55 protein-coding genes (1 of these 55 cut by a window edge) are annotated in these 55,561 nt (G+C 64.9%); 31 read left to right on the top strand and 24 right to left on the bottom strand.

Annotated features, from left to right (window positions below):
- The 8 genes from ligD to NCR35_RS09005 all read left to right on the top strand — a co-directional run.
- On the top strand, window positions 1-1,265 hold the end of the coding sequence (gene ligD / locus NCR35_RS09040) for a DNA ligase D (RefSeq protein ID WP_250534116.1). It extends 1,510 nt beyond the left edge of the window; only the last 1,265 of its 2,775 coding nucleotides appear in the window; its start codon lies beyond the left edge, outside the window; the stop codon is at window positions 1,263-1,265.
- A gap of 43 nt (window positions 1,266-1,308) precedes the next feature.
- Window positions 1,309-1,545 carry a hypothetical protein gene (locus NCR35_RS09035; protein WP_250534216.1) on the top strand — a complete coding sequence of 79 codons (237 nt, stop codon included), beginning with the start codon at window positions 1,309-1,311 and terminating at the stop codon, window positions 1,543-1,545.
- A 208-nt stretch (window positions 1,546-1,753) separates the two neighbouring features.
- A complete protein-coding gene (locus NCR35_RS09030; RefSeq protein WP_250534115.1) occupies window positions 1,754-2,371 on the top strand; it encodes a biliverdin-producing heme oxygenase in 618 nt (205 codons plus the stop codon).
- Entirely contained in the window at window positions 2,368-4,749 is a 2,382-nt protein-coding gene (locus NCR35_RS09025) for an ATP-binding protein (RefSeq protein WP_250534114.1), read from the top strand. Before NCR35_RS09030 ends, NCR35_RS09025 begins: the two co-directional genes overlap by 4 nt.
- Window positions 4,742-5,206, top strand: a complete 465-nt coding sequence (locus tag NCR35_RS09020; protein WP_175940403.1) for a response regulator — start codon at window positions 4,742-4,744, stop codon at window positions 5,204-5,206. The genes NCR35_RS09025 and NCR35_RS09020 overlap by 8 nt, the downstream gene beginning before the upstream one ends.
- A 74-nt stretch (window positions 5,207-5,280) precedes the next feature.
- Window positions 5,281-7,218, top strand: coding sequence for a hybrid sensor histidine kinase/response regulator (locus NCR35_RS09015; protein WP_250534113.1), 1,938 nt, complete (start codon window positions 5,281-5,283; stop codon window positions 7,216-7,218).
- A gap of 147 nt (window positions 7,219-7,365) precedes the next feature.
- Window positions 7,366-7,833 carry a VOC family protein gene (locus tag NCR35_RS09010; RefSeq protein ID WP_250534112.1) on the top strand — a complete coding sequence of 156 codons (468 nt, stop codon included), beginning with the start codon at window positions 7,366-7,368 and terminating at the stop codon, window positions 7,831-7,833.
- A 35-nt stretch (window positions 7,834-7,868) separates the two neighbouring features.
- Window positions 7,869-8,345 carry a VOC family protein gene (locus NCR35_RS09005; protein ID WP_250534111.1) on the top strand — a complete coding sequence of 159 codons (477 nt, stop codon included), beginning with the start codon at window positions 7,869-7,871 and terminating at the stop codon, window positions 8,343-8,345.
- Here the strand turns inward: NCR35_RS09005 and NCR35_RS09000 are convergent, their stop codons facing one another.
- Both NCR35_RS09000 and NCR35_RS08995 read right to left on the bottom strand, forming a co-directional pair.
- Window positions 8,346-9,161, bottom strand: coding sequence for an ABC transporter permease (locus NCR35_RS09000; RefSeq protein WP_250534110.1), 816 nt, complete (start codon window positions 9,159-9,161; stop codon window positions 8,346-8,348).
- Complete coding sequence (locus NCR35_RS08995; protein ID WP_250534109.1) at window positions 9,158-9,865, bottom strand: ABC transporter ATP-binding protein; 708 nt, start codon at window positions 9,863-9,865, stop codon at window positions 9,158-9,160. Before NCR35_RS08995 ends, NCR35_RS09000 begins: the two co-directional genes overlap by 4 nt.
- Before the next feature lie 114 nt (window positions 9,866-9,979).
- Here NCR35_RS08995 and NCR35_RS08990 point away from each other — a divergent pair, with 114 nt between their 5' ends.
- The gene (locus NCR35_RS08990; RefSeq protein ID WP_250534108.1) at window positions 9,980-12,358 is read left to right on the top strand and encodes an AsmA family protein; all 2,379 of its coding nucleotides are present in this window, start codon (window positions 9,980-9,982) and stop codon (window positions 12,356-12,358) included.
- 289 nt (window positions 12,359-12,647) lie between these two features.
- On the opposite strand, the gene NCR35_RS08985 is transcribed toward NCR35_RS08990, so the two are convergent.
- The 5 genes from NCR35_RS08985 to NCR35_RS08965 all read right to left on the bottom strand — a co-directional run bounded on the left by NCR35_RS08985 (window position 12,648) and on the right by NCR35_RS08965 (window position 16,891).
- On the bottom strand, window positions 12,648-12,893 hold the full coding sequence (locus tag NCR35_RS08985; protein ID WP_250534107.1) for a DUF2795 domain-containing protein: 246 nt from the start codon (window positions 12,891-12,893) through the stop codon (window positions 12,648-12,650).
- Window positions 12,894-12,926: 33 nt separating this feature from the next.
- Window positions 12,927-13,187 carry a hypothetical protein gene (locus NCR35_RS08980; protein ID WP_244846399.1) on the bottom strand — a complete coding sequence of 87 codons (261 nt, stop codon included), beginning with the start codon at window positions 13,185-13,187 and terminating at the stop codon, window positions 12,927-12,929.
- Between the two features lie 237 nt (window positions 13,188-13,424).
- A complete protein-coding gene (locus tag NCR35_RS08975; RefSeq protein WP_250534106.1) occupies window positions 13,425-15,161 on the bottom strand; it encodes a ClcB-like voltage-gated chloride channel protein in 1,737 nt (578 codons plus the stop codon).
- A 148-nt stretch (window positions 15,162-15,309) separates the two neighbouring features.
- Window positions 15,310-16,113, bottom strand: a complete 804-nt coding sequence (locus NCR35_RS08970; RefSeq protein ID WP_250534105.1) for an aldo/keto reductase — start codon at window positions 16,111-16,113, stop codon at window positions 15,310-15,312.
- Window positions 16,114-16,153: 40 nt separating this feature from the next.
- Window positions 16,154-16,891 (bottom strand): glutathione S-transferase, encoded by a 738-nt coding sequence (locus NCR35_RS08965; protein ID WP_250534104.1) that lies wholly within the window; start codon window positions 16,889-16,891, stop codon window positions 16,154-16,156.
- Between the two features lie 218 nt (window positions 16,892-17,109).
- Between NCR35_RS08965 and NCR35_RS08960 the strand changes: the two genes are divergently transcribed.
- Window positions 17,110-18,348 (top strand): cystathionine gamma-synthase family protein, encoded by a 1,239-nt coding sequence (locus NCR35_RS08960; protein ID WP_250534103.1) that lies wholly within the window; start codon window positions 17,110-17,112, stop codon window positions 18,346-18,348.
- 164 nt (window positions 18,349-18,512) lie between these two features.
- Here the strand turns inward: NCR35_RS08960 and NCR35_RS08955 are convergent, their stop codons facing one another.
- Both NCR35_RS08955 and NCR35_RS08950 read right to left on the bottom strand, forming a co-directional pair.
- Window positions 18,513-18,767, bottom strand: coding sequence for a hypothetical protein (locus NCR35_RS08955; RefSeq protein ID WP_250534102.1), 255 nt, complete (start codon window positions 18,765-18,767; stop codon window positions 18,513-18,515).
- 302 nt (window positions 18,768-19,069) lie between these two features.
- Complete coding sequence (locus tag NCR35_RS08950) at window positions 19,070-20,134, bottom strand: YeiH family protein (RefSeq protein WP_250534101.1); 1,065 nt, start codon at window positions 20,132-20,134, stop codon at window positions 19,070-19,072.
- Window positions 20,135-20,249: 115 nt separating this feature from the next.
- Here NCR35_RS08950 and NCR35_RS08945 point away from each other — a divergent pair, with 115 nt between their 5' ends.
- The 8 genes from NCR35_RS08945 to NCR35_RS08910 all read left to right on the top strand — a co-directional run bounded on the left by NCR35_RS08945 (window position 20,250) and on the right by NCR35_RS08910 (window position 27,973).
- Window positions 20,250-21,140, top strand: coding sequence for a LysR family transcriptional regulator (locus NCR35_RS08945; RefSeq protein WP_250534100.1), 891 nt, complete (start codon window positions 20,250-20,252; stop codon window positions 21,138-21,140).
- 99 nt (window positions 21,141-21,239) lie between these two features.
- Entirely contained in the window at window positions 21,240-22,016 is a 777-nt protein-coding gene (locus NCR35_RS08940) for a sugar phosphate isomerase/epimerase family protein (RefSeq protein ID WP_250534099.1), read from the top strand.
- A 34-nt stretch (window positions 22,017-22,050) separates the two neighbouring features.
- Window positions 22,051-23,076, top strand: coding sequence for a sugar kinase (locus tag NCR35_RS08935; RefSeq protein ID WP_250534098.1), 1,026 nt, complete (start codon window positions 22,051-22,053; stop codon window positions 23,074-23,076).
- Window positions 23,077-23,152: 76 nt separating this feature from the next.
- Complete coding sequence (locus NCR35_RS08930) at window positions 23,153-24,436, top strand: MFS transporter (protein WP_250534097.1); 1,284 nt, start codon at window positions 23,153-23,155, stop codon at window positions 24,434-24,436.
- Between the two features lie 136 nt (window positions 24,437-24,572).
- The gene (locus tag NCR35_RS08925; RefSeq protein WP_250534096.1) at window positions 24,573-25,544 is read left to right on the top strand and encodes a 2-hydroxyacid dehydrogenase; all 972 of its coding nucleotides are present in this window, start codon (window positions 24,573-24,575) and stop codon (window positions 25,542-25,544) included.
- Between the two features lie 125 nt (window positions 25,545-25,669).
- Complete coding sequence (locus tag NCR35_RS08920; protein ID WP_250534095.1) at window positions 25,670-26,764, top strand: LacI family DNA-binding transcriptional regulator; 1,095 nt, start codon at window positions 25,670-25,672, stop codon at window positions 26,762-26,764.
- A 10-nt stretch (window positions 26,765-26,774) separates the two neighbouring features.
- Window positions 26,775-27,593 carry a YhfC family intramembrane metalloprotease gene (locus NCR35_RS08915; protein ID WP_250534094.1) on the top strand — a complete coding sequence of 273 codons (819 nt, stop codon included), beginning with the start codon at window positions 26,775-26,777 and terminating at the stop codon, window positions 27,591-27,593.
- Between the two features lie 14 nt (window positions 27,594-27,607).
- Window positions 27,608-27,973, top strand: coding sequence for a DUF3022 domain-containing protein (locus NCR35_RS08910; protein WP_250534093.1), 366 nt, complete (start codon window positions 27,608-27,610; stop codon window positions 27,971-27,973).
- Window positions 27,974-28,173: 200 nt separating this feature from the next.
- On the opposite strand, the gene NCR35_RS08905 is transcribed toward NCR35_RS08910, so the two are convergent.
- Window positions 28,174-28,602, bottom strand: coding sequence for a PGDYG domain-containing protein (locus tag NCR35_RS08905; protein ID WP_250534092.1), 429 nt, complete (start codon window positions 28,600-28,602; stop codon window positions 28,174-28,176).
- A gap of 168 nt (window positions 28,603-28,770) precedes the next feature.
- Window positions 28,771-29,304: a Spy/CpxP family protein refolding chaperone gene (locus tag NCR35_RS08900; RefSeq protein WP_250534091.1), complete on the bottom strand. Its 534-nt coding sequence runs from the start codon at window positions 29,302-29,304 to the stop codon at window positions 28,771-28,773.
- Window positions 29,305-29,535: 231 nt separating this feature from the next.
- On the opposite strand from NCR35_RS08900, the gene NCR35_RS08895 reads away from it, so the two are divergent.
- Together NCR35_RS08895 and NCR35_RS08890 are read left to right on the top strand one after the other, a co-directional pair.
- Window positions 29,536-29,991 carry an Lrp/AsnC family transcriptional regulator gene (locus tag NCR35_RS08895; protein ID WP_248319895.1) on the top strand — a complete coding sequence of 152 codons (456 nt, stop codon included), beginning with the start codon at window positions 29,536-29,538 and terminating at the stop codon, window positions 29,989-29,991.
- 136 nt (window positions 29,992-30,127) lie between these two features.
- Complete coding sequence (locus NCR35_RS08890) at window positions 30,128-31,246, top strand: saccharopine dehydrogenase family protein (RefSeq protein WP_250534090.1); 1,119 nt, start codon at window positions 30,128-30,130, stop codon at window positions 31,244-31,246.
- Window positions 31,247-31,265: 19 nt separating this feature from the next.
- On the opposite strand, the gene NCR35_RS08885 is transcribed toward NCR35_RS08890, so the two are convergent.
- Together NCR35_RS08885 and NCR35_RS08880 are read right to left on the bottom strand one after the other, a co-directional pair.
- Window positions 31,266-31,850, bottom strand: a complete 585-nt coding sequence (locus NCR35_RS08885; protein ID WP_250534089.1) for a P-loop nucleotide/nucleoside kinase family protein — start codon at window positions 31,848-31,850, stop codon at window positions 31,266-31,268.
- Window positions 31,851-31,867: 17 nt separating this feature from the next.
- A complete protein-coding gene (locus tag NCR35_RS08880) occupies window positions 31,868-33,181 on the bottom strand; it encodes a cation:proton antiporter (protein ID WP_250534088.1) in 1,314 nt (437 codons plus the stop codon).
- 187 nt (window positions 33,182-33,368) lie between these two features.
- Between NCR35_RS08880 and NCR35_RS08875 the strand changes: the two genes are divergently transcribed.
- Entirely contained in the window at window positions 33,369-34,751 is a 1,383-nt protein-coding gene (locus NCR35_RS08875; RefSeq protein ID WP_250534087.1) for an FAD-containing oxidoreductase, read from the top strand.
- Between the two features lie 797 nt (window positions 34,752-35,548).
- Here the strand turns inward: NCR35_RS08875 and NCR35_RS08870 are convergent.
- From NCR35_RS08870 to NCR35_RS08860, 3 genes are all read right to left on the bottom strand, one after another.
- Window positions 35,549-36,787 carry an MFS transporter gene (locus NCR35_RS08870; protein WP_250534086.1) on the bottom strand — a complete coding sequence of 413 codons (1,239 nt, stop codon included), beginning with the start codon at window positions 36,785-36,787 and terminating at the stop codon, window positions 35,549-35,551.
- 31 nt (window positions 36,788-36,818) lie between these two features.
- Window positions 36,819-37,988, bottom strand: coding sequence for a hypothetical protein (locus tag NCR35_RS08865; RefSeq protein WP_250534085.1), 1,170 nt, complete (start codon window positions 37,986-37,988; stop codon window positions 36,819-36,821).
- 91 nt (window positions 37,989-38,079) lie between these two features.
- Window positions 38,080-38,640, bottom strand: coding sequence for an ankyrin repeat domain-containing protein (locus NCR35_RS08860; protein WP_250534084.1), 561 nt, complete (start codon window positions 38,638-38,640; stop codon window positions 38,080-38,082).
- A gap of 298 nt (window positions 38,641-38,938) precedes the next feature.
- Here NCR35_RS08860 and NCR35_RS08855 point away from each other — a divergent pair, with 298 nt between their 5' ends.
- From NCR35_RS08855 to NCR35_RS08840, 4 genes are all read left to right on the top strand, one after another.
- Complete coding sequence (locus NCR35_RS08855; protein WP_250534083.1) at window positions 38,939-39,568, top strand: DUF938 domain-containing protein; 630 nt, start codon at window positions 38,939-38,941, stop codon at window positions 39,566-39,568.
- Between the two features lie 134 nt (window positions 39,569-39,702).
- On the top strand, window positions 39,703-40,860 hold the full coding sequence (locus NCR35_RS08850; protein ID WP_250534082.1) for a Rieske 2Fe-2S domain-containing protein: 1,158 nt from the start codon (window positions 39,703-39,705) through the stop codon (window positions 40,858-40,860).
- 101 nt (window positions 40,861-40,961) lie between these two features.
- Window positions 40,962-41,234 carry a hypothetical protein gene (locus NCR35_RS08845; RefSeq protein ID WP_250534081.1) on the top strand — a complete coding sequence of 91 codons (273 nt, stop codon included), beginning with the start codon at window positions 40,962-40,964 and terminating at the stop codon, window positions 41,232-41,234.
- A gap of 369 nt (window positions 41,235-41,603) precedes the next feature.
- Window positions 41,604-42,839: a porin gene (locus tag NCR35_RS08840; RefSeq protein ID WP_250534080.1), complete on the top strand. Its 1,236-nt coding sequence runs from the start codon at window positions 41,604-41,606 to the stop codon at window positions 42,837-42,839.
- Between the two features lie 77 nt (window positions 42,840-42,916).
- On the opposite strand, the gene NCR35_RS08835 is transcribed toward NCR35_RS08840, so the two are convergent.
- Entirely contained in the window at window positions 42,917-43,675 is a 759-nt protein-coding gene (locus NCR35_RS08835; RefSeq protein ID WP_250534079.1) for an SDR family NAD(P)-dependent oxidoreductase, read from the bottom strand.
- A 205-nt stretch (window positions 43,676-43,880) separates the two neighbouring features.
- Between NCR35_RS08835 and NCR35_RS08830 the strand changes: the two genes are divergently transcribed.
- Window positions 43,881-44,291, top strand: coding sequence for a hypothetical protein (locus NCR35_RS08830; RefSeq protein ID WP_250534078.1), 411 nt, complete (start codon window positions 43,881-43,883; stop codon window positions 44,289-44,291).
- A 178-nt stretch (window positions 44,292-44,469) separates the two neighbouring features.
- Here the strand turns inward: NCR35_RS08830 and NCR35_RS08825 are convergent, their stop codons facing one another.
- On the bottom strand, window positions 44,470-45,513 hold the full coding sequence (locus NCR35_RS08825; RefSeq protein ID WP_250534077.1) for a T6SS phospholipase effector Tle1-like catalytic domain-containing protein: 1,044 nt from the start codon (window positions 45,511-45,513) through the stop codon (window positions 44,470-44,472).
- Window positions 45,514-45,689: 176 nt separating this feature from the next.
- Here NCR35_RS08825 and NCR35_RS08820 point away from each other — a divergent pair, with 176 nt between their 5' ends.
- Both NCR35_RS08820 and NCR35_RS08815 read left to right on the top strand, forming a co-directional pair.
- Window positions 45,690-45,905 carry a hypothetical protein gene (locus NCR35_RS08820; protein ID WP_250534076.1) on the top strand — a complete coding sequence of 72 codons (216 nt, stop codon included), beginning with the start codon at window positions 45,690-45,692 and terminating at the stop codon, window positions 45,903-45,905.
- A gap of 165 nt (window positions 45,906-46,070) precedes the next feature.
- A complete protein-coding gene (locus tag NCR35_RS08815) occupies window positions 46,071-47,162 on the top strand; it encodes a hypothetical protein (protein ID WP_250534075.1) in 1,092 nt (363 codons plus the stop codon).
- A gap of 837 nt (window positions 47,163-47,999) precedes the next feature.
- On the opposite strand, the gene NCR35_RS08810 is transcribed toward NCR35_RS08815, so the two are convergent.
- From NCR35_RS08810 to NCR35_RS08800, 3 genes are all read right to left on the bottom strand, one after another.
- Window positions 48,000-48,689 (bottom strand): class I SAM-dependent methyltransferase, encoded by a 690-nt coding sequence (locus NCR35_RS08810; protein ID WP_250534074.1) that lies wholly within the window; start codon window positions 48,687-48,689, stop codon window positions 48,000-48,002.
- Window positions 48,690-48,882: 193 nt separating this feature from the next.
- On the bottom strand, window positions 48,883-49,530 hold the full coding sequence (locus tag NCR35_RS08805; protein WP_250534073.1) for a hypothetical protein: 648 nt from the start codon (window positions 49,528-49,530) through the stop codon (window positions 48,883-48,885).
- A gap of 33 nt (window positions 49,531-49,563) precedes the next feature.
- Window positions 49,564-50,958, bottom strand: coding sequence for a selenium-binding family protein (locus tag NCR35_RS08800; RefSeq protein ID WP_250534072.1), 1,395 nt, complete (start codon window positions 50,956-50,958; stop codon window positions 49,564-49,566).
- 152 nt (window positions 50,959-51,110) lie between these two features.
- Between NCR35_RS08800 and NCR35_RS08795 the strand changes: the two genes are divergently transcribed.
- Window positions 51,111-51,938: an EamA family transporter gene (locus NCR35_RS08795; RefSeq protein ID WP_250534071.1), complete on the top strand. Its 828-nt coding sequence runs from the start codon at window positions 51,111-51,113 to the stop codon at window positions 51,936-51,938.
- A 72-nt stretch (window positions 51,939-52,010) separates the two neighbouring features.
- Window positions 52,011-52,169 carry a hypothetical protein gene (locus NCR35_RS08790; RefSeq protein ID WP_250534070.1) on the top strand — a complete coding sequence of 53 codons (159 nt, stop codon included), beginning with the start codon at window positions 52,011-52,013 and terminating at the stop codon, window positions 52,167-52,169.
- 50 nt (window positions 52,170-52,219) lie between these two features.
- Here NCR35_RS08790 and NCR35_RS08785 read toward each other — a convergent pair whose 3' ends face one another.
- Window positions 52,220-52,537 (bottom strand): hypothetical protein, encoded by a 318-nt coding sequence (locus NCR35_RS08785; protein WP_250534069.1) that lies wholly within the window; start codon window positions 52,535-52,537, stop codon window positions 52,220-52,222.
- Window positions 52,538-52,703: 166 nt separating this feature from the next.
- Between NCR35_RS08785 and NCR35_RS08780 the strand changes: the two genes are divergently transcribed.
- Window positions 52,704-53,615, top strand: coding sequence for a recombination-associated protein RdgC (locus NCR35_RS08780; protein ID WP_250534068.1), 912 nt, complete (start codon window positions 52,704-52,706; stop codon window positions 53,613-53,615).
- 25 nt (window positions 53,616-53,640) lie between these two features.
- Here the strand turns inward: NCR35_RS08780 and NCR35_RS08775 are convergent, their stop codons facing one another.
- Window positions 53,641-54,699, bottom strand: coding sequence for a diguanylate cyclase domain-containing protein (locus NCR35_RS08775; protein ID WP_502801666.1), 1,059 nt, complete (start codon window positions 54,697-54,699; stop codon window positions 53,641-53,643).
- Between the two features lie 73 nt (window positions 54,700-54,772).
- A complete protein-coding gene (locus tag NCR35_RS08770) occupies window positions 54,773-55,351 on the bottom strand; it encodes a hypothetical protein (RefSeq protein ID WP_250534067.1) in 579 nt (192 codons plus the stop codon).
- Window positions 55,352-55,561 lie beyond the last annotated feature (210 nt).

Here is a 55,561-nt window from a genome sequence, read left to right as displayed (position 1 = left end):
ACGCGATGCTCGTTGCGGTCAAGAAGGAACTCGACAAGCGCGCGACCGATCGCATGCCGTTCGAGAAGGAGCCGCAGGAACGCAGCCGCACGCCGGTGCATTGGGTGAAGCCCGAACTCGTGGCCGAGTGCAATTTCGCGGAATGGACCAAGGAGCGCATCGTGCGACAAGCATCGTTCGTCAGTCTGCGCGACGATAAACCGGCGCGGCAGATCGTGAAGGAAGAGCCGGCATCGGCCGAAAAGGTCGATGCCGAGGAAGAGAAGACAGTGACGCCCAAAGCGCGAAAGACGGCGGCGAAGACCGCGAAAAAGACAGCGGCCAAAACAGCGGCCACAACGGCCTCGAAGTCCCGCGCGAACGCGACCGAAATCGAAGGCGTGAAGATCAGCCATCCGGACCGCGTGATCGACAAGTCGACAGGCCTGAGAAAGATCGATGTCGTCGAATACTACGCGTCGATTGCCGAATGGATGCTGCCGCACTTGCAGGACCGGCCGGTGTCGCTCGTGCGCGCGCCCGACGATATCGGCGGCGAACTGTTCTTTCAGAAGCACAGCGCGCGGCTCGCGATTCCGCACATCACGCAGCATCCGGACGTCGATCCCGGGCATCCGCCGCTTCTGACAGTCGAATCGGCGCAGGCGCTCGTCGGCACCGCGCAGATGGGCACCATCGAACTGCATACGTGGAACTCGGTGGCGTCGAATATCGAAAAGCCGGATCGCATGGTGTTCGATCTCGATCCTGGCGAGGGCGTCGGCTGGGATCGCATGGTGGAAGCGGCGAAGCTGACCCGCAGCCTGCTGGAAGAACTCGGGCTCACGTCGTTCTGCAAGACGAGCGGCGGCAAGGGGCTGCATGTGGTCGTGCCGCTCGCCAAGCAGGCAGGATGGGACGAGATGAAGGGCTTCTCGCAGGCCGTCGCGCAGTTCATGGCCAAGACGCTGCCGAAATTCTTCTCCGCGAAAATGGGCATGCAGAATCGGCAGGATAAGATCTTCGTCGATTACCTGCGCAACAATCGCGGCTCGAGCACGGTCTGCGCGTTCTCGCTGCGGGCGCGGCCGGGCATGGGCGCGTCGATGCCGATCAGTTGGGACGAGCTCGACGACACCACGCGCGGCGACCAGTGGAACATCGGCAATGCGCGCGAGCGGATGGACGCGCTCACGGCCGATCCCTGGGAAGGCTATGCCAAGGCGCGCCAGCGGCTCACGGCGCAGATGAAAAAGCGCCTGGGTATCGACGGGTCGCGCGGGTGATTCACGAAACCGGAGCGCCAACGGAGCGCAAGCGGAGCGCATCATGAAGCAGGCGAAGGACAAACCCGAAAAGGACGACCCCAGAAGCACGCCCGAAGCGCCTCGGGACGACGAGGCCAACGCAACCAGCGACGACCGCGCGAAGCCCCCGCTGCCTCACGAGTCGGATCAGAGCGTGCAGTCGCAAGACGAGGAAACGCCGCGCGATGTCGGCAAGCAGGCGCATGAGGACATCGAACGCGGTCTCGTCGATACGGACCGCAGAAGCAGCGAACCGTGACGCGCAGAACGGGCCGATGTGTCGCCCAAGCGCCGATGTCCATGACATAGAAGGAGCGCCTGCGTAGAATGATCGTCTGTCTCGAAAAAAACGGGTAACACAGCCTGTTTTTACCGGACGCCACGCGCAACGCTCCTCCGGCCGGTAAGACCTTCCAGCCAGCTTGCCTTTTGCCGCATATCCGGCGCAACAAGCCTTACAACCGAACATGCGACACGACCTTCTGTCCCGCCTGAAGCAAGAAACCGCTGCGTGTCATTCCCGTCTGGAGCATGCGCTCGATCTCATGCGGGACGGCTTGCAGCGCGACGATTACATCGCGCTGCTCGAACGTCTATACGGCTACGTGGCGCCGTGGGAAGACGCGGTCGGCGCATGCCTGCCTGCGTCGCTGCACCCGTTCTTCGATGAACGCCGCAAGACGTCGCTGCTCGCCGCCGATCTCGTCGCGCTCAGTGGCGATGTCGCAGTGGCCGACTCCATCGTGACCGCGAACGCGCGCAGCTTGCCGCCGATCGCCGATCTCGGCAGCGTATTCGGCTCGCTCTACGTGATGGAAGGCTCGACGCTCGGCGGGCGCTTTATCGCGCCGCACGTGGCCGAGCAACTGGGCCTCGCGCCGGGCGTCGGCAACGCATACTTCGACGGCTACGGCGCGCGCACGGGCAGCATGTGGAACGCGTTCCGCGAAACCGCCGTCTCGGTCGTGCCGGAGACGGGATACGACGCTGCGGTGAGCGCCGCCATCGACACCTTCGAGACTCTGCAGGCGTGGCTATGCGTCGAATCGTCCGACGCGCGAGCGATTTCGGGAGCCGCCGCATGAGCAACAGTCCAGCGAATCATTCGGGCGCAAGCCACGTTGCCGGTCCACCGGACGCGGAAGCGCGCCGCCTCACGCTCGATTCGGGCGTGGCGAGCAAGGACTGCGACGCCGAGCCGATTCACATTCCCGGCGGCATCCAGCCCCACGGTTATCTCGTGGTGCTGGCCGAAGGCGCCGGCGATCAAACCGGCCCGCGGATCACGCAGGCAAGCGAGAACCTCGCGGCGCTGACGGGCGAAAGCGTCGAGGCGCTGCTCGGCAAGCCGCTCGATGCGCTCGTCGGCGAGGACGCCGCGCGGCGCGTTTTGCGCGCCGCATCGACGATGCAGCTGGAGGACTCGCCGCTCTACGTCGGCGCCACCGACAAGCCCGCGCGGCTCGATGTCACGGTTCACCGGCACGACGGCGTGCTGATCGTCGAAATGGAAGCGACCGCCGAGCCGGGCGAAGCGGCGTTCTCGTCGATGTATCCGCTCGTGCGCACGTTCGCCCGCGACCTGCAGGATGCGACCACGGTCGATGAGCTCGCCGAGCTGGCCGTGCGCGAAGTCCGCGCGATCTGCGGTTTCGGCCGCGTGATGCTCTACAGCTTCGACGCGGAAGGCCGCAGCCACGTGCTCGCCGAAGACCGCGACCCGCGCTATGCGTCTTTCCTGCATCAGTTCTTTCCGGCATCGGACATTCCGACTCAGGCGCGCGCCCTGTACCTGCGCAACCGTATCCGCCTCGTGTCGGACGTGAACTACGTGCCCGCGCGCCTCGTCCCGGCCGTCAACCCGGTCACCGGCCGCCCGACCGATCTCAGTTTCGCGGCGCTGCGCAGCTTCTCGCCGGTGCATCTGGAGTACATGCGCAACATGGGCACGCATGCGTCGATGTCGGTGTCGATCGTCGTGCGCGGGCAGTTGTGGGGGCTTATCTCCTGTCACGATCACGACGCGCGCCGCGTGCCGTTCAGCACGCGCGTGGCGGTCGAGCATCTCGGGCACATGCTGTCGCTGCAAATCGAGGCGAAGGAGGAGCGCGAACAGGGCGCATACCTCGCCGAATTGCGCCGCACGATGGCTCGCCTCATCGCCGCGATGAGCGAGCACGAGAGCTTCGTCGCCGGGCTGCAAGACGTGCCGCGCGATCTGCTCGGCTTTACGCGCTCCGAAGGCGCGGCCATCGTGATGAACGACCAGATCACGCTGATGGGCAAAACGCCCGACGAAGAGACGGTGCGCGCGCTCACGCTCTGGCTCGCGGAGAACACGTCCGGCGTCTGGTCGACGGATTCGCTCGCGCGCCAGTGGCCGCCGGGGCAGGCGCATCAGGAAACCGCGTGCGGCGTGCTCGCCGTGCCCGTGTCGCAGATTTTCCGGAACTATCTGCTGTGGTTCCGGCCCGAGGTCATGCAGACCATCAAATGGGCCGGCGAGCCCGTGAAGATTCGCGGCGAGGACGGCGCGAGCGCGCCGCGCACGAGCTTCAGCCCGTGGCTCGAAACGGTGCGCGGACATTCGGTGTCGTGGCGCCAGGCCGAACTCGAAGTCGCGAGCGAATTGCGCGGCGCGCTGCTCAATATCGTGCTGCGCCGTGCGGAAGAGCGCGCTGAAATGGCGACGGAACTCGCCCGCGCCAATAAGGAACTCGAAGCCTTCTCCTATTCGGTGTCGCACGACCTGCGTGCGCCGCTGCGCCATATCGCCGGTTACGGAGACCTGCTGCGCGAGCTGGAAGCCGAGCGCATGTCCGACAAGAGCCGCCGCTTTCTCAACAACATGCTGGAATCGGCACGCTTCGCGGGCACGCTCGTCGACGATCTTCTGACGTTCTCGCAGATGGGCCGCGCCGCGCTGCGCCCCGCGCCGGTCGACCTCGGGCAACTGGTGCGACTGGTCGTGCGCGAGTTCGACTCGGAAACCGTCGGACGGCACATCGAATGGGTGATCGGCGAGCTGCCGCGCGTCACCGGCGACGCCGCTTTCCTGCAACTCGCCGTGCGCAATCTGATCTCGAACGCGGTGAAATATACGCGGACGCGGGAATCGGCGAAAATCGAGATATTCGCGACTCGCAGCGGCGACGAGCACATCATCGGTGTGCGTGACAACGGCGTCGGGTTCGACATGAAGTACGAAGGCAAGCTCTTCGGCGTGTTCCAGCGGCTACATCGCGCCGAGGAGTTCGAAGGCACGGGAATCGGCCTCGCGAACGTGCGGCGTATCGTCGAGCGGCATGAAGGGCGCACGTGGGCCGAAGGGCGGCTGGGCGAGGGCGCGGTATTCTATTTCTCTCTGCCGGTCGAGTTCCACAGCGTGACGGGCCGCGAGGCCGGCAAGCCGAAAGCCGCATCTGCAACGTCAGTGACAAAATCAAGACCAGACCATGCTTAAACCGATACTGCTCGTCGAAGACAATCCGAACGACCTCGAGCTTACCCTCGTCGCGCTGGACAAAAGCCAGCTCGCCAACGAAGTGATCGTTGCGCGCGACGGTCAGGAAGCCATCGACTATCTCACGTGCGAGGGCCAGTGGAAGGAACGCGCGCCGGGCAATCCTGCCGTCATTCTGCTCGATCTGAAGCTGCCGAAAATCGACGGCCTCGAGGTGCTCGACATGGTGCGGTCGAATGCGGGGCTCAAGAGCATTCCGGTCGTCATGCTGACGTCTTCGCGCGAGGAGCAGGATCTCGTTCGCAGCTACGAGCTCGGCGTGAACGCGTATGTGGTGAAGCCGGTGGAATTCGCGGAATTCGTCGAGGCCATCAGCGATCTCGGCGTTTTCTGGGCCGTGCTGAACGAGCCGCCGCCAGGCTCCACGCGGTTTCGTCGTCCGTCGGCGGGGCAGTGACGGTTGTGCCCATGTTCGCCGTCGTGACTTTCTCAGCGCCCGCGCGCCCGCTTTCGAGCGAGGCCGCCTAGACCATGCAGCCCCTGCATCTGCTTCTCGTCGAAGACAACGCACTCGATGCGGAACTGACGATCGCCCAGCTCGAACGCGCCGACTACATCGTGGACGCGACCATCGTCTACGACTCCGCGAGCTTCATCGCCGCGCTCGACAGCCAGCGCTTCGACGTGATTCTCGCCGACTTCGTGATGCCGACGTTCTCCGGCATCGAGGCGCTGTCCATTGCGAGCGAGCGCACGCCGGACACGCCGTTCATCTTCGTGTCGGGTCTGCTCGGCGAAGAACACGCCGTCGATATGCTCAAGCGCGGCGCGACCGATTACGTGCTCAAACAGCGTCTGCAACGCCTGCCTGCGGTGGTGCGCCGCGCGATGCGCGAAAGCGCGGAACGCGAGCAACGCATCGCCGTGGAGCGGGCGCTGCGCGAGACCGAAACGCATTTTCGCCTGCTGATCGACGCGCTGAAGGATTACGCGGTCATCACGCTCGATCCCGAAGGCCGCATCCGCACGTGGAACGCGGCGTCCGAGCGCATTCTCGGCTTTCCGGCGCAGGACGTGCTCGGGCAGAGCGCGAGCATCTTCTATAGCCAGGAAGACCGCGAAGCCGGCGTGTACGACAACGAGCTGGACACGGCGCGGCGCGAAGGCAGCGCGAGCGACGATCGCTGGCTGTGGCGCAAGGACGGGCACTCGTTCTTCGCATCCGGCGTGACGACCGCGATCCGCACCGAGCATGACGAGCTGATCGGTTTCTCGAAGATCGTGCGCGACGCGACCGACGCCCACATGGCCGCCGACGCGCTGCGGCTCGCGAAGGATCAGGCGGAATCCGCGAACCGCGCGAAGGACCATTTTCTGGCGGTGCTCTCGCATGAACTGCGCACGCCGCTCACGCCGATTCTCGCGGCCGTGCGGCTGCTCGAAATCAAGCATCCGCTGCCGCCCGACGCGCACCCGACGCTCGATCTCATCCGCCGCAACGTGGAACTGGAAGCGCGGCTGATCGACGATCTGCTGGATCTCACGAGCATCGCGCGCGGCAAGCTGAGTCTGAACTTCGCGAACGTCGCGCTCGATACGCTGCTCACGAGCGCGGTCGACATGTCGGAGGCCGATCTGCGCGCGAAGCAGCTCACGCTCGAAACGCGGTTCGAGGCGGAACGTTTCGTCGTGCTCGGCGATGCCGCGCGGCTTCAGCAGATCATCTGGAACCTGATGAAGAACGCGGTCAAGTTCACGCCGGCAGGCGGGCGTATCGAAGTGCGCACGTGGAACCCCGACGACCGGACCATTGCGGTGTCGGTGACGGACAGCGGCATCGGCATCAGCGCGGAGGCGTTGCCGCGCATCTTCTCGGCGTTCGAACAGGCCGACGATTCCATCACGCGCTCTTTCGGCGGATTGGGCCTGGGTCTTGCCATCGCGAGCACGCTCGCGCAGAAGCACGGCGGCACGCTCTCGGCGCATAGCGACGGCCGCGACATGGGCGCGCGTTTCACGCTGACGCTGCCGCTCGCGCGCGTGCAGCCCACGCACGAAGCCGCGCCGCTGCCGGAAGCCGCGCGCCACGAGAACGGCCGCGCGTTGCGCGTGCTGCTCGTGGAAGACAACGAGCAGACGTCGTCGGCCATGGCGGAAGTGCTGGAGATGCTCGGCCACGATGTCGCGGTCGCCACGACCGTCGCGGCGGCGCTCGAACGCGCAAAGGGCGCGCCGTTCGACTTGCTGGTGAGCGATATCGGCTTGCCGGACGGCAGCGGACTCGATATCGCGCGCGCATGGCGCGAACTCCAGCCGGACAAGCCTTCGGTCGCCATCACGGGATACGGCATGGACGAGGACATCCGCCGCTGCCGCGAGGCAGGCTTTCGCGATCATCTGACGAAGCCCGTCAACTTTTCACGGCTCGAAGCGCTGATTCGCTCGCTCGCGGAACAGCTTTCGCAGTAGCTTCCGAAGCAGCGCCTTCGGTGCGCGCGGGTCTGCAAAAATTTGCGCCGGCTGCGCGGAACGATGTCGATTGACGGCATGCTTGCACGTCGTAGGACAGAGAGCGGGTGCGCCCGCTCGTCCACCACGTTCAATCACGGAGCCACCATGTCGCACAGTCCCGTCAAAGCCATTCCCGAAGGCATGCACTCGCTCACGCCGCACCTCGTCTGTGCGGGCGCAGCCGAGGCCATCGAGTTCTACAAGCGCGCGTTCGGCGCCGTCGAGATCGCACGCCTTCCCGGCGACGACGGCAAGCTCATGCACGCGATGGTCAAGATCGGCGATTCCATGCTCATGCTCGTCGACGAGCACCCGGACTTCGGCATGCTCGGCGCGAAGTCGCTGAAGGGCTCGCCCGTCACCATCCATCTGTACGTGGAAGATGTCGACGCCACGGTGAAGCAGGCCGAAGCCGCTGGCGCGCGCGTCACGATGCCCGTCGCCGACATGTTCTGGGGCGACCGCTACGGGCGTCTGGAAGACCCGTTCGGGCATCAGTGGTCGGTCGCCACGCACAAGCGCGATGTGAGTCGCGCCGAGATGCAGCAGGGCAAGTGCGCGCCCCGCGAATGACGTTAGGCGCTATCCGAATCCCAAGGAGAAAGCTCATGCAGAAGATCTCGCCCTGTCTGTGGTTCGAGGCCGACAATGCGCAGGAGGCCGTCGACTTCTACCTCACCGTGTTCAACAACGCGCGCATCGTCGAAACCATGCGCCATACCGAAGTCAGCCCCGGCCCCGCGGGCAGCGTCCTTGCCGTGCTGTTCGAACTCGACGGCGAAGAGTTCATGGCGATCAATGGCGGCTCGCAGTTCAAGTTCACGCCCGCCATTTCGCTGTTCGTGAACTGCGAGAGCCAGGAGGAGATCGACCGGTACTGGGACAAGCTGCTCGACGGCGGGCAGGCGCTCGCTTGCGGCTGGGTGACGGACCGCTTCGGCGTGACGTGGCAGATTGCGCCGTCGCGCCTGCGCTCGATGCTTCAGGACCCCGACCCCGCCAAAGCCAACCGCACCATGCAGGCGATGATGAACATGATCAAGCTGGACATCGCGGCGCTGGAGCGCGCTTACCGGGGCAAGTAATCAGGCGCGGCGCTTCTTCGCCTTGCGCTCGACGAGCTTCGACGCATTGAAGCGGTGGTCGCGCGAGAAGAGCCGCCGGTACGTCAGCACGACCGCGCCGACGACGCCCAGCCCCGACGCCGCCGCGATCAGGAACATGATGACGATCTGATAGCGCACCGCCTGCAACGGCGACTGGCCCGCCAGCACCTGCCCGGTCATCATGCCGGGCAGGCTCACGAGACCGACCACGGCCATCTGGTTGAGCGTCGGAATCATGCCCGCGCGCACTGCCTGGCGCGCGGGCCCTTTGGCCGCTTCCCAGCGCGTCGCGCCGAGCGCGAGCGACATCTCGACCGCGCCACGTCCGGCGGTCAGCTCTTCCGTCATGCGTTCGATGCCGAGCGACACGCCCGTCAGCGTATTGCCGAGCACCATGCCGAGAATCGGAATCGTGTATTGCGGCTCGTACCACGGATGAATGCGGATCACCACGAAAAGCCCGAACGCGCCGATGAGCCACGAACTGCCCCAGATCGACACGATGCTGTCCGCGCGCTGACCGGCATACGTGCGCCGCCCCCGACCGGACGCCGCGAGCCCGGCGATCACCGTCATCAGGACCATGAGCGGCAGCACGACATACCAGCGGCTGAATGCGAACACCCAGCCCAGCACGTAGCCGATGAACAGCAGTTGCACGACGGTGCGCACCGCCGCGATCAAAAGCCGCCGCTCCAGCCCGAGATCGAGCGCGACAGAAAGCGCCCCGTTCACGACGATGAGCGCCGCCGCGAGCCCGATGTCGACCAGGCTCAGATCTTGGAAACCGTTCACGCGGCCTCCGCGTTTTCGGTAAGCGTGCCCGCCGACATCGCGAGATGGCGCGTGGCGACGCGGCGGGCCTGCTCCGGATCATGCGAAACCCAGATGCATGCGCGCGCTTGCTCGCCGTGTGAACCGTCGCTCCCGTCGAACCATGCGCCGACGAGCGCTTCGATCGCGCGCACGGAAGCGGGATCGAGCGAGGCGGTCGGCTCGTCGAGCAGGAGCACGTCGGGGGCGAGTTGCAGCACCCGCACGAACGCCGCGATCTGCGCTTCGCCGCCCGACAGCTCGCTTGCGAGCTTGTCGAGGAAATCCGCGCTGCGTCCGGCTGCGTGCGCGAGGCGCGCGGCGGCGTCGCGATCGAAGCGCGCATCGCGATAGGTCTTCAGCGTGTACGGATAGCGCAGGTTGTCCTCGACCGTGCCGTCGAGCATGGCGGGCCGCTGCGCGATATAGGCCACGCGCCGCCGATACGACGGAATGCCCGCGCGTTCGATGCGCTCGCCGCGCCACGTGACGACGCCCGCATCGCACGGATCGAGCAGCGCGAGCGTGCGCAAGAACACGCTCTTTCCGGACCCCGAGGGCCCGGTGATGGCGACGCGTTCCTCCGCGCGCAGCGTGAAGTCGGTGGGATGCAGCAGTACCGTGCCGCGCAGCGCATCGCGGCGCGCGACGCCCTTGGCCGCCACGAGCGGTCTGTCGTTAGCCATCTGCGGAAATCGTGGGGAGTTCTTGTGGCCGTCATCTTACGCGGGCTCGCGGACATGAGCCGGGCACACGCCATGCTGGCGCGAAGTGAATCAGAAAAAACGGATGGAGAGGTCATGGCGCAAGCCCGAACCGCCGGAAAAATCGGAAAGATCGCAGCATGGTTCTTCGCCATTCTCGCGGTCCTGATCGCCGTGCTGGTGATCGTGTTCCTGACCTTCGACTGGAACCGGCTGCGGCCCTGGATCGACGACAAGGTCTCGCAGGCGATCGGCCGTCAGTTTCAGATCACGGGCGACCTCAAGGTGGGCTGGCGCCGTCCGCCGCACGAAACGGGCTGGAAGCGGTGGGTTCCGTGGCCGCGCTTTTCCGCCGAGAAAATCACCATCGCGAACCCGGACTGGGCGCGCCAGCAGCACTTCGCGACGCTCGATGAAATCGACTTCCAGGTCGCCGTGCTGCCGCTTCTTGCGCATGACATCGTGATTCCGAACATCAACCTCGTGAATCCGTCCATCGACATCGAACGGCTGAAGGACAATCGCAACAACTGGACGTTCAAGTTCAAGCAGTCGAGCGAGCCTTCGACATGGAATCTGAAGCTCGGCGACATTTCGCTCGCCAAAGGCACGATCGGCGTCCATGACGAAGTGACCAAGACGCAGATGGACATCGTCGTCGATACGCTCGGCCAGGCCGTGCCCATCGGCGAAGTGATGAAGCAGCAGGAAGCGGCATCGACGAAATCGTCGGCGGAGATGGTCGGCAAGGGCGGGGCGGCGAAGCTCAGCAAGCAGGCGGATGCGGCGGCGGCATCGGAAGCGTCGGCTGCATCGGCGGCGTCGGCGGCGGCAGCGGCGCATGCTTCGGCGCCGAATCCGGCGAGCACATCCGCGAACAAGAGCATCACGACCAAGGACGCGCCGAAGCCGCCGATTCCGCCGTATGCGTTCGGGTGGACCGCGAAGGGCACGTACAACAACGGCAAGGTCTCGGGCGAAGGCAAGCTCGGCGGCGTCCTCGCGGTGCAGGACGCGCAGCGCCCGTTCCCCGTTCAGGCCGATGTGCGGCTCGGCGATACGCATATTGCATTCGTCGGCACCGTGACCGATCCCGCGCATCTCGCGGCGGTCGATCTGCGGCTCTGGGTGCAGGCGGTCAGCATGGCGCATTTGTATACCTTCACCGGCGTCACGCTGCCGGAGACGCCGCCTTTCGCGACGGAAGGACGCCTGACCGGCCAGTTCAGGGAAGAAGGCAACGTCTTCCACTACGAGAACTTCACCGGGCGCGTGGGCGGCAGCGATATTAACGGTTCGCTGGTCTATGCCGCCAGGAAGCCCCGGCCGCTGTTGCAGGGCGAACTGGTATCGCACCTGCTGCAGTTTTCCGATCTCGCGCCGATCATCGGCGCCGACTCAAATGCAAGCAAGGAGAAGCGCGGGGACGCGAAGAAGCAGCCGTCGGCCAAGGCGCTGCCGACCGAGGAATTCAAAACGGACCGCTGGAAGGCCATCGATGCCGACGTCAAGTTCACCGGCCAGCGCATCATCAAGGACCCGAAGCTGCCGATCACCGATCTCTACACGCATGTCGTGATGAAGGACGGCGTGCTCTCGCTCGAGCCGCTCAAGTTCGGCGTCGCAGGCGGCACGTTTGCATCCAATATTCATCTCGATGGCAGCGACGCGCCGCTGAAGGGCAAGGTGTCGGCGGAGGCGCGGCATCTGAAACTGAAGCAGCTGTTCCCGACCAACAAGACGATGCAATCCGCGCTCGGCGAAGTGAACGGCGATGCCGCGCTGTCCGCGACCGGCAATTCGCCTGCGGCGCTCGCCGCGAGTTCCAACGGCGAAGTGAAGGCGTTGATCACCGAGGGCACGGTGAGCCGGCTCTACATGGAGGCGGCCGGCCTGAACGTGGCGAACGTGGTCTATGAGAAGCTCTTCGGCAACCGGGACGTGAACATCAATTGCGCGGCCGCGGACTTCGTGGTGACGAACGGCGTGCTGGATTCGCGCGTCTTCGCGCTCGATACGGACGATGCGGTGATCAACGTTGACGGCACCATCAACCTGAAGACCGAGGACATGGATCTGGGCATCCATCCGCACACGAAGGGATTCCGCGTTTTCTCGCTGCGCTCGCCGTTGTACGTGAAGGGCACGTTCAAGGAGCCGAAGGTCGGCGTGAATGTGGGCGCGCTCGCGGTGCGCGGAGGCGCGGCGGTCGGGCTCGGACTGATCAATCCGTTCGCGGCGCTGATTCCGCTCATCGCGCCGAGCAACAACAAGCCGCTGCCGTGCGGGCAGATGCTCGCCGACATCCAGAAGCCGCCAACCGCGCCGCCGGCGGGGCAGAAACAGAAGGCGAAGGCTGCGCCGGCGTATATGTCGTCGGGCGCGGCGGGCGCGGGCGCGGGTGCCGCCGACAAGGCGCCGAAAAAGCCGGCGGTGCCGGGGGCGGCGAGTTCGGGGCAGTATCGGGGGAGTTGATTGCTTCGAGGGGGCAGTGGCGCGCGTCTTTTGCGCGCCACCTTCGATGCGCATGCGGGGATGGATCAAATCGAATGTGCGTGCAAGCGTGACGCATTCCGCCGCGCGCGTTGGTTTCGCTTCGGCGTCAACGACTTAATGCAGTTCTCGGCAGGTTATCAACAGGGTGATGCACGGTTTATGTGGATAGCGTTGCGCGCCCGCGCGTGAAAGCAGACGCGTGGCGCGTCGATCTGAAAGGTCGCAAGCGGACCGATGCTTCGTTGATTGGCCTACGGGACGACGCCCCTCACCCCGCGATCCCCGGCCCGCCATTACTCCCCAGCAACTGCTCGACCGAATCCGCATCCGCGTAATCCTGCTCCGGCAGGCCATCGAACACGTTGATCGCATCGTTGCTCGCGCCCGCCTGCCGGGCCGCTTCGACTAACGCGTCCTTGTTCGCGGGAAACTGCACCATGCGCAGCGTCTGCGCGATGTCGTCGTCGATCGGCTCGTCGTTCAGAAAGTGATTTTCTGCGGGCTTGTCGGTCATCGTCGAATCCGTTGTTATGAAATTGATGAGCGTTCAGGTCAGCACCTGAATCGGCTGACTCGCCATGCCGCGGCTGGGCGTGCGCGACTTCGGCAGCGGCACGTGACGCCAGCGGGCGTGGTCGAGATTCTGCGCGCTGATATCCGGCGCAGGCGGCGACACCGGCCCGGCATTCACGCGCAGCGCGGCACGCGTCGCCGACGCGACCGTCGAATCCGTCGAACTCGTATGCAGCGGCGCGGCGTAGCACGACACCGAAACCAGTGCCATCGACAACAACGTTGAGGTCTTCATCGGGCAACCCCTCCTCACGTAAGCAGCCAAAAGCTTCAAGCAGCATCAAGCAAAGCCTATGCCGATGGTTCTTCGGCCTGGCTTTCGGGCATCTGAAGCGTCGCGCCGGATCGCGAACGGGCGCGACGAACGGGCGTCGCGCGACCGAACTTCGAGTGATGCGTGAACTCGCCATTCGCGCCTCGCACGCGCATTCTCCCGAAGCTGCGAGCCACGAAATTGCATCGCCGCGCAGTTTCAGCGCGTGGTCGGGTTCAGACGGAAGTATGCGTCCAGAAGCGAGGTCTTGTACACGACGCCGAGCAGGAGCGGCGCGGATTTGCGCTCGATCACCGGCAGCCGTTCGCCCTGGAACGCGAGAAAGTGCTGTAGCGCCTCGCCGAGCGACATGTCGGGCGTGAGCACGTCGAATTGCGGCTGAAGATAGTCGGCGGCGGTCTTCGTCGCCGTGTCGCGGGCGTCGAGCAGATCGGACGTAATGTCCTTCAGCGCGACGACGCCGCGAAAGCGCCCGGCTTCATCGATCACGTAGAGGTACTTGACCGGATACTCGAGGAACACGCGCGTCATGTCCTTCACGTTCGCCGTCAGCGGCACGACCGTATCGGCGGGCTTGACGAGCTCGCGCATCTGCGTCGCGGCGAGGCGCAGCCGCTCCTTTTCCTCGCGCGTGCGGCGCAGCGTGACTTCGTACATGGAGGTCTGCTCGGACGTGCGCGCGATGAAATAAGCGACGACGCACGAGAGCATCAGCGGCAGCACGACCTGATACGAGAGCGTCATTTCGAAGATCATCAGGATCGCCATCAGCGGCGCGTGCGTGGCGGCGGCGAGAAAGGCGCCCATGCCGACCATCGCGTAGGCGAACGGCGCGGACGTCGAATGCGGCCAGATGCCGTGCACGCCCATCCCGAAGAGACAGCCGAGCACCGCGCCCACGAAGAGCGTCGGCGTGAAGATACCGCCGACCGCGCCGGAACCCGCGGTCGCCGCCGTCGCGATGGTCTTGAAGACGAGCACCGTGAGCAGCGCCGTCCAGGTCCACGGTTGATGCAGCAGCGAGTTCACGACTTCATAGCCGTTGCCCCAGACTTCCGGCCACCATACGGAGATGACGCCGACGATCAGTCCACCGAGCGCGAGCCGCACCGGCAAGGGCAGCGGCAGCAGTGCGAAGCGCCGTTTCGACGCCGCGAGCAGCCGCAGAAAATGCGGCGCCAGCGCGCCGCACAGCAGGCCGAGCACCACGAAAAGCAGCACTTCGACGCCCGCGATGGTCGGAAACACCGGCATCTCGTAAGGCGGCCGGTAGCCCGCGAACTCGCGCATCGTGATATTGGCGACGACCGACGACACGACGATCGGCCCGAAGCTCTCCATCGCCATCGAGCCGAGCACGATCTCCGTGACGAAGAACGCGCCGGCGATGGGCGCGTTATACGCCGACGTGATGCCCGCCGCCGCCCCGCACGCGACGAGCAGTCGCAGGCGCGGCGGATCGAAGTGAACCCATCGGCCGATGAGCGACGAGACGAGCGCGGCAAGCTGCACCATCGACCCTTCACGGCCGATCGAGCCGCCGCTCGTGATGGTGAAGAGCGACGACAGGCTTCGCCAGACCGTTTGCGAGACCGGTACCGCGCCGTCGCCGATGGTGACGGCTTCCATGTAATCGGCGTTCGCGTGCCTCTTCTCATGCCGCCGCGCCGCGATCAGGCAGAAGCCCGCGACAAGCCCGCCGGCGGCCGGCAGTGCGATGCGCGCGGGCCAAGGCAGCAGGGTCGCCAGCGCGACGAGTCCCTCGGAGTGATTGCCCAGCAGCCGCTGCGAGAGCGCGATGCCTTCGCGAAAGACGGTCGTCGCAAACGCGCCCGCCACGCCGACGACCACCGCCCAGATGAGCATCGTGTGCGAGTCGGACAGCCGAAAGAGTCGTTGCGCGTGCGTGCGCAGCTTGAGCAGGAACGAGAGCACGGGTCGATTAGCTGTAAGCGTGGATAGCTTAGAAGCAAAAGGAATAAAGCGCCGCAAGGATAGCATTGCGCGCGGGCCCCGCAGCGCGCGCGCCCGCAAAAAAGCCCGGCGCGCGATTGCGGGCCGGGCTAGATCGTGCGCGGGCTGGCTACCACTTCGGCGCGAACGACGGATTCGCGTTGCGCTTGCCTTCGTCGAGCTTGTCGATTTTGGCGATGTCGTCAGCATCGAGCTTGAGCTTTTGCGCGTCCCAGTTGGCTTGCTGGTGCTCCGCATTGGTCGATGCCGAGAGCACCACGATGTCGCGCGACAGCAGCCACGCGAACGTCACTTGCGCGGGCGTCGCGTCCTGCTTCGCGGCGATCGCCTTGATGGTCGTGTCGTTGTGCGCGCGGCCTTCGCCGAGCGGCATGTAGGCAGTGACTTTCACGCCGAGCCGCTGCGTCGCTTCGACGAGCGGGCGGTTGGCGAGGAACGGGCTGACCTCGATCTGGTTCGTGACGATCTCGCGCCCGCCCGGCGCATTCAACGCTTCTTCGAGCAGCGGCGCGGTGAAGTTCGACACGCCGTAGTGACGGATCAGGCCGAGCTGCTGCGCTTCCTGCATCGCGGCGAGCGTTTCGGCGATGGGCACCGCGCCGTCGGGCGACGGCCAGTGGACGAGCGCCAGGTCGATGGTGCCGATATCGAGCTTCGCGTGACTGTCCTTCAGGCTCGCGATCAGCTTGTCGTGCGCGAGGCGATCCCACCAGACTTTCGTCGTCACCCAGACGTCGTCGCGCGCGATGCCCGATTCGCGCACGCCCCGGCCGACAGCTGCTTCGTTGTTATAGAACTGCGCCGTGTCGATATGGCGATAGCCGATCTGCAGCGCGCTCTTGACGGCTTGCGTGGTTTTGTCGGCATCGACGCGAAACGTGCCGAGACCGAAGGAAGGAATCGTTTCGACCATGCTGGCTCCTTTGTTGAAGTAGGTTAGGCCAGGACGCGCTTCACTGCGGGTCCTGATCGAGTTCGGGGTAGTGCCGGAAAATGCCCGATTCATTGAACGGAATGCGCCGCTCCGAATCGACGTACGCCGCGATGTTCGGCCGTTCGAGCACGGTGTCATGCAGCGCCGACACGCGCGGATAGTGCTTGGCGAATGTCTTCATCGCGCGAGGGAATGCATAATGCAATCCCTCGACGATCTGGAACATCGAGAGATCGACATAGGTGATGGTGTCGCCGACCATCTGCGTGTCGCCGTGCGAGTTCTGCTTCAGCACGCGCTCGAAGTAGCCGATGAACTTCGGCACGCGTTTCTCGATGAAATTCTTCGTGCGAATCTTCGCGGCGTCTTTCTGGTCTTCGTAATACAGATCGGTGGCGAGCGGATGATGCGTATCGTGTACCTCGGCCACGAGATCCGCGATGGTCAGCTGCAATCCATGCGCGACGTAGCGCAAGGCTTCGTCTTTCGGCGCAAGGTTCAGCTTCGGACCCAGATAGAGCAGGATGTTCGCCACCTGCGGCACGATGAGTTCGCCGTCTTTCAGGAACGGCGGCGCAAACGGAATATGCGGCTCTGTCTTGCTGTTGAGCAGCTTCATCATGGCGTCCATGCCATAACCGCTCTTCTTCGATGCGCGGGCTACATCGATGTACTCCGCACCCGCGTCTTCCAGCGCGAGCCGCACGAATTCGCCGCGGCCCTGCAAGCCGTCCCAGTAATACAGTTCGTAAGCCATGCGTGAACTCCTCGTCGATCGGCCGCACGCGGCAGAGGCATCGTTGCTGCTATTGAAGCACGATGCGCGCGGCGTGAAGCGTGATGGAAGCAACGCCTATACCCGCGCGGAGCGGCGATTGTGTGAAAACCTGCGGTGTAGAATGGCCTTTTGCATGCGGTCTACATAACGCCGCATGCAGCATGCAAGCGATACATCGACAAGCAAGCGGAGAAGGGATGGACAAGCAAGGCTTCACCACGAGCATCGTTCACGGCGACCGCAACGCGGGCGTCGAACATGGCGGCCTGCGCCAGCCGATCCATACATCGGTGCAGTACGGGTTCGAGCGCGTCGAAGACCTGATCGGTGTGTTCCAGGGCACGAAGAAGGGCGGCTATAACTACGCGCGCCAGGGCACGCCGACAACCGCCGCGCTCGAACGCAAGCTCACGATGCTGGAAGAAGGCGTCGGTTCGATCTGCTTCAGCACCGGCATGGCCGCGATCACGGCGGTCTTCCTGACGCTGTTGCGCGCGGGCGATCATCTCGTCGCGAGCCGTTATGTGTTCGGCAACACGAACAGCCTTTTCAATACGCTCCGCACGCTCGGTATCGAGGTGACGACGGTCGATGCCGGGAAGACCGACCATGTCGCCGAGGCCATCACGCCGAAGACACGCATGGTCTTCGTCGAAACCATCGCGAATCCGGGGACGCAGGTGCCGGACCTCGCCGGCATCGGCGAGCTCTGCCGCGAGCGCGGGCTGGCTTATGTCGTCGATAACACGATCACGTCGCCCGCGCTTTTCAAGCCGAAGCACGTCGGCGCGAGCCTCGTCATCAATTCGCTGACGAAGACCATCGCAGGTCATGGCGCGGCGCTGGGCGGCGCCGTCACGGACACGGGGCTTTTCGACTGGAGTCAGTATCCGAACATCGCCGATGATTACCGCCGTGCCGGTCCGAAGGAACAAGGGCTGTTGCAGATCCGCAAGAAGGGCCTGCGGGACATGGGCGCCGCGCTTTCGTCCGAGCAGGCGCATCAAATCGCGCTCGGCGCCGAAACACTGGCGCTGCGCGTCGCGAAGTGCAGCGACAACGCGCTCGCCCTTGCGCGCTTTCTGGAAGGTCACGAGGCCATCGGGTGCGTCTTTTATCCGGGGCTGGAGAGCCATCCGCAGCATGGCATCGCGAAGTCTTTGTTCAAGAGCGGCTCGTGGCTGCTTTCGTTCGAGTTGCGCAATCCCGACAAAATGATCGACGTCGTCAATGCACTGCAACTGCCGGTGAAGGCGACGGGTCTGGGCGATACGCGCACGCTCATCATTCCTGTCGCGCCGACGATCTTCTTCGAAGCGGGCGCGCAGACGCGCAAGGCGATGGGCATTTCCGACGGCATGATCCGGCTGTCGGCGGGCATCGAAGAGACCGACGATCTGATTGCGGATTTCGAGCAGGCGCTTCGGCTTGCCTGACCAGAGAGACTGCCTTCTGGCGGTCCTTTTGGTTTGGTTAGGACTATCAAATAAAATGCGGCTATCCCGTTCGTCGTGGTAGCTTCCGAACGGGCGAGCCGAAAAACGAGGCAATGTCTGCGAGGCCCGGTCACTCGACAAGCAACCGAGCCGAAGCGCGCGGCTTAGCGATGGTGCTCGGCGTAATAGACCGCAGCCTGATCGAGTTCGGCCTGAGCCTGCTTCAGCAACTGCTTGGCCTTCTCTGCGTGACCGCCGAACTGACCGTGACCAGCCGATTGCGCGGCCTCGATGTGGCGGTACCCCTGATCGACGAGCTGGTGCGCGCCTTCGATGTCGTGATTGACTGCACCGCCAGCAGCCATCGCAGTCGTAGCGGCGAATGCGAGGGCAGCAGCAGTGATGATCGAGCGTTTCATATGTCTTTCCCAGTTACGTTGTTGAGCAGCAGACGACACGATGAGAGACAGTCTCTTCCTGTCGTTCACGGCGAATCGCACTGCTTTGCAGGCATCCGCCGACGCATACAACGTTGCCGAAGCATATGCCGCTGACTTCGCAGCTCTTCGTTTTGGTAACCGCGAATTACGAGATGAGCCGGTTAGGATTCTGTGATCGCAAAGGAAAGTTAGTACTCCGGTGAATCGTACGATCTTCGTCGCGCTAAAGCGAAAGCGAATCTCTATGAATTGGACGCCGCATTTGCACACTCACGAGCGGATCAACCGAAAAGGCGTTCAACGCCGTACGTTATCGCCAGCCCGCCACCGACCAGCCATACGTACAGGATCGCGCCCGTTGCAATCGCCCGCGGGCCGGCTTCCCGAATCTGGGCGATGCGCGTTTCCATGCCGAGCGCGGTCATTGCCATCGTGAGCGCGAAGGTGTCGAGCGTGTTGAGCGTGCTCGTGGCGCTTTCCGGCAGGATATGCAGTGAATTGACGACGACGAGCGCGAGGAATCCGAGCGCGAACCACGGCACCGCGAGCTTGCCTTTTCCTTTGCTGACGCTCGCTGCCGCATCGCCGCGCGCTCGGTTGATCCATATGCCGACCACGAGCAGCACCGGCACCAGCAACATCACGCGCGTCATCTTGACGATGGTGGCGATGTGCGTTGCCTCCGGGCTCACGTTGCTCGCCGCGCCGACGACCTGCGCGACTTCGTGGATCGTGCCGCCGAAGAAGAGCCCGGCGCCGAGCGTGTCGAGGTGCAGCCATCCTGCGTGCAGTGCGATCGGGTAAAGGAACATCGAGAGGGTGCCGAACAGCACGACGCTTCCGACCGCCATCGCGCTTTTGTGCGGCTTGGATTGCAGCGTCGATTCGAACGCGAGCACGGCCGCCGCGCCGCAGATCGCGCTGCCGGCCGCCGTGAGGAGCGCCGTATCGCGGTCGAGCTTCATGAGTTTCATGCCGACCCACGTGCCGATAACGAGCGTGCTCACGACCACGAGCGCCGACACGGCGAAGCCCGGCAAGCCGACTTGCGCGATCTCCTGCAGACTCACGCGCAGTCCGAAGAATGCCACCGCAATGCGCAGAAGCTTGCGCGCCGAAAAGTTGACGCCCGCCGCCCAGCTCTGCGGCATGCCGTCCTTGAGCGCATTGCCGTAGAGTGCGCCCGCCACGATGCCGACAATCAGCGGGCTGATCCCCAGCCCGGCGATGGCAGGCAGCGCGGACAACCGCGTGACCGCGGCGGCGAACAAGGCGACGAACAGGATGCCGTTGAGCTGACCACGTGTGGACGAACCGGAGGCAAGCGAGGCGGGGGCGGTGGACATATGCGGCGTCCTTCAATGGGCATTTAAGCAATGTCGCTATCCTAATTCGGATATATGCATATGAGAAATCGTGATTTAGAATGCCAAATATCAATTCGTCCGATACTTCCCAGCCGTGACCCCCGACCAGTTGATAACGTTCGCCACCGTAGCGGAGCACGGCAATATCAGCCGGGCGGCGGTCGCGCTCCATCTCTCGCAGCCCGCCGTTTCGGGCCAGCTCCGTTTATTGAATGAAGAATTCGGTGAACCGCTGTACCAGCGCGACGGCCGCGGCATCCGACTCACGCCGGCGGGCGAAGGGCTGCTCGGATACGCCACGCGCCTACGGGAGGCGTTCCAGCAGGCGCATGCACTGCGCGACGCCATGCGCGGGCTGGAAAGCGGCACCTTGCGCATCGGCGCGAGCACCACGCCCGCGAGTTATCTGCTGCCATACCTGATCGCGGCGTTCCGCCAACGCTACCCGGAGGTCGTCGTTACCACCATCGACGGGAACACGGCGGAAATCGTCGCGGCGCTCGGCTCGCTCGATGTCGCGATCATCGAGGGTCCCGCCGGCCTTGGCTTGCCGCCAACGGCGGGCGTGACGCCGTGGCTCGACGACGAAATCGTGGCGATCGTGCGCGCCGGGCATGCGCTTGCCGACGGCCGCGCCGGCGCGACACTGGAGGTCATCGGCGAGCATCCCCTGGTGTTGCGCGAGCGCGGTTCGGGCGTGCGCCAGATCGTGGAGCGGGCGTTCGCCGAACGAGGAGTCGACATGCGTGTGGCGCTCGAGATCGCAGGCGTGGAGGGCGTGAAAGAAGCGGTGCGGGCGGGCATGGGCATCGGCTTCGTTTCCGCGATGTCCATCCGTCATGAGGACGATGCGCTGCGACGTCTGCATATCGCGCCCGAGCCGCTCAAGCGCCGTTTCTCGATTCTGATTCCGCACGCAGCCGCGCCGTCGCGCGCCGCCGCGCGCTTTTTGGAGATTTGCGAAGACCGCGCCGCGCTCGGCTAGGGAATTCCACTATGGCGCGAGCGGGTGCTCAGGGCGCAGTATCCGGACTCAGTCAGGCGCTTCGGCGTCTTTTTTGCACAAGTGATTGGAACCGGTTCCATGAGACAGTCGAGCAGCAGCGCGAAAACTGAAGTGGTGATCGTCGCGAGCGCGTTCGGCGTGGATGCGATTCGCCGCGATGGCCATGCCGCGTGGGCGGAGAAGGCGTCGCTCTCGGGCGCAGACGGTTTCGAAGTTCGTCGCGAACTGTGCGCCGACGCCAGCCTGGACGCACTGGCGCGGCTCGGCGAGCGCATCAGGGCGGCTGGATTATGGGCCGTGCATTCGACGCCTGCGACCCTGTTTGCCGCCGACGGCTCCCTCGACCGCGACGCGCTTGCGCTCGCAATCGATGAAGCGCAGGCATTGGGTGCGCGCATGGTCAAGCTGCAACTAGGCGGCGACGAGCGCGGCGTGGCGACGGATTCGGCGACGCTGGAAACGCTCACGCGCGCCATCGACCGCTCTGCGGCTCGGGTGCTGGTCGAGAACGGTCAACTGCGTGCCGGCGGTTTGCCGAATGCATTCGAAATGCTATTCGGCGCGCTGCCGGCCGACAGCGGTCTTGCAATGACGTTCGATACCGGTAACTGGTGCTGGGCCGATGTCGATCCGCTCGACGCCGCCAGGCGGCTCGGTCGGCATGTCGGCTATATACACTGCAAGGCGACGCAAGGCGAGGGCGCGCGGCGCTTCGCCCTGGCGCCAGCCCACGACGACACGCAGTTCGCCGCGCTTCTCGCGCATTTGCCGTCCGATGCGCCGCGCGGCATCGAATTTCCGTTCCGCGACGAAGCCGACGCGGCCACTCAGGTGGCGCGCATCGCGGCGTTCTGATTTGAATTCTGTACGCAAAAGACAAGGATCGAACATGCAGGTTGAGCACGAAGCTCTGGATGTCGTCACCTACGGCGAAGCGATGACGATGTTCGTCGCCGCAGAAGCGGGTGACCTCGCGTCGGTCGGCCACTTCACGAAACGCGTCGCCGGGGCGGATCTGAACGTCGCCATCGGCTTGTCGCGGCTCGGCTTCAAAGTCGGCTGGATGAGCCGCGTCGGCCGCGATTCGTTCGGCCGCTATGTCCTCGACGTGCTCGCGGCGGAAGGCATCGACGCGCGTTGCGTAAGCATCGACGATCGCTATTCGACAGGCTTTCAGCTGAAGGGCAAATGCGACGACGGCAGCGATCCGGCAGTCGAGTATTTTCGCAAGGGCTCGGCGGCAAGCCATCTTTCGGTAGACGACTATGTCGCCGACTACGTGCTCGGCGCGCGCCACCTGCACCTCACGGGCGTCGCGCCGGCGATCTCGGCAAGCTCGCGCGAACTCGCGTTTCACATGGCCCGTGAAATGCGTGCCGCAGGCAAGTCGATCTCCTTCGATCCGAACTTGCGCCCGACGTTATGGCCGTCGCGCGAAGCCATGGCCGAATCGTTGAACGCGCTCGCCGCGCTCGCCGACTGGGTTCTGCCCGGCGTGAGCGAGGGCCTGGTGCTTACCGGTTATGCCGCGCCAGAAGACATCGCGGCGTTCTATCTCGATCGCGGCGCGAAAGGCGTGGTGGTCAAGCTCGGCGCAGAGGGCGCATACTTCCGCACCGCCGATGGCGACTCAGGCGTCGTTGCCGGCGTGCCGGTCACGAACGTGGTCGATACCGTCGGCGCCGGCGATGGCTTCGCAGTCGGCGTCGTGAGCGCGCTGCTCGAAGGGCGCAGCGTGCGCGATGCGATCGCACGCGGCAATCGCATCGGTGCATTGGCGATTCAGGTAATCGGCGACAGCGAAGGCCTGCCGACGCGCGAGGCGCTCGATGCGCTCGAATCGCAGAACCAGAACGGCAAAAACGACAAAAACGACAAAAACGACAAGACGGCTCAAGCCGCGATCATCGTCTGACATCGCCAGACGACATCGAGGCGAACTCGATCACGAGCGAGCCCCATACACCCGACACTCAGCGTTCGGAGACAACATGCACTCATCCTCGACACCTAAGCTCGCCGTGCGCCGCTGGTGGGCGATCATGCCGATCGTTTTCATCACGTACAGCCTTGCGTATCTCGACCGCGCGAACTACGGCTTCGCTTCGGCCGCCGGCATCAATCAGGACCTCGGGATCAGCAAGGGACTGTCGTCGCTGATCGGCGCGCTCTTCTTTCTCGGCTACTTCTTCTTTCAGATTCCGGGCGCAATCTACGCGGAACGCCGCAGCGTCAAGAAGCTCGTGTTCTGGAGCCTCGTGCTCTGGGGCGGATGCGCGGCGGCGACCGGCATGGTCAGCAACATTCCGTCGTTGATGGCGATTCGCTTCGTGCTCGGCATCGTCGAAGCGGCAGTGATGCCCGCGATGCTCGTCTTCATCGCGAACTGGTTCACGAAGTCCGAGCGATCGCGCGCGAATACGTTCCTCATTCTCGGCAATCCGGTGACGGTGCTATGGATGTCGGTCGTATCCGGCTATCTCGTGAATTCGTTCGGCTGGCGTCACATGTTCGTCGCCGAAGGTCTTCCGGCGATCGCGTGGGCGGTGATCTGGTGGTTCATCGTCAAGGACAAGCCCGCGCAGGTGAGCTGGCTCTCGGATCAAGAGAAGCGCGATCTCGACGCGACGCTGCGCGCGGAGCAGGCCGCGATCAAGCCGGTGAAGAACTATCGCGAGGCCTTCAAATCGCCCGCGGTCATGAAGTTGTGCGCGCAGTATTTTTGCTGGAGCATCGGTGTATACGGCTTCGTGCTGTGGCTCCCGTCGATTCTGAAGAGCGGCTCGACGCTCGGTATGGTCGAGACGGGATGGCTTTCGGCGGTGCCTTATCTCGCAGCGACCATTGCGATGCTGCTCGCCTCGTGGGCCTCCGACAAGCTCCAGGCACGCAAGGCGTTCGTGTGGCCCTTCCTGCTGATCGGCGCAGTGGCGTTCGCGGGTTCGTATCTGCTTGGGACAACTAACTTTTGGGCGTCGTACACCTTGCTCGTGATTGCCGGTGCAGCCATGTATGCGCCGTACGGGCCTTTCTTTGCGATCGTGCCCGAGTTGCTGCCGAAGAACGTCGCAGGCGGAGCGATGGCGCTTATCAATAGCATGGGCGCGCTGGGCTCGTTCGTGGGTTCCTACGTGGTCGGGTATCTGAACGGCGCGACCGGGTCGCCGGCGGCCTCGTACGTGTTCATGAGCGTTGCGCTCTTGCTTTCCGTTTGGTTCACGTTGGCTGTCAAGCCTCAAGCGGCCGTTCCGGCTTCGGGGGTTTTGCGGTCTTGACGTATGCGGTTTCTTGAGACTGGCCTTGTCGATATGTTGGCGTTGTGCCGCACAACGGATGACCTGAAACGTTAAGCTAAAGCAAGAACCGCAAAGAGAACTCATCGCTCACAGGGCGCAAACCCGAATTCCGACCATGACTCAGAAAAAGATCGTAGCCTACAAGCCCTTACCGCCCGACGTGGAAGCGTACCTTCGCACGCACGCGGAAGTCGTCAACGTCGATCCAAAGGACCACGCCGCGTTCGTAGCGGCGCTCAAGGACGCCGACGGCGCCATCGGCGCAAGCGTGAAGATCACGCCCGACATGCTCGAAGGCGCCACGCGCCTGAAGGCGTTATCGACCGTATCGGTAGGCTTCGACAACTTCGACGTCGACGACCTGACGCGTCGCGGCATCGTTCTGACGCACACGCCCGACGTGCTGACCGAATCCACCGCGGATACGGTCTTCGCGTTGATCCTTGCAAGCGCGCGCCGCGTCGTCGAACTCGCCGAATGGGTGAAGGAAGGCAACTGGAAAGGAAGCATCGGCGAAGCATGTTTCGGCGTCGACGTGCAGGGCAAGACGCTCGGTATCGTGGGACTTGGCCGCATCGGCGGGGCAGTCGCGCGGCGTGCGGCGCTCGGCTTTCGCATGAACGTGCTCTATACCAACAGGCAGCCCAACGAGCGAGCCGAGCAACAATACGGCGCGAAGCGCGTGCCGCTCGACGAACTGCTCGCGCAGTCCGATTTCGTGTGTCTGCAAGTGCCGCTCACGCCCGAAACGCGCGGTCTCATCGGCGCCAATGAACTGAAGAAGATGAAGCCGAGCGCGATCCTCATCAACGCCTCACGCGGGCCGACCGTCGATGAAACCGCGCTCATCGAAGCGCTGAAAAACGGCACGATCCGCGCCGCCGGTCTCGATGTGTTCCAGCAGGAGCCGCTGCCAGCCGATTCGCCGCTCCTTTCGATGAAGAACGTCGTCGCGTTGCCGCACATCGGCTCGGCCACGCACGAGACGCGGCATGCAATGAACCGCAATGCCGCCGAGAATCTGATCGGCGCGCTCGACGGCACGCTCACCGAAAACATCGTCAATCGCGAAGTGCGCATGCGCTAACAGCGATGGGATCGGCGCGTCGCATGCGATAACATGCGCTTGGGCGGCACGCTTGCACCGCCTCGCATTTTGTATGCAACGCGCATCGGCGCTCGACGAGCACGAGCCAGTCCTCACGACACATCATGTCCGACGATCCCAACAAGCAGACTCTTCGCCCGCTGACTTTTGCCGCGCGACGCGCGACGATCACCGACGTCGCACGCGAGGCCGGCACCGGCAAGACCAGCATTTCGCGCTATCTGAACGGCGAGACGGGCGTGCTGTCGCTCGAATTACGTGAGCGCATCGAAGCGGCCATCGCGAAGCTCGACTATCGGCCGAACCAGATGGCGCGCGGCCTGAAACGCGGGCGCAACCGGTTGATCGGCATGTTGCTCGCGGACCTCACGAATCCCTATTCGGTCGAAGTGCTGCAAGGCGTCGAGGCCGCTTGCCACGCGCTCGGCTACATGCCGCTCATCTGCCATGCCGCGAACGAGGTCGACATGGAGCGGCGTTATCTGCAACTGCTCACCACTTACCGCGTGGAAGGCGTGATCGTCAACGCGCTCGGCGTGAAGGAAGAACTGCTGCAGGGCTTCACGCAAGGCGGCATTCCGGTCGTGCTCGTGGACCGCACGGTCGAAGGCATCGTCACGGATATGGTCGGGCTCGACAATCCTGCCGCGGTCGCGCTCGCCACGCGTCATCTCGTCGATGAAGGCTTCGACGAGTTGCTCTTCATCGTGCAGCCGGTGACGCACGTGAGTTCCCGACGCTTGCGCGAAGCCGCGTTCCGCGAGACCGTCGCGGCGCTCGGCGCAAGCGGTTCGACGCTCGTGCTCGATCTCTCGGATGCCGCATCCGCGCTCGCCGAAATGGACCGGCGTGTCGATGCCGCGCGCTCGGCCGGCAAGCGCGTGGCGCTTTTCGCGGCGAACGGGCCGGTTGCGCTGCGCGTCGCCGTGCACTTGAAGGAGCGGCACGGCCCGGACTGGCAGGCGAGCGTCGCGCTACTCGCCATCGACGATTCGGAATGGGCGGAACTCGCGGGCATGACGGCGGTTCGTCAGCCGACTTACGACATCGGCCGGCGCGCGGTCGAGTTTCTGCACGAGCGGCTCGGCGGTGCGTTGATGCCGGCGCGCGAGTGCCTGCTGCCGGGCGAACTCATCGTGCGGTCCTCGACGCAGCGCTTGGCCGGCGTCACGCAACAGCCGGCGACTCACGGACTCTGAAGGAACCTGAATGGTCAGCATCCCGACGCTGGCGGGCCTTGTATTCGTGACGCTCGTCGTCGCGGCCATGCCCGTCGTGTTGTACCGCAAGCTGCGCACACGCTTTAGGCTGGTGCCGCGCGAGCCGATTCTCGGCATCGCGGTCTTCGCGCTCTTTGCGATGGTCATCGAGCGCGCGCTGCACGGCTTCGTGCTCGGCAATGCGTTGACGTCGCATTGGTTGTCGAATCCTGTCGTGTTCGTCGTGTACGGCGCGCTCGCGGCGGGCGTATGCGAGGAAGCGGGGCGCTTCGCCGGCATGAAGTGGCTGATCCGGCGCGAGCCCGGTGCGCTCGAACGACACGGCCCGGCGCTCGGCTACGGCATCGGTCACGGCGGGGCGGAAGCCTGGATCGTCGGCGCGCTGGTGCAGGCGCAGTGGATCTTGTATGCAATCCTCGCGAATAACGGCACGCTCGACGCCCATTTCGAAAGCGCGCCGCTCGACGCCCTCGCGCGCATCCACATGATCCTCATGAGCTTGTCGCCGGTGTCGGCGGGCATCTTTCTGGTCGAGCGCGTGAGTGCCTTCGTCTTTCAGCTCGGCTTCTCGGCGCTCATGTGGCAACTGCTGCGCGAGCGCTCGCGTGCCGCTCTCGGCGTGCTGATTGCCGCTCATGCGCTCGTCGGACTGCCCGCTGCGCTGTTTCAGGCGCGCATGATTCCGCTCGTCGCGGCGGATGCGGTGTATCTCGTGCTGGGCGTCATCGTCGCGCTGGCGCTCGTGCGCTACTATCGCCGCGCCGCCGAAGCCGACAATTCATCGACTCCTGCCGCGCGCCAACCCTGAACGACCGAAACCGAATGGACGATTACCAATACGACTGCGCGAGCGCGGATATCGACATGCTCGCGCACGTGATCAGCGATCTCTTCCCCGAGCAGACGCAGTTCGCCGAACGCATCGACGACAACGACCGCACCTCGCTGATGATTCACTACATCGCGATGCGCTTCGGCTCGACGGCGCGGCGCATCACCATCGACGTGCGCTTCGATCCGGGCGCGCTCGCGCGATACCGCGCGCTGCCGCCGCGTTTGCAGGCGCGCAGCTACGCGGTGCTGCGGGCCTATGTCGAGGCGACGCTCGGCTCGCTCGAAGAACGTTATGCGAACGGGGAGGCCGTGCCGCGCGAGGTCGAGATCGAAATGGGCGATGACTTTGCTTGAGTGCGTAGGGGCTGCGCGTTGGAGGCGTTCGAGGCGCCTTCATGCGGTAGAGGCGTTCACAGCTGGGCGTCTGAAGGCGGGCGCTTAGAGCCCATTGCATCGCGCGCTCCGAGGCGCTATCGAAACTGAAAGTGTGTTCAGGTGTCCTTATTACTATTGCGAGGCGCAAGGGATGTGACTCCCGTGAAACGTAGAGAAGCTCAGACCTCGCGATACACCTTCAGGAATCGCGCCGCCTTGACCACGCCATAATCGCCCGGTGCATACTGCATCACCCAGTCGCCGGGCTCGCCTGTCAGCACGTCGCCCGCAGCGGAGCGCGCGATGCTGAACGGCTCCTGCATCTGCTTGGCGAGCACGACGCTCGGCCGGTTGCGATACGTGCCCGGCTCGCCATGCACGATGCCGCCTTCGGGCGTGTACTTCGCGTCGAAACGTTCGCGCGACACGACCCAGCGTTCGCCCGATGCGCCCGTCACGATGGCGTCGCCCGCTGCATAGCGGTTCGGTCCTTCCAGACTCATCAGTTCGCCGGCGGCAGCCGCGAATTCGACGGCCACGGCCTCGTTCTTGACGACGCGGCGCGCGACGGGATCGTTGGAGAGGTCGGGTTGGGCGAGTTCGAGCATGGGGAAGATGAAGACATGAAGACGAGGTGGAGACCGCGATGCTAACGGCTATTGCGGTATTTTGCATCCATCACGCAGCACGCCGCACGCGGCACGCCGCATGCAAAATGCAAAAAGGCCCGCATCGATGGGATGCGGGCCTCTCTTTGCGCGACAATCGCCGCGTACTTAAGGCTTCGTCGCCGATGCAGCGTCTGCACCGGATGCGTGCGGGTGCCGCGGGCCATGTTCACGGCGACCGTGGTGTTCGCCTTCCTGACGGAAGCTCGTGTCGGCGAGCTTCTTCTGTTCCGGCGAGAGGCTCGCATACAGCGGCTCGAATGCATCGACCAGACGCTTCGTGCCGTCCGCGTTGGCTTGCGTGATCTGCTGATACTGCTTCATGTCGTCGAGTGCGGACATGGTGTCGCGCTGCGCAATGCGTTGGCGATACAGGTCCGCCATCGTGCGGGCGTTTTCACGCATGGCGTCGGCGAACGGCGCCCACTGCGCTTCCTGTGCGGACGTGATCTTTAGACTTGAATGCAATTGCGCGATGCGTTCTTCGACGCGCGCTTCGCGCCTGGAACCTGCCGGCGCGGCCGCGGACGCAGGTTGCGCGGCCACGGCAGGAGCGGATGCGCTTGCCGCAGGCGCCGACGATTGTGCAAAGACCGCCGTGACGGCGCAGGATGCCGCCAGTGCGACGAGTGTTTTTTTCATTCGTAAACCTTTCGATCAATGGAAAAGTGGCGAGCCGCGTGGCCTGACCCTGCTCATGACGCGGGCCGGCTCGACCGCGAGAATGACGCCATTGCCCGATATTAGTATCACGAATGAGCGACAATTCGCCTGCATTGCCACAACTGCTTACATTCGATACGTCTCTGGAAAAATGCGCATCGAATAACGAATGCAAAACGAAGCCACGCAAAGCCAAGCGAAGGGAACCGTATGAGACCACCGCGCCTCGATCAACTCGATGACATCGACCGCAATCTGGTCGCGCTGTTGCAGACCAATGCCCGCGACAGCGTGGCAAATCTCGCGCGGCAGCTCGGCGTCGCGCGCACGACGGTCATTGCCCGCATCGCGCGGCTGGAGAAGAACAACGTAATCGCGGGCTACGGCGTGCGGCTCGGGCAGGACGTGCTCGACGCGAGCATTCAGGCGTATGTCGGCATCAAGCTCGCGCCGAAGTACGGCCGCGATGTGCAGAAGCGCCTCGCCCGCATGCCCGAAGTCCAACTGCTTTGCGCGGTGAGCGGCGAATTCGATTACGTCGCGTGGCTGCGCGCGGATTCGCCGGACCGTCTCAACGACATGCTCGACGAGATCGGTGCGCTCGAAGGCGTGGAGCGGACGACGACCTCGATCATTCTTGCACGCAAGATCGACCGCACCGGCTAAGGCATGCAAAATACAAATCGCATCGTGCGGTCGTCAAAATGACGAAATCCATCGCCACTTCGCATCATTTTGCGTCTAGGATCAATATTCACGGGCTCCTACACTGAGGCGTTCATGCCCCAACAAGGAGACAAAGATGAAAGTGGCACTGGTCGGCGCCGGATTGATCGGTCAAAGCATTGCGCATCTGCTGCGTGAAACGGGCGACTTCGAGGTTGTCGCTTTTGATCGCGACGAACACGCGCTCGCGCAACTCGGCGCGCAGGGCATCGCGACGCGCCGCGTCGATTCCGCCGATACGCCCGCCCTGCGTCAGGCGCTCGGCGGCTTCGATGCGCTCGTCAATGCGCTGCCGTATTACCTCGCAATCGGCGTGGCATCCGCGGCAAAGGCGGCGGGTGTGCATTACTTCGATCTGACCGAGGACGTGCGCGCGACGCACGCAATTCGCGCCATCGCCGACGGATCGCATACTGCATTCATGCCGCAATGCGGTCTCGCGCCGGGTTTCATCGGCATCGTCGCGCACGATCTCGCCGGACGGCTCGATAACCTGCGCGAAGTGAAGATGCGCGTCGGCGCGCTGCCGCAGTTCCCGACCAACGCGTTGAAGTACAACCTGACGTGGAGCATCGACGGGCTCATCAACGAGTATTGCCAGCCGTGCGAAGCAGTGCGCGAAGGCCGCACGCAATGGGTGCAGCCACTGGAAGGCGTCGAACATTTCTCGCTGGACGGCATCGAGTACGAAGCGTTCAACACGTCGGGCGGACTCGGGACCTTGTGTGAAACGCTGGCGGGAAGAGTCGAGACGCTGGACTACAAGTCGGTGCGCTATCCGGGGCATCGCGACCTGATGAAGTTCCTGCTCGACGACCTGCGCATGTCCACCGATCGCGACGGCTTGAAGGCCATGCTCAAGCGCGCGGTCCCCTCGACGGCGCAGGACGTGGTGCTGATCTTCGTCACGGTGACGGGCATGCGCGGCGGCGGCAGCGATCAACTGGTCCAGCACGTCTTCACGCGCAAGATCGTCGCGAAGGATGTATGCGGTATGCCAATGAGCGCGATCCAGATCACGACGGCGGGCGCCGTGTGCGCCGAGTTGGATTTGTTCCGCGAAGGCGTCTTGCCGCAGAGCGGCTTCGTGCGGCAGGAGCAGGTTCCGCTGGATGCATTTCTCGCGAACCGCTTCGGCAAGCTCTACGAAGGCGCGAACGCGCTGGAGACGGCGCGCCGCCTTGCGGTCGCATAGACGCTCCCAGTCCTCTCAGTCATGTGTGAGCGACGAGGCGCGCCAGCAGACGCGCTTCGTCGTCCGCGGTCGAGGCCGTGTTGTCGAACATCAGCAGATCGGCGGCGAGCGCATCGTCGGGAAAGAAAAGACGCTGCCGGTAGTCCTCCCAGTGCGCCAGTTTGTATGCATCATTCGGATCCGCACGCGCGGCAATGCGCTCCCGCGCCACGTCCTCTCTGACGTGCACCCACACGACGCGAATCGTCACATCGTCGTCGATGCCGAGCCATGCGCGATCGAAGAGCCGCCGCTCGCGCACTTCGCGCGATAGCGGCGCGACCACGACCACGCTCACGCCCAGCGCCAGGTTCTCCGCAGCGGTATCGACGAGACTTCGGTACTCCGGGTCGCGCAGATGCTTGATGAATAGCGGGCTGTCGCGATCGTGCGGGTCGCCCGTCAGCGCGCCGATGGCCGCCGCGCTATACGCGCCGTATAGCGTGTCCTTGTCGAGCAGACAGAACGGCTCGCCTGTCTCGCGCATGAGCGGCGCAAACAGGCGCTTGGCGAGCGTCGTCTTGCCGGTTCCGGCGTGACCGCAGAAGAAGAGCAGATGCTTCATGAGATCGTATCTTGTATTCAATCGTTGGCATGCGCCCGCTGATAGCGGTTCATCAGCGGTGTCGATGTCACGCCGTGCACGATAACCGACGCTGTTATCGCCGCGATGATGATGGGTGTCAGCGGGCCCGCGACCTGCTTCGGCGCGTGCTCGATCGCATAGAGCAGATAGTAGAACGAGCCGACTCCGCGGATCCCGAACCAGCCCATCAAGAGACGCTGCCCGCGCGACGCGCACGAGCCGACGAGCGACGCCTGCACCGCCAACGGCCGTATCACGAGAAATAGCCCGCCGAGAATAATGGCCGCGCGCCACGTGAAGAGATCGCGCCACATCGTCGCGAGCACGGAGCCGACGAGCAGCATGATCGCCACTTCGGCGATGCGTTCGAGTTCGATCGTGAAGCCGTGCACGCGCTCGGCCATGAACGCGTATGCGCGATCGGGATCGGATGCGGTCGCGCTGATGTCCTCGACATCCACGGTGCCGACCGCTTCACGCGCGCCCTTGTCGCCGCTTTGGCGATGCTCGACGCGCCGCATCGCGAGGCCTGCCGCGAACACGGCGAGGAACGAATACGAATGCAGCAACTCGGCGACGCCGTACGACAGCGCGATCAGACCGAGCGCATAGAAGCCTTCGGAGCCCAACGCTTCGCCGTGACGCGTGCGCAGGTAAGCCACCAGGCGCACCGTCAGTTCGCCGAGCAGCCAGCCGCTTGCAAGCGCCGCGAGCGTGCCCCATACGGCCTGCAGCACGAAGCTCCACTGCAATGCGTCGTGCGGCGATGCTTCGAAGCGGCAGACTGCAATGCCAAGGAGTGCGAACGGTAGCGCGATGCCGTCGTTGAGGCCGCCTTCGGCGCTCAGCGAGAAGCGCAAGAGATCCGTGTCGCCGGGGGCTTCGACCTGCACGTCGTGCGCGAGGACGGGATCAGTGGGCGCGAGCATCGCGGCCAGCAAGAGCGACGCGCCCCACGTCATGCCGAGCCCGTACGTGCATAGCAGCGTGAGCGCGGCGATGGTCAGCACCATCGCAACGAAGCCCAGACGCAGCGGCAGCAGCCAGCGGCGGTCGGTCGGCGGCACACGCAGGCGCAGCCCGATCGCGAAGAGCGACACCAGCATGGCGACTTCGGTAATGAGGCGCAGGACTGCCGTGTCGCCGTCGAGCCGGATATGCAGCAGATTCGCGACGCCCGGCCCGAGCACGAAGCCGATGGCCAGATAGCACATGGCGGTGCTGATCGGAAGGCGTTTGAACGTCGAGCTGGCGAGCGCCATGAAAATGAGCACGCCGCCGACGACGAGAAACCAGATCGTCTCGGTCATGAAAGCCTTGAAGCGGTGAGTCGGTTCGAGCCGGGCGAAAGGCCAATGGGGTGGGGCGAGCACGGAGCATGCCCGTGCGCGGGGATCGGCGTAAGATGGCCGGGCATTGCCATCGGCTCGTCTTCGTCCGCGTCTTCGTCGTCGTCTTCGTCTTTGCGTTGCGCACAACGGTCAGGGAGGCTCCAGCATGTCAGAGCATTTCGATGCAGTCGTCATCGGTACAGGGCAGGGCGGCTCGCCCCTTGCCGTGCGGCTCGCGCAGAGCGGCAAGCGCACGGCCGTCATCGAGCGGCATCTTTTCGGCGGGACCTGCGTCAACTTCGGCTGCACGCCGACCAAAACCTATGTCGCGAGCGCACGCGCCGCGCATGTTGCGCGCACGGCGGCGAAATACGGCGTGGATATCGGCGGGCCCATTACGGTCGACATGGCGCGCGTGAAGGCGCGCAAGGACGAAGTGATCGGCGCATCGCGCGACAGCATCGAGCAATGGCTCAATCAAACGCCAAACGTGACGGTATTCAAGGGCCACGCACGCTTCACCGGTCCGCATGCGCTCTTTATCGAAGGCAGCGACGGCGAAACACACGAGATCGACGCCGGCATGATCTTCATCAACACCGGCACGCGCGCCGCGGTGCCCACCATCGACGGGCTCGACAGCGTGCCCTATCTCACCAATTCGAACGTACTCGAACTGACGCACGTGCCCGAGCATCTCGTGATCGTCGGCGCCAGCTATATCGCGCTGGAGTTCGGGCAGATGTTCCGGCGCTTCGGCAGCCGCGTCACGTTGCTCGTGCGCGGCGAGCGCATTTTGACGCGCGAGGACGCCGATATCGCTCGCGCGATACAGGACGTGCTCGTGCGCGAAGGCATCGAGTTTCGCTTTGGCGCAGAGCCGCAGCGCGTCGAACGGACGAACGACGGCGTGCGGATTTTGCTGCGAGACGAAGCCATCGACGCGTCGCATCTTCTCTTTGCGACGGGACGCACGCCGAATACCGACGATCTCGGACTCGACAACGCGGGCATCGACGTGAACCGGCACGGCCTGATCGACGTGGACGGCCAGTTGCGCACGAAAGTGGATGGCGTCTGGGCAATCGGCGATGTGAACGGGCGCGGCGCTTTCACGCATACGTCGTGGAACGACTATGAGATCGTCGCGGCCAATCTGCTCGATGGCGAATCGCGCACGGTCGATACGCGCATCATGACGTACGCGGTGTTCGTCGATCCGCCGTTCGCCCGCGTCGGCATGAGCGAGGAGGACGTGAGGCAAGACGGGCGCGACGCGCTGATCGCGACGATGCCGATGTCGCGCGTCGGCCGGGCGCGGGAGCGCGGCGAGACGGACGGCTTCATAAAGGCGCTCGTCGATGCGAAGACGAAGCGCATTCTCGGCGCGGCGATTTTCGGCATCGAGGGTGACGAAGTGATTCATACCTTCGTCGACATCATGAATGCGGACGCGCCGTACACCACGCTGCAACGCGCGATGCATATTCATCCGACGGTGAGCGAGCTAGTGCCGACTTTGTTGGGTGATCTGAAGCCGCTGGGGTAAGGGCGATGGCCGTGGCTGCATTCAAGACGCGACGGCATTTTGAATGCCGACGCATGGCGCGGGGCGCGTCGTGCAGGTTCGACCGATGATGCGCGAGTTGACGCTAACTGCGCCGGGCGACTGGAGCCGCTCGCACTACCGAGCGCGCCGCGTCACTACGTATTGGTCGACGGCATTATGAATGCCAACCCGCCAACGCTGCCTGCCTTAAATGCGCAGTCAGCCGAAGGTGTGTCGATATAGCCGTTGTGGGCCACTTTGGAGTCGCCGACATAACCACGCCGTCACGTTTCCTGGGAAGCACGGCGGCATTTTGAATGCCGACGCGCGAGGCACGGCGCGCCGTGCAAGTCAACCGATAGTGAGAAAGTTGACGCTAGGGTCATCCGGCAACCGAAGCCGCTGGCACGACCGAATGCGCCGGAGTTGTGCGTACTCGGCGACGGCATTATGAATGTCAACACGCCATACACTGCCTGCCACCCGATGGACGTTGAACCGAGGGTAAGCGACCCGATGTAGCCGTTGTGCGACGACGTTGAGCAGCCGACACAAGCGCGCCCGTCGCGTCTCGGATGCACGGCGCGACGGCATCGTGAATGCCCGACACCGCATACACAGCGCGATGCACAGCGATGCGACGGCTGGGCTACTGGTGCCGACGTTCTCTGACCTTTTCAAGCCGCCCAAAACTGCGCGCTCACGGGTAGTCCAGCTCCGGCGCAACCGCCGCGTCGCGCGTCTCTTGTATTCAGAATGCCGACGCGCCATACAACGAAGACCGCCCCGACCACGCCTCAAGCCTCAACCGGCGGCTTCTGCACGTTCTTGGGCGCCACCGCCGCGCCCCGCGTTTCCGGCATCGCGAGCCAGACGAGCGCGACCGCAATCGCGCCCGCCGCCGCCAGCCCGAAAAAGCTCATCGCGGTGCCGAAGCGGTCGGCGGCGAAACCGGCCGCCGCCGTCGAGAGCGTCGCGCCGACGCCCGCCGCGAGCCCGAAGAAGCCGATCGTCAGGTTGTAGTGGCCGCGTCCGCCGGCGACATCGGCCGCAATCAGCGGCAGCATCACGCCGAACACGGCCGCGCTGATGCCGTCGAGCATCTGCACCGGCACGAGCAGATACGGACTGCTGACGCCCGCGAACAGCAGCGCGCGCACCGGCAACGCACAGAAGCCGAGAATCAACACGGGACGCCGCCCCCACTTCTGCGCCTGCCGTCCGACCCAAGGCGAAAGGGCCGCCACGATGAACTGCGGCACGATGATGCACGCCGCGATCACGAGTTGAACGTTGTCGCCCATGTGCGCGGTGACTTCGCCGGCGGCGAGATTGAGCATCGCCGCGTTCGAAAGGTGAAACAGCACGACGCACGCTGCAAAAATGAGCAGGCGCTTGTCTTTCAGCAGTTCGCGCAGCGATTCGCGCTCTTCGCCCTCCGGCGTGAGCTTCGGCTTGCCGGGCGTGCGCGGCACGGCGGGCAGCGGCTCGTAGTGAATCATCCGCAGCGCGACAATGGCGGGCAGCGCGAGCGCCGCCGTCAGGAAGAACACCGAGCGCAGCGACAGATACTCGCCGAACGCGCCCATCAGTGCCGCCGTGAGCGCGCTGCCGATCGACGCCCAGCGCGCATTGCGCCCGAGCCGGTCGCCGAGATCGGCGCGCGAGACGAGGGCGAGCGAGATCGCGGCCATCGCCGGGACCAGCATGCAACTCGCGAAGCCGTGCAGCACTTCCGCCGCGAACACGGGGACGAAGGTCGGACTCGCGGCGAGCAAGAGCGCGCTCGCGATGATCGCGACGATCGCCGAAAGGGCCGCGAACTTCTTGTTGCGCATGGCGTCGACGAGCGCGCCCGCGGGAAGCTGGCTCGCCATCGCGCTGATCGTGCCGACGGACAGCATCAGGCCGATCTCGCCCTGCGTCCACTTGTTGGCCGCAAGGTACGAAGCGATGAACGGGCCGAAGCCGGTCTGCACGTTGGCGACGAAGAAGTTCAGCCAGTCGAGCGCGCGCAGACTGCGTGCAATTACCATGTCGTGAATCGGTTATCCATGTGGTGTTCCGTTATCGGGCCGGGCGCGCGCCGGACGAGGGCGTTTGCGCCGCCACCGCGCCCGAGGCGGTCGTGCCGCCGGAGTTGGCCGAGCCCGCTGCGCTCGCCGCGCCGCTCGCCCCCGCCGACGAAGCCGGCGCGGGAACGACCGGCGACACGATCTTGATCGGCTGCTCGGGCGCATAGGTGGGCGCGGCTTTCAGTTGCGCGTCGTTGAAATCCATCTGCAGCGCGAGCTGCTTGTTGCGCGATACCACCTGCAGATCGCTCCAGTTCACCGCGACGTGGCGCTTGTCCGCGGCGAGCGAGCTCGACAGATCGACGACGAGCGCCTGCGGTTGCGCCTGCGAATCGACGAGCACGTCGACCACGCGGCCGATGCGCGCGCCGTTTTTCTGCGTCACCGTCGAATCGACGAGCGGCACGAAGTTGGACGGCGCCTCGCTGACGGGCTGCGGCTTCGGCACCGGGTCCGCCGCCGGCTTGCCCTTCGCGGGCGGCGGCGGTGGCAGGAAGGTGATCGGCGCGGTCTTCGAATTCGGCGTGAAGCGAAACGCCGTCCACGGAAAATTGACCTTGCGATCGCCGATGCCCATGAAGCCGGACAGGTTGACCATCAGCAACTTGGGTTTCGCCGACGGATCGACGTACAGATCGACCGCGCGGCCGACAACCTTGCCGTCGGGACGCTGAACTTCCGCATCGAGCAGGCCGTGAAGCTGGTCGTGCTGCATGAGGCGCGTCGAGATGATCTGCGGCGGGGGCGGCGGCTCGGGCGGCTCCGGCGGCGGCGTCACGACCGGCTCCGGCGGCTTCGGTTTCACGACGCGGCGCTTCGGCTTCGGCGCGGGCGCCGGCTTCACGGCGGACGCGGGCTCCGGCACGGTGACGACGGGCGCGGGTTCTTCCGGCTCGTTCGTTTCGGTCTCGCTCGGTCCCGGAATGTACGAATGCTCGACGATGGGCGCGGGCGTCTGCTGCTGAAAGATCCCGCAGGCCGACAGGCTGCACGCGCCGAGCACGACGAGCACCGACGATAGCCGCAGCGCGCGCATGCGTTGGACGAGGGCGCATACCAGAGCGAACAGCCGCGCCGCCGCGGGCGCGGTCCAAAGAGCGGGCACAAAAGCGGCCGCGCCGACCGACGACGCATCGCCCCGATGCGAGATACCGCCTGCCATCACAAACGCTCCATGTGTCCGGGCCGCCTTCCAGTTTTTGTGTGTGTCGATGAACGCGCTGCGCGCTCGCGTCCCTGTTCGTTCGATGCGCTCATGCGCCGCGCGCTGCCGGGTCCGCGTTTTTGGCGAGGCGCGCCGCCGTGTCGGAAGCGCCCATTCTCGCGGCGGCTTCACGCGCGGACAAGCCGCCCTGATCGCGGGCGTCTGGATTCGCGCCGCGAGCGATCAGCAGATCCAGGATCTCGACGCGGTTGAACATGGCCGCGATCATCAGCGCGGTGCGGCCATCGGGCGATGCGCCTTCGACATCCGCGCCGTGATCGAGCAGCGTCTCGGCGACGTCCTTGAACCCCTTGAACGCGGCGCCGGCAATCGGCGTCTGGCCGTTGTCGTTGCGCATGTCCGGATCGGCGTTGTGTTCAAGCAGCACGCGCACCGCGTCGGCGTGGCCGTGATAGCTCGCGAGCATCACGAGGCTGTCGCCTTTGTCGTTGCGCAGGTTCGGCGGCAAGCCCTTCTTCAACCAGACTTCGAGCAACGCGGCATCGCCCCGGCGCGCTGCGTTGAAGACTTCGTTCGCAAACGCGATGGTCTCTTCGTCGGGGCCTTCGCGCCCCGGTTGTTCCGGGTTCTGATTGCTGTCCTGCTGCATGTTTGGCTCCGTGTCGGGCGCTCTGCGGCGCGCCGTTTCGTCGTGATGCATTCGATGATGGGCGTGGACTTGCCGAGACACTCGAAAGAGGCGAGCGCGCGCCGGCTCATCGGGAGCATACACAGGTTGATGATGCTCCGCGCCTAAGTACGCGTCTGCGGCGACGGTCGATGAAAAGCCCGGGCAGCACGTTTTGCGCCAAGGCTTTCGTTGCTCGCGACGGCTTGACGCCGGGGCGCGCGCGCCCTTAGTCTCGACGCAACCATTGCCGCCATCGGCCCACCTGCGATCAAGCTCGATGCAAGCTCCCAATCCTCAAGCCAGCGTGCGCCGCCGCGCGCCCGCCGCCGAACGCAATCGCGATGCGATTCTAACGGTGCTCGCACGCGTGCTGCCGCCAAGCGGCATGGTCCTCGAAATCGCGAGCGGCACCGGCCAGCATGCGGTGCATTGCGCGGCGGCGCTGCCGCACATCGTCTGGCAACCGAGCGATCCGGACGCCGCCGCCCGCGATTCCATCGCCGCGTGGCGCGCGCATGCGGGCCTCTCGAACCTCGCCGCGCCGCTTGCCATCGACGTGACCGAGAGCGATTGGGGCATCGGCGACGTGGCGGCGATCGTCTGCATCAACATGATCCATATCGCGCCGTGGCAAGCGGCCGAGGCGCTTCTTCGCGGGGCGGCGAAGCGGCTGGCTGCGGGCGGCGTACTGTACCTGTATGGGCCGTATCGGCGCAACGGGGCGCACATCGCGCCGAGCAACGAAGCATTCGATGCCCAGCTGCGCGCCACCGATCCGCGCTGGGGCGTGCGCGACATGGAAGCCGTCGAGGCCCTCGCGCACGACGCGCGATTCGCGCTCGCCGAAGCCGTTCCGATGCCGGCGAACAACTTCAGTCTCGTGTTCGTAAAAGACGCGAAGCCGTAGGCGCCGCCGCCTGCGGCTTTTCGCTCGCGCCGAAATACGCGTCGCCGTGTAGACTGCGGAAGTCGTTCGTCGTGTCGTTTTTGCGCCGCTCCGACGGCGCGTACCCTGATCTCCCTCTACCGGAGGCGTTCTACATGCACGCAGCGTTGCCGCAAGGCGATGAGGATGGCGCTCTCACCGATACGCCGGGAACCCCGCGCGACTTGCGCCGCACCGACATCCATCCCGATCACTGGTATCCGCTCGCGTGGTCGGGCGAAGTGAAGCGCGGCCGCGCGCACGCGGTGCGCTTCGCGGGCGACCCGATCGTGCTCGTGCGCACGGACTCGGGCAAGGTGTTCGCGCTCGAAGACCGCTGCGCGCATCGGCAAGTGCCGCTCTCAGCGGGCGTGGTCGACGGCGAATCCATTCGCTGCTGCTATCACGGCTGGACCTACGACTGCACCGGCCGCTGCACCGACATTCCGTATCTCGGCCGCGAGCGTCTGCCCAACGGCGTGCGCGCGTATCCGTGCCGCGAGGAAGCGGGGCTCGTCTTCGTCTTCACGGGCGACCCGCAGCGCGCCGCCGCCGCGAAGTTTCCGTCGCTCGTGAGCGCGACCGACAAGGCCTACAAGACGCGCCGCTTCGGCCGCGAAGTGAAGTGCCATTACACGTTCATGCATGAGAACCTGATGGACATGAACCATCAGTTTCTGCATCGCCGGCAGATGGGCAGCATGCGGGCGCGCTCGCTCGGGCGTCGCCGGGGCGAGGACTGGATCGAAGTGGACTACACCTTCGCGCGCGAAGCGGGCAAGCAGCCGATCGGCGAGGCGCTCGTATTCGGGCAGAAGCGCGGCGAGAAGCCGGACGCGTCGCAGAAGGACGTCATGACTATCCGCACGGACTACCCGTACCAGACGCTCAAGATCCGCACGAAAGACGAGACCATGGTGATGGACCTGTGGATCGCCTACGTGCCGCTCGACGCCGAGCAGCGCACCAACCGCACCTTCGGCCTGTTGTCGATCCGCCGCCCGAAAATCTCCGGCCTGCTCGATGTCGCGTGGCCGCTGCTCGTGTGGTTCACCGAGCGCATTTTCAAGGAAGACCGGTGGATCGTGGAGCGCGAGCAGGAAGCGCACGACCGGCAGGGCGCGGACCACAATCACGAAGTCTTTCCGGTGATCAACGAACTGCGCGCGCTTCTGATGGAGCACGGCGTGCCGCATCGCGCAGCCGGCGCGCATCCGGGCGACGGCCGGCGCGTGCATCGCATCGTGCCCGTGCAGGAAGTGCCCGCACCCTAGGCGACACGGCGGCGCGACACCGCGGCGCGGCGTTCCCGGATTGCGGCCGTCGCGCGGCGGCGTTATACAGGAAGCGTGCACAGCTACGAAGGCAGACCATCATGAAAGACGACCCGACCGATCCGCGCCCGCTCTCCCCGAACCTCGACGAAGCGCATCCGGATGTCGAGCATTTCGATGCGGCCATCACGCACGTCGATGAATCCGTCGCCGCCGGACGAATGGCCGCAGGGGCGGCAAAGGGCATCCTGTACAGCCTGATCGAGACGCTCGGCACGCTCGTCGGCGATCCCGATCTGCCTTCGCACGCCCGCTCGGGCTATGAAGGGCTGCTGGAGACGGCTCGGGAACTGCGCGCGAAGATCGAGCAGTAGCGTCTTTGCGTCGGGCTTTACGGCCGGAGCGCAGGCATGCGTTCTCTTGCGACTCGCTGTCGCGCGTGTTTCATTGCGGCCCTCTCTCTTCTCTGCAAGCGCCGTGCGGCTCACCGGCCGGCGCGCGCGCCCGCACTGCGTTGGTTTTCTGTCAGTTTCGTGCCTGGTTGCCAAATATTTGCGCGCTAGCAAATACTGGTTAACCACACGGTGAAAAAAAAAGACACCAGTACGCGCGATTCTTTCGAATTCCATCCGCAAGCCATACACTTGCCAGCGATAAAAGTTGCGCTCGCGGCGCGATAGCGCGCCGGTTCCGCGTCGACGACGAAGAATCCGCTCATACCGCATAAAGCAAGAGGAGAAGAAATGAAGGGCTTCAAACTGACCAAGGCCGCCGTCATCGCCGCGACCGCGTTCGCAGCCGCCGCGCCGGCGTTCGCGCAAAGCAGCGTGACGCTGTACGGTATCGTCGACGATTCGATCGTCTATCAGAGCAGCCAGACCAATCTGGCGAAGACCCAGCCGGGTCGTTCCAACGTCAAGCTCGCCTCGGGCATCTGGGCGGGCAGCCGCTTCGGCCTGAAGGGCGCGGAAGATCTCGGCGGCGGCAACAAGGCTATTTTCCAGTTGGAATCCGGCTTCAACATCAACAACGGCGCGCAGCAGTACACCAACGCGATGTTCGGCCGCCAGGCATGGGTCGGTCTCACGAACGCGAACTACGGTACGCTGACCGTGGGTCGTCAGTACACGTCGTACTACACGCTGATGTCGCCGTATAGCCCGACGAACTGGCTGACCGGCTACTTCGGCGCGCACCCGGGCGATCTGGACGAACTCGATACGATCTACCGCGCGAACAACTCGGTCGTCTATACGTCGCCGAAGCTGTATGGCGTGACGGTCAGCGGCTCGTACTCGTTTGCCGGCGTGCCCGGCAGCGTCTACCAGGGCTCGACGTGGTCGGCGGCGGTCCAGTATCAGCAAGGCCCGATCGGCGGCACGGTGGCGTTCACGCGCATCAACAACTCGACGGTCGGCGGCGGCGTGTACGGCGATGCATCGACGACCAACACCGCAGGCCAGTCGGGCGTGTCCGCCGTGACCAACGGCTACCAGGGCGCGCAAGCCCAGAACCGCTTCGCGGTGGGCCTCGGCTACACGTTCAACAGCGCGTGGGACATCACCGCGACCTACACCAACGTTCAATACATTCCGGGCATCAATTCGAAGTTCACCGACGAAGCCGTCTTCAATACGGCCGGCACGGTGCTGCACTGGAAGGCGACGTCGGCATGGGACTTCGCGGCGGGCTACAGCTACACGTGGGCCAGCAAGGCGAACGGCATCTCGGATGCAGCGTCTTACCACCAGTTCAACCTGTCCCAGTACTACTCGCTGTCGAAGCGCACCGGCCTGTACGCGCTGGAAGCGTTCCAGCGCGCCAACGGTCGTACGCTCGCGCAGCCGACGTTCTCGCCGACCGGCGCCGTGAATGCACAGACGGCCGCAAACGCGACCATCGGCGACGGCTTCAACACGGCTCCGTCGGCATCGCGCAGCATGTTTGCGGCGGGCGTCGGCATCATCCACCGCTTCTAAGCCGCACCTGCTTCACAGCGAACCGGACGCCTCGGCGTCCGGTTTTTTTTCGCCTTCGTTCGCGCGACCGCGTCTCGTCAGATGAACATCCCGCCCGACACCTCGACGCGCTGCGCCGTCATCCAGCGGTTGCCGTCGGAGAGCATCGCGGCGATCGCGCCGCCTATGTCGTCCGGCAGGCCCACGCGCCCGAGCGCCGTGTTCTGCGCGACGAATTCGTTCACTTCCTGATCGTCGCGCACGACGCCGCCGCCGAAATCCGTTTCGATCGCGCCGGGGGCGATGGCGTTGACCGTGATGCCGTGCGGCCCCAGCTCCTTCGCGAGATAGCGCGTCAGCACTTCGATGCCGCCTTTCATCGCCGCATACGCCGCGTAGCCCGGCAGCGCGAAGCGCGTCAGTCCGCTCGATACGTTCACGATGCTGCCTTCCTCGTGCAGGAACGGCAGCAGCGCCTGCGTCAGGAAGAAAGGCCCCTTCAGGTGAATGTTCACGAGCTGGTCGAACTGCTCGGGCGTGGTGTCGGCGAAAGCCGCATGTATGCCGATTCCCGCGTTGTTCACGAGGAAATCGAAGTTCGTGCGTTCGAACGATTGTTCGAGCGCCTTGCATACTTCGTCCGCGAAGGCGCCGAAGGTTTCGCTTCGGGCGACGTCGAGCGGCAGCATCGCGCACTTGCAGCCGAATTCCTCGATCTCGCCGGCCACGGCTTCGGCCGCAGCGGCGTCGCTGTGCCACGTACCGATGATGCCCACGCCCTGCTGCGCGAGCTTGAGTGCCGCGCTGCGGCCGAGCCCGCGGCCCGCTCCCGTGATGACTGCGACTTTCGCGCTCATGGTTCCGTCCACTGGCTGCTCCTTTGGGTTCGTCCCGCGAGTTGCATTCCGCGAGTGGTAACTCGCGCATTGCATCGGGGTGACTACAGCACTTTAGGACGACGCGGCCCGCAATGGAAACGTTGCGCGATGTTCCCTGGAGCACCGCATCGGGCGCGTGGCTTGCTTCGAAAAGACCACCGTAAGCATCCGAGGAGAAACAGCGATGACAGCGCAAACGAATTCGAATGCAAAAGACCAGACCGGCTCGACGTCAGGCTCGGGCGACCCGATCGGACTCGAGCGGCCTTTTCGCCTGTTCGCCGTGGAGCAGCGCGTGCTGGCGCAGAACGTCGATGGCAAGGTGATCGACATCGGCGCGATGGAATCGAAGGGCGGGGAATACTGCGCGCGCCTGGACGTGGACGACATCGCGGTCGAGCCGAAGCGCAGCCCCGAGCTTGCGCTGAAGGCGCTGGTCGACAAGCTGACCTTCGACTATCTCGACGGCCTCTTCACGAGCGAAGGCGAAGCCGAGGTGGCGGGCCGCCTGCAGGATTTCCCGAGCGTCGAGTTCGAACTGGAAGAACCGCTGCCGCGGGATATGGTGGATCGAACGCCGCCGCATCTCTTCTGACAGAGCGCTCGTTGTTGCGACCCGTGCGCGGAAAACGCATTCAAAAATACTGGATGGTCGGCGTTGGTTCACAAAGCCAAGGTCGACCGGCTCTTGAGCGTGTCCGGCGACGCGCTCCTTCTAGCAGATGTCATTCAGCGGCAGATTCTTCTGTGTGAATCTTGCATGCAGAATGCCCTCACGTTCCGACCGGGAGTGAGCGCAACTGGTCACGCAGAGAAGGGAATGCATCCAAAAAGCTGGACGCGCCGAGCCTGTTCGCAAGGCTGATGTCCACCGTCTCGTTGAGCGCGGCTCCGGCGACGCGCGGCTCTTTCTTGCACACGTCTTCGAGCAACGGATTCATCTTCGTGAATTCTGTATACGAGTCGATCGGTTCGCACGAGTAAGCCTCTTTCGGAATCTCGATCGGCTTGTCGAACTGAAGTCCGTGCAATTGCCCCTTTTGCCGCAGCCATTCCGCCGGAATCAGCGGCAGCAGATCGGCGGGATCACGCGGCGGGCTCAGATAGCCGCCGCCCACGTTCGCGTGCGCGCCCGCAAACCATCGCTGCTCGAGCGGCAGCGTCCCGCGGTCTTCGGTTCCCTTCGTCCAGAGCGTAGGCTTGTAGAGCGAGCGGAATTCGTTTGCCGCTATCGCGTGGTAAGCCGCGCGGGTGGTGTTGGCGAGCGTGGTGTCGTGGAAGTTGTAATAGCTGGAAAAGCCCGGCACCGGCAGGCCGCCGATAGGAATGCCGAGTTCACCGACGGTATCCCACACGCCGATGAACGCGACGTCCACTTCGCGCGCGAACTGCTTGCGGTACGCCCGCACGGAGTCGTCGGATGGCCCGACGCCCTGGTCGCGATAAATGCCGTACGCCTGATCGATGGACGCATCGCTCCAGTCGTTCGACAGACCGCATTTGCGGATGAGGCCGGCCAGGCTGCGTGCTGAGTAGGCGCCGCGCGAGAAGCCGAAGATATAGATCGATGCATCGGGTCTGTATCGCTGGCAGAGCCACGCGTAGCCGCTCTTGATGTTCGTGGAGAGGCCGTCGCCGAACGCGCCGCCGAGAAACTTGTTCGCCAGCGCGAAGAGCCCGTTGCCCTGTGTCCCGACGCCCGGCACGTACAGCGTCTCCTGATTGTCGGTCTCGGGCGCGAGCTTGTAGAGCAGGTAGGCGTTGGTGCGGTCGTTCGGCTCGTTCCAGGTGCCGTCGAAGAAAATGGCGAGTCTCATGGCGAGCGTCTCCTGAACGTAGCCTTTCAGCTAAGGGATAGGAGATGCCCGCGCCGCCCGCAAGGCCGCCTTTGCATGCAACATGCAGACGGCGCGGCGACGCTGTATTTTGGCGGATACGGGAGAGGCTCGCGATCGAGCATCGACGCACGCATCCCGTCTTCCTGCGGAGGTGAATGATGAATACCAAACGCCTGACAGCTGTCGCCCTCATCACGGGCGCCATGCTCGCGAGCGGGGCGGCGCATGCACGCGACGATGGCCCGCGTTTCGCGCAGGATCGTCTCGATGCACTCGTCGCTCATCATGCGCAGGCGAGTCGGCACATATCGGATGGGCGTGAAAAGCCGACGCCGCCCGAGCGCCGCGACGCACCAAAAGACGCTTCCTGAACGTAGTTGCGTGGTTAGTTAGTCCCGTTGCTTCGCCCGATGCAACGGGCGGAAGGCTCGTGCCTGAGCGTCCGAGACTGAAAATGGTATGAGAATTGCTGCCGGCCCCGAGGCTCCGCGGCCACCGCGCCGACGATCCTTCTCGCTGACCTCACTCAAGGCCATATGAACCGGACGACACCGACCAGCAAATCAACGAAAGCCCTATCCATCGCACTGCTCAGCGCGACATTCCTCGCGGCGGGCTGCTCGGGCATCGGCCCCACGCGGCTGAAGGCCGACCAGGTCGACTACGCCCGCGCCCTCGGCGACGCGCAAAAGCGCGAGATCCTAGCCGCCATCGTCGGATTGCGTTTCGCCGATGCGCCATCGTTTCTCACGGTGAGCAGCATCATCGCCGCATACACCTTCGATGCAACGGGCGGCGCAATTTTGAATGCAGGTTCCGGCGCACAGCCGAACTACGCGCAAGCCTCGGGCAGCGTCTCGTATTCGAACCACCCGACGTTCACCTTCACTCCGACCACCGGCGACGCGTACGCCAGCGCGTATATTCGCCCGCTGTCACCGACGCTCGTGCTGCCGCTCGCGGAAAGCGGCATCCCGGTCGACTTGTTGCTGCGCATCACCGCCCAATCCATCGCGGGCCTGCAGAACGGCAACGCGCTCGGCGGCCCCAACGCGTCGGGCGCGCCGGACTTCTTCCTGTTGATTCAGGCGCTGCGCCGTCTGCAACTTGCCGGCGAGCTGAATGTGGAAACGCGCGATCAGGATCATCAGCCGCGCATCTTCATGACGCTAGGCGCGACGCGCAGCGGCGCGAACAAGCAGACCGTCGACGACCTCGCGCTCGTGCGCAGGCTTCTGCACCTCTCACCCAAAATGAAGACCTACGAGATCGTGTACGGACAGTCGGCGGATCACGATCGCATTCCGATGGTCACGCGCTCGGTGCTCGGCATCCTGACGGATCTCGGCGCGCAAATCCCGGTGCCGGATTCGCAGGTCGGCAGCGGGGCGACGAAGCCGACGATCGGGCTGATCGGCGGAGAAACGCGTCCGACGATCGTCGTGAAAGTCGGCGAGAAAGCGCCGCCCGACGCCTACGTCAGCGTGCTTTACGACAAGTCGAACTACTGGATCGACCGCGCCGACTTCGATTCGAAGTACGCATTCACCGTGGTGCAGAACCTGATGGCGCTCGGCGAGGTGACGGATACGGCGAAGGCGCCGGTCGTGACGATTCCGGCGAACTGATGCCCGGCATTTTGCATGCGCCGTGATGCATGCAGAATGCCGGCCGCAATCTGTCCGCATATGCCTAGGCTGACGCTCGCGTTCAGCCGCAGCGACGCGCGAGTCGAAGCGTTGCTTCCCGAAAGGCGCCGCTAATCTTGAAGCGGACGCGGCCGGGAAAGCTCCGCGACGCGGGTTGCCCGCTCACTTAAACCTCGCCGCGCGCACTCGGCATCTATCATGCAGCGTCTCGCATGCAGAATGCCGGCGGCAGCCTGTCCGCATACGCATACGCATACGCTGACGCTCGCGTTGAGCCGCAGCGACGCGCGTTGCCCGCATACCTTAACCTGGCCCGCGCGCCCTGCATTCTGCATGCGGCGTGTTGCGTGCAGAATGCAGGGCGCAACCTGTCCGCATAGGCATACGCTCCCGTTCAGCCGCAGCGACGCGCGGGTCGAAGCGTTGTTTTCCGGAAGGGGCGGCTGTCTGGAAGCGGACGCGAGCGCAACTCCGCGACGCGCGTTGCCCGCAGACCTTAACCTCGCCCGCGCGCCCGCATTTCGTATGCGGCGTGTTGCATGCAGAATGCCGCCGCCTGTCCTCGCGCGTGTGACGCCGCCGTTCCCCGACCAGCGACCCGTGCCTGCACGCGTCGCTTTCTGAAGGGAGCCGTCAGCAGCAACGCACACGCGGGCAGAAAAAAGCTCGTCGACGCGCGTTCCTCGCAGACCTGACCTCCGAAACCCGTGACATCGCACTCAGCAGTACTGCGCCCGATCTGCGCGACTGCCTTCCACAGGCGCACACCCTTTTCGAAAGCCCGCTCGGCCGCGAACCTACCGCGACAAGCAAGTCTCAACCCCGCCCACGCCCCCGGCAAACCATAAAGTACTGCGAACTAACCCACCAAGGCGCGTGCGGCACCGGACTGGTATGCACGGCATCGACAACGAAGCGCTCGCTCACAAGCGCGCGAAGTTCGCGAAAGTCGAAGCCCTTGTGCGTCGTGCGCGGGTTCGCCGGCCGGATCACGCGCATGCCGAAAATTGACTTCAGCAGTTCCGCGGGCGTGTATTCCGACTTCAGCGTGCGGCTGCGAATCATCCAGTTCGACACCTTCGCCGCAATCGCGAGGCCATACATGATCGGCACTGAAATGACGAGCGCGCCGTCCGGCTTCAGAATGCGCGCGGCGTCATCGAGCAGCGCGTCCAATTCGCGCGGATAGAGATGCTCGCAGACCTCGAAGGCCGCCAACACGTCCACGCTATGCGATGCAACGGTGTCCAGCGACTCCGCATACTTCACTTCGGCGAAGGCGGGTGCCATGAACTTGTCATGGCCGATCAACGTGATGTCCCGCCGCGACTCGCCGAGCGTATGCAGAAAAAGGCCCGGTCCCGCGCCGAAGTCCAGCACGGTTCCTCGTGCGGGGCATAGACCGGTGACGAGCTCGGTCGCCATGGTCATGCGCGTGCGATGCGCGAAGCGCGCGAGCGGATTGATGGAGTTGACGGTTTGTTCTTCGTACGAGATTTCGCGCATGACAGAGTCCCCGTTGTTATCACTCTTATCGGACCGGCCGGGTCCGTATCTCGGCGCAGCAAGCGTTTTTTTCGTCGTTTTCGGCGATATTGCCGGGACGCGCGGACTCGTGCAATCGGCGGCGGTAGGCGTTAGACGCCGAACTTCTGCCGCCGCCCGCCATCGCCGCGGGCAACGAAAAGCGGCATCCACGCTACACCCAGAGCCAGATGCCGCATGCGATCAGGGCCACACTCCAGAGCCAGTCGACGTTGACCCAGCCCGTGCGCAGGAAAGCAAGGCCGGTACGCTCGTGCAGCGACATGGCGGCCAGCGCGATGACCGCGATCACAGCGAGCATCGCCACGGTATGCACGGACAGCGCGAGCGCGCCGGCCTCGAACGCGGCTGCCGACGATGCGCCCACCGCGCCCGCTGCACGCGCGCCTCCGCAGAACGGCAGCAGGGCGGGCACGAGCATGAGACCCGCGCCGTGCGCGCTGGACATGACGAACGACCATAGCGCGAGACCCGCGAGACCGGTCCGCATGCCCACTGTCGGCCGTCCGCGATGCCCGCGCCACGCACGCCACACGCCCCAGCCGATCAGACACACGCCCGAGCCGCGCGCAAGCGTCTGATGGCCGACCACCGAGCCGAGCGTCAGCACGCCCGCGAGCACCAGCGCCACCGATACCGCATGCCCGAGCGCAATCGGCACGAGCGACACCAGCACCACGCGCCTGCTATGCGCATAGAGACCGAGTGCGAGCGCGAAGAGCCAGCCCATCGCGGGATTCACGCCATGAAACGCGCCGAGGCCCGCCGCCGTGAGCCAGAGCGAGGGCGGAGCGGCATTCATGAGATGGCGTCTCGCGCAAGCATCAAAGACAACTCACGGATAACAATAGGAGTCCGAAGAACAATCGCCGCCTTGCAACCGGATCTGATGCGGGCGATGTCCCTTGGGCCAGTCGATGAAAAACTTCTCGTCGATGGCGAGGCCGCCGTCCGGACCCGCGTCGAGCTTGACCATCCATCCGTCGATGCCTTCGGGGTAGAACTGCGCATCGACCGCGCCGTAGAGCGAGTTGGTGAAGTACACGCGTCGTCCGTCGCGGCTGACTTCGACCATCTGCGGGCCGCCGTTGAGCGAACCGTTCTTCGCGCCCGCATGCGTCGCGCGCGCGACCACGCCGCCGATGCGGACCTTGCCTGTGAGTTTCGGCGCGAAGGGGTCGGACACGTCGTATTGCAGCATGTCGCCCGTGCCCCAGCATGACACGTAGAGAAAGCGGTCATCCATCGATAGATCGATGTCGGACACGAGCGGCGGCACCGCGCCGAAGCCCTGCAAGAGCGGGGGCAGCACCGACGCATCGGCGGGCTCGGCCGGAATATCGATCACTTTCTTCACGGCCCATTTGTCCTTGTCGCGATACCACGTCCAGATCGACGAAGACAGGTCCTTCAGGCTGATGACGCAATTGACGAAGCCATACGCCTTGGTCGGATCGTGGGCGGGCCGCAGTTCGAAGACGAGTTGATACTCGTCGCCGAAGTCGATCTCCTGAACATGCTTGCGCTTCGTGAAGTCCCAGAAATGCAGCTTGCGCCCGTATTTCGCGCCGAGCAGCAGTTCGGGCACGAGGCCCTCTTCGAAGGTGTCGGGCGTGCCCCATTCGCTCGTGACCATCGTGTCGTAGCCGAGATGCCACCAGCCGTCGTAGGCCAGTTGCTGCGGTCCGCGATCCACTTCCCAGCGGCCCAGCGGATCGAAGCTCTGTTGATCGAGCATGAGCACGCCGCCCGGCGCCTTGCCTCCGGCGTTGCCGAGCGCGGTGACATAGATGCCGCCCGGTCCGCAATGAACCGTGTGCGGACGCGTATAGCCCGTTTTCTCGGCAAGTTCTTCAGGCTCGATCGTCTTCACGATGACCGGATTCTTCGGGTCGGGCTTCGTATCGACGATATGAATCCGCGACGAACGCAGTCCCGGCACGACGAGATAGCGCCGCTCCATATGCGGATGCGGCGCGTTCGGGCACAGACACGAGGAGCATGCGTTCCAGCCGAAGTGATGCAGTTCGTCGCCCGCGTCGGGCATCGCCAGTTCGCCGACGATTTGCGCATAGCTCGATGAATCCGGGTCCACATCGACGACGGAGAGCTTGTCCGGACTCTTGCGCTCGGGATCGAACGTCGCGACGTAAGCGAGCGTTTCGCGGGGCGCCTTCGCGGCAAGACGCGGGGAAGGGTAGAAGCTCGGGTCGGGTTTCCATGTCGCCATGTCGTGTCTCCCTCATGCGGTCATCTGCACTATAGGACATGGTTTGAGCGCGTGCGGCGGCTCGCATATAAGGGATTGCGCAATACAAAGCTGTCGCGCCGCGATCCCGTCTGCCTTAGACTGGGCACTTCTCAAAGAGGACGGTTCGACGGATGTTCAGCTACGTAGGCGGCTGCGTGCTCTTCGCCGCACTGTTACACGCGACCTGGAACGCGATGCTGCACGGCAACGCGGACCGCTTCCTCTCCATGACGTGGATGAGCGTCTGCATCGGCATCGTGTCCGTCGTGGCGATTCCGTTCCTGCCGTTGCCCGCGAGCGGCGCGTGGCCGTGCATCGTGGCGTCGGGGCTCGTGCATATCGGCTATAACATGGCGCTCGTGCGTGCCTATCAGGGCGGCGACCTCGGCGCGACGTATCCCATCGCACGCGGTTCTTCACCGATGCTCGTCGCACTCGGCGCGGCGTTCTTCGCGCGCGAGCATCCGGGCGCGCTCCCCGTGGCGGGCATCGTGCTGGTATCGGCGGGCATCGTGTGGCTGGCGTTGCAGCGCGGCAATGTGTCGGGAAAGGGCGCGTTGGCCGCGTTCGTCACCGGCGCGACCATTGCCGTCTACACCGTGATCGACGGCATCGGCGTGCGCGCTTCGGGCCACGCGCTCTCCTACACGGCGTGGATGTTCGCGTTCTATTTGCTGATGCTGCCGCTTTTCATCGCGCTGCGAGGGCGGCATGCGTTGCGCGCGCCCGCCGCCATCGTCGCGCAAAACGTGGCGGGTGGGCTCGTATCGGTGGCCGCGTACGGCATCGTCATCTGGGCGATGCAGTTCGGCGCGATGGGCGCGGTCTCCGCTCTGCGCGAAACGAGCGTCGTGTTCGCGGCGCTGATCGGGCGCATCTTCCTCGGCGAGCAATTGACGGCGCAGCGCCTGCTGGCCTGTTGCGTGATCGCGGCGGGCGCGGTGTGCATCGGCGCGTGAGATTCGCGTGTTCTGCGGCGGCGCAAGCACCTACAATGAAAGCGTTGCCCCTCGAGCCCGAAGGAGGTTGCGATGACCGAGCCGATGATCAGCTTGATGGTGGGAGTCGTCGTGGTGCTATGCGCCATCGTGATTCTCGTCATGCATCACAAGCATCCGAACATTCATCCGCCGAAATCGCGCTGGCTGGACACGCATCCGCCGCGAGACTGGACGCATCGCAGGCACTGAACGAGCGTGCGGACGCAAACGGCGCCGGCCGCCGCCCGGCGCTGGTTCTATCAACGCCGCGGGCCTTTCATCGCTTCGGCTTCCATTGCCGCGTGCCATTCCTCGCTGCTTTCGATCGGGTCCATGACATCGTCGATGAAAGCCGAAGCCCGTTCCGCCACCGAGCGCGCGTCATCGTCCGCGACTTCATTCATCGCGCTTTCTTCGTCGGGCGGCTCCAGCATGTCGCGCAGCATCGCGCGCAATTCGGGCGTCTTCCACGGCTCGCCGCGCTGCTTTTTCTTCTTGATGTAGTGCCTGACTTCGGCGTCCTGCTCGGGCGTGAGCGGTAGCCCGCGGAACGTGCGGCTCGCGTCTAGATCGATCATTCCAGCCTCCTCGCCCGATGCACGCGTGCGACCGGGCGCCCTCAGTGTAGTCCCGTTTCTGCCGATGGATGCGCTGCATCGAATCGCATGAAGCCGACGGCTCGCGCCACGCCGCATGCGTCGTATAGAATGGCCCGCTTTTCCGAACAACATCGAAAGCGCCGCCATGTGGTTCAAGAATCTTCAGCTTCACCGTCTTCCCGTTCACTGGACCGTCACGCCCGATCAGATGCAGCAGTGGCTCGCGCCGCTTGCGTTCAGCGATGCATCGAGCATCGAAAACGAGCGGCGCGGCTGGGTCTCGCCGCGCGGCGACGATGCGCTCGTCTACACCGTGAATCGCCAGATGCTGCTCACGTACCGCGCGGAGAAAAAGCTCCTGCCCGCATCCGTGGTCACGCAGTTCACGAAGGAACGCGCGCTGGAACTGGAGGAGCAACAGGGCTTCAAGCCGGGCCGCAAGCAGATGCGCGAACTCAAGGAGCAGGTGACCGATGAACTGCTGCCGCGCGCGTTCAGCATTCGCCGCGATACGCGCGTGTGGATCGATCCGGTGCATGGCTGGCTCGCCATCGACGCGGCATCGGCCACGCTCGCCGACGACATCATCGGCTTGCTGGTGAAGTCGGTCACGGACTTGCCGCTCGCGAGCGTGCGGGTCGCGCGCTCGGCCGTGTCGGCGATGACCGAATGGCTGCTGACGGGCGACGCGCCCGCGGGCTTCACGCTCGATCGCGATACGGAACTGCGTTCGGCGGGCGAGGGCAACGCGACCGTGCGCTATGTCGGTCACGCGCTGGAAGCGGAGGACATGCGCCGCCATATCGAAGCGGGCAAGCAATGCATGCGTCTTGCAATGACCTGGGACGACCGCGTGTCGTTCGTGCTCACGCCGTCGCTCACGCTCAAGCGCGTGAGCCCGCTCGACGTCATCAAGGAAGCAGCCGATCCCACCGCCTCGAACGACGACGAACGCTTCGAATCGGATTTCCTGCTGATGACCGGCGAACTCGCGCGCCTTTTTGCGGCGCTGACCGAAGCGCTCGGCGGCGAAGAAGACCTGCGCGCGGCTGCCTGACGCGCGATCGCGCAGAAGAGCGCAGTTATGAGGCCGCCGACGCGAACGCGTAGCCGTTCTTGCCGTTGCGCTTGACGGCGTACATGGTTTCGTCGGCGGCGGCGACGAGCCGCCAGTAATCGGTCACGCGATCCGGAAAGCTCGCAATGCCGATGCTCGCGCGCACGAGCGACAAGCCCATGCGCGTGTCCGTTTCCGCGACGCAATGGATGATGCGCTGCGCAATGGCCGCCAGTTCCAGATCGCTAGAAAACTCCCTGACCAACACCGCGAATTCGTCGCCGCCGATGCGCGCGACGATATCGCTGTTGCGCACGGTCTGCCGAAAACGACGCGACACCGCAATCAGGAATTCATCGCCGATGCGGTGCCCGTGCGTGTCGTTGACGCGCTTGAAGCCGTCGAGGTCGATATACAGCACGGCGATGCGCTTGGCTTGCGAGCCGTCGGCGAGCGCTTCCGCCGATTCCTCCAGCGCAGCGAAGAGCTTGCGGCGATTGGGCAGGTCGGTCATCGCGTCGTGCAGCGACGCGTGCTCGAATTCGCTGGAGATGCCGACGAGCTGCCGATTGCGTTTTGCATACATGCCGAGCGCCGTGATGAGCACGCCGAACACGACCGCCGACAACGCAATCAACGTGTGCGACGCGCTCACGATGCGCCCCCGCACGTCGCTGCTCGCGCGATCGCGTTGATCGCGCCAGTAGGCGTCGGCGGAATCGAGCGCGGCGCTCGCCTGGTTGAAGTCCGCTGCCGCCGATAGCGCGGATGGCGGCAACGCCGGCGCGGGCGTCGGACTCGACGTGATGAGCGCGTGCAGGCTCGTGAGCCGCGCGGCCCACTCGATGCGGGCCTCGCGGTATGCGGCGCGATGTTGCGGGTCGGTGGCGGATGCGTCCTTCAGCGCGATCGCGGAAGCGCGCGCCGCGTCCGCGCGGTCGACGGCCTGAAGCACCAGCCCGACGTATTCCTGCTGAAGCTGCGCGGAAAAAATCCCGCGCACCTGATACGCGAGAAAGAGCAGGCCGACGAGAAGACACAGCAACGCGGCGGCGGCCATCGGCGCGGGGCCGGGCATGCGCAGCCGCCCGGCCTGCTTGCGGGCCTCGTCGAGCGCGCGTGCGGCGCGCGCCGCGAGCGCATGCGTCGCGCCGTGCTCACGGACGGGAATATTCCTCTCGCTGGCCGGATGTGGCATTGCGTCGATAGCTCACTCGATGAAAGAACGCGCCCACGCGGGCAAAGAGTCCGGGCTCGGCCCTGGCACGCGACGCCCGATGCCGGGCAGCCTCTTTCGCTTGCGCCGTGCGCACCGGCTGGCCGCTTGCGCCGCGATTCGGGCGATTCGCCGCGACCGTCTGCGACGCGGGCCCGGCCGCCGTTCGCGTTGGCGACGCCGCATCCTGCGATGCACCAGCGACGGTCGCGGCTGTGGCCACCGGCGCGACCGCGACGGGGCCGAGGCTCGTGGTGTCGGAGGTGTCGGCGGGCGGGTTGTCGGCGAGCGCGGTGGTGTCCGAGTGCGCCGCGACGAGGCTCGCGGTGGGCGGCGGCTGCACGACACCCGACGACAGCGTTTGCGCAGGCGGCCCCGCGGCGATCACCGGCTGGTCGATGCCGAGCGTGCGGCGCGCGCTCGCCATCGCTTCGGTGTAGACGCGCTGGTCGTGGTTGAACCACATGCTGTAGGCGACCGTGCCGAGCACGCCGATGCCGAGCGCGCTGGCCGACGCCATCCAGAGCGCGAGCCGCCCGAAGCGCAGGGGCGCGCGCGGCGCGTCGAGATCGTCGTCGAAGTCGAGCGCGGTCTCGGACGCGGCAAGCGGTACGGATGGATCGTTGGGGGGGGGGGGGGGGGGGGGGGGGGGCGGGGCGGGGGGGGGGGGGGGGGGGGGGGGGGGGGGGGGGGGGGGGGGGGGGGGGGGGGGGGGGGGGGGGGGGGGGGG

This window comes from Caballeronia sp. AZ10_KS36 (assembly GCF_023631105.1).
In the GTDB taxonomy this organism is placed as follows: Bacteria; Pseudomonadota; Gammaproteobacteria; order Burkholderiales; family Burkholderiaceae; genus Caballeronia.
The sequence above is the reverse complement of the archived record's forward strand: the minus strand, read 5'-3'. Positions and strand labels throughout refer to the sequence as shown.

What these genes read in the sequence shown, in the direction of transcription:
- NCR35_RS08785 (WP_250534069.1), bottom strand. Translation starts at nt 52,537, where the DNA reads ATGATCGATCTAGACGCGAGCCGCACGTTCCGCGGGCTACCGCTCACG.
- NCR35_RS08920 (WP_250534095.1), top strand. Translation starts at nt 25,670, where the DNA reads ATGTCCGACGATCCCAACAAGCAGACTCTTCGCCCGCTGACTTTTGCC.
- NCR35_RS08985 (WP_250534107.1), bottom strand. Translation starts at nt 12,893, where the DNA reads ATGACCGACAAGCCCGCAGAAAATCACTTTCTGAACGACGAGCCGATC.
- NCR35_RS08795 (WP_250534071.1), top strand. Translation starts at nt 51,111, where the DNA reads ATGTTCAGCTACGTAGGCGGCTGCGTGCTCTTCGCCGCACTGTTACAC.
- NCR35_RS08950 (WP_250534101.1), bottom strand. Translation starts at nt 20,134, where the DNA reads ATGTCCACCGCCCCCGCCTCGCTTGCCTCCGGTTCGTCCACACGTGGT.
- NCR35_RS09030 (WP_250534115.1), top strand. Translation starts at nt 1,754, where the DNA reads ATGCGACACGACCTTCTGTCCCGCCTGAAGCAAGAAACCGCTGCGTGT.
- NCR35_RS08910 (WP_250534093.1), top strand. Translation starts at nt 27,608, where the DNA reads ATGGACGATTACCAATACGACTGCGCGAGCGCGGATATCGACATGCTC.
- NCR35_RS08905 (WP_250534092.1), bottom strand. Translation starts at nt 28,602, where the DNA reads ATGCTCGAACTCGCCCAACCCGACCTCTCCAACGATCCCGTCGCGCGC.
- NCR35_RS08840 (WP_250534080.1), top strand. Translation starts at nt 41,604, where the DNA reads ATGAAGGGCTTCAAACTGACCAAGGCCGCCGTCATCGCCGCGACCGCG.
- NCR35_RS08880 (WP_250534088.1), bottom strand. Translation starts at nt 33,181, where the DNA reads ATGACCGAGACGATCTGGTTTCTCGTCGTCGGCGGCGTGCTCATTTTC.
- NCR35_RS08885 (WP_250534089.1), bottom strand. Translation starts at nt 31,850, where the DNA reads ATGAAGCATCTGCTCTTCTTCTGCGGTCACGCCGGAACCGGCAAGACG.
- NCR35_RS09020 (WP_175940403.1), top strand. Translation starts at nt 4,742, where the DNA reads ATGCTTAAACCGATACTGCTCGTCGAAGACAATCCGAACGACCTCGAG.
- NCR35_RS08980 (WP_244846399.1), bottom strand. Translation starts at nt 13,187, where the DNA reads ATGAAGACCTCAACGTTGTTGTCGATGGCACTGGTTTCGGTGTCGTGC.
- NCR35_RS08830 (WP_250534078.1), top strand. Translation starts at nt 43,881, where the DNA reads ATGACAGCGCAAACGAATTCGAATGCAAAAGACCAGACCGGCTCGACG.
- NCR35_RS08870 (WP_250534086.1), bottom strand. Translation starts at nt 36,787, where the DNA reads ATGGTAATTGCACGCAGTCTGCGCGCGCTCGACTGGCTGAACTTCTTC.
- NCR35_RS08800 (WP_250534072.1), bottom strand. Translation starts at nt 50,958, where the DNA reads ATGGCGACATGGAAACCCGACCCGAGCTTCTACCCTTCCCCGCGTCTT.
- NCR35_RS08895 (WP_248319895.1), top strand. Translation starts at nt 29,536, where the DNA reads ATGAGACCACCGCGCCTCGATCAACTCGATGACATCGACCGCAATCTG.
- NCR35_RS08960 (WP_250534103.1), top strand. Translation starts at nt 17,110, where the DNA reads ATGGACAAGCAAGGCTTCACCACGAGCATCGTTCACGGCGACCGCAAC.
- NCR35_RS09005 (WP_250534111.1), top strand. Translation starts at nt 7,869, where the DNA reads ATGCAGAAGATCTCGCCCTGTCTGTGGTTCGAGGCCGACAATGCGCAG.
- NCR35_RS08865 (WP_250534085.1), bottom strand. Translation starts at nt 37,988, where the DNA reads ATGGCAGGCGGTATCTCGCATCGGGGCGATGCGTCGTCGGTCGGCGCG.
- NCR35_RS08780 (WP_250534068.1), top strand. Translation starts at nt 52,704, where the DNA reads ATGTGGTTCAAGAATCTTCAGCTTCACCGTCTTCCCGTTCACTGGACC.
- NCR35_RS08820 (WP_250534076.1), top strand. Translation starts at nt 45,690, where the DNA reads ATGATGAATACCAAACGCCTGACAGCTGTCGCCCTCATCACGGGCGCC.
- NCR35_RS08965 (WP_250534104.1), bottom strand. Translation starts at nt 16,891, where the DNA reads ATGGCTTACGAACTGTATTACTGGGACGGCTTGCAGGGCCGCGGCGAA.
- NCR35_RS09010 (WP_250534112.1), top strand. Translation starts at nt 7,366, where the DNA reads ATGTCGCACAGTCCCGTCAAAGCCATTCCCGAAGGCATGCACTCGCTC.
- NCR35_RS08990 (WP_250534108.1), top strand. Translation starts at nt 9,980, where the DNA reads ATGGCGCAAGCCCGAACCGCCGGAAAAATCGGAAAGATCGCAGCATGG.
- NCR35_RS08790 (WP_250534070.1), top strand. Translation starts at nt 52,011, where the DNA reads ATGACCGAGCCGATGATCAGCTTGATGGTGGGAGTCGTCGTGGTGCTA.
- NCR35_RS08860 (WP_250534084.1), bottom strand. Translation starts at nt 38,640, where the DNA reads ATGCAGCAGGACAGCAATCAGAACCCGGAACAACCGGGGCGCGAAGGC.
- NCR35_RS08970 (WP_250534105.1), bottom strand. Translation starts at nt 16,113, where the DNA reads ATGGTCGAAACGATTCCTTCCTTCGGTCTCGGCACGTTTCGCGTCGAT.
- NCR35_RS09015 (WP_250534113.1), top strand. Translation starts at nt 5,281, where the DNA reads ATGCAGCCCCTGCATCTGCTTCTCGTCGAAGACAACGCACTCGATGCG.
- NCR35_RS08930 (WP_250534097.1), top strand. Translation starts at nt 23,153, where the DNA reads ATGCACTCATCCTCGACACCTAAGCTCGCCGTGCGCCGCTGGTGGGCG.
- NCR35_RS08770 (WP_250534067.1), bottom strand. Translation starts at nt 55,351, where the DNA reads ATGGCGTCGGCCAGCGCGCTCGGCATCGGCGTGCTCGGCACGGTCGCC.
- NCR35_RS08890 (WP_250534090.1), top strand. Translation starts at nt 30,128, where the DNA reads ATGAAAGTGGCACTGGTCGGCGCCGGATTGATCGGTCAAAGCATTGCG.
- NCR35_RS08925 (WP_250534096.1), top strand. Translation starts at nt 24,573, where the DNA reads ATGACTCAGAAAAAGATCGTAGCCTACAAGCCCTTACCGCCCGACGTG.
- NCR35_RS08815 (WP_250534075.1), top strand. Translation starts at nt 46,071, where the DNA reads ATGAACCGGACGACACCGACCAGCAAATCAACGAAAGCCCTATCCATC.
- NCR35_RS08900 (WP_250534091.1), bottom strand. Translation starts at nt 29,304, where the DNA reads ATGAAAAAAACACTCGTCGCACTGGCGGCATCCTGCGCCGTCACGGCG.
- NCR35_RS09035 (WP_250534216.1), top strand. Translation starts at nt 1,309, where the DNA reads ATGAAGCAGGCGAAGGACAAACCCGAAAAGGACGACCCCAGAAGCACG.
- NCR35_RS08805 (WP_250534073.1), bottom strand. Translation starts at nt 49,530, where the DNA reads ATGAATGCCGCTCCGCCCTCGCTCTGGCTCACGGCGGCGGGCCTCGGC.
- NCR35_RS08875 (WP_250534087.1), top strand. Translation starts at nt 33,369, where the DNA reads ATGTCAGAGCATTTCGATGCAGTCGTCATCGGTACAGGGCAGGGCGGC.
- NCR35_RS08825 (WP_250534077.1), bottom strand. Translation starts at nt 45,513, where the DNA reads ATGAGACTCGCCATTTTCTTCGACGGCACCTGGAACGAGCCGAACGAC.
- NCR35_RS08835 (WP_250534079.1), bottom strand. Translation starts at nt 43,675, where the DNA reads ATGAGCGCGAAAGTCGCAGTCATCACGGGAGCGGGCCGCGGGCTCGGC.
- NCR35_RS08855 (WP_250534083.1), top strand. Translation starts at nt 38,939, where the DNA reads ATGCAAGCTCCCAATCCTCAAGCCAGCGTGCGCCGCCGCGCGCCCGCC.
- NCR35_RS08955 (WP_250534102.1), bottom strand. Translation starts at nt 18,767, where the DNA reads ATGAAACGCTCGATCATCACTGCTGCTGCCCTCGCATTCGCCGCTACG.
- NCR35_RS08810 (WP_250534074.1), bottom strand. Translation starts at nt 48,689, where the DNA reads ATGCGCGAAATCTCGTACGAAGAACAAACCGTCAACTCCATCAATCCG.
- NCR35_RS09025 (WP_250534114.1), top strand. Translation starts at nt 2,368, where the DNA reads ATGAGCAACAGTCCAGCGAATCATTCGGGCGCAAGCCACGTTGCCGGT.
- NCR35_RS08845 (WP_250534081.1), top strand. Translation starts at nt 40,962, where the DNA reads ATGAAAGACGACCCGACCGATCCGCGCCCGCTCTCCCCGAACCTCGAC.
- NCR35_RS08940 (WP_250534099.1), top strand. Translation starts at nt 21,240, where the DNA reads ATGAGACAGTCGAGCAGCAGCGCGAAAACTGAAGTGGTGATCGTCGCG.
- NCR35_RS08850 (WP_250534082.1), top strand. Translation starts at nt 39,703, where the DNA reads ATGCACGCAGCGTTGCCGCAAGGCGATGAGGATGGCGCTCTCACCGAT.
- NCR35_RS08995 (WP_250534109.1), bottom strand. Translation starts at nt 9,865, where the DNA reads ATGGCTAACGACAGACCGCTCGTGGCGGCCAAGGGCGTCGCGCGCCGC.
- NCR35_RS08935 (WP_250534098.1), top strand. Translation starts at nt 22,051, where the DNA reads ATGCAGGTTGAGCACGAAGCTCTGGATGTCGTCACCTACGGCGAAGCG.
- NCR35_RS08915 (WP_250534094.1), top strand. Translation starts at nt 26,775, where the DNA reads ATGGTCAGCATCCCGACGCTGGCGGGCCTTGTATTCGTGACGCTCGTC.